This is a genomic window from Streptomyces sp. SolWspMP-5a-2 (assembly GCF_900091845.1).
In the GTDB taxonomy this organism is placed as follows: Bacteria; Actinomycetota; Actinomycetes; order Streptomycetales; family Streptomycetaceae; genus Streptomyces; species Streptomyces doudnae.
The window spans coordinates 1-49,018 of the sequence record NZ_FMCI01000400.1 but is presented as its reverse complement, the minus strand read 5'-3'; the positions used below and the strand labels follow the sequence as shown (position 1 = coordinate 49,018).

The 49,018-nt window shown below is 74.7% G+C and carries 22 protein-coding genes and 1 pseudogene; 3 read left to right on the top strand and 20 right to left on the bottom strand.

The window, feature by feature from the left end; all coding sequences use genetic code 11:
* Positions 1-140: 140 nt before the first annotated feature.
* On the bottom strand, positions 141-704 hold the full coding sequence (locus GA0115242_RS39645) for a TetR/AcrR family transcriptional regulator (protein WP_093836498.1): 564 nt from the start codon (positions 702-704) through the stop codon (positions 141-143).
* Between the two features lie 90 nt (positions 705-794).
* On the opposite strand from GA0115242_RS39645, the gene GA0115242_RS39640 reads away from it, so the two are divergent.
* Positions 795-1,883 (top strand): saccharopine dehydrogenase NADP-binding domain-containing protein, encoded by a 1,089-nt coding sequence (locus GA0115242_RS39640; protein ID WP_093836497.1) that lies wholly within the window; start codon positions 795-797, stop codon positions 1,881-1,883.
* Positions 1,884-2,067: 184 nt separating this feature from the next.
* On the opposite strand, the gene GA0115242_RS39635 is transcribed toward GA0115242_RS39640, so the two are convergent.
* Together GA0115242_RS39635 and GA0115242_RS39630 are read right to left on the bottom strand one after the other, a co-directional pair.
* Positions 2,068-4,356, bottom strand: a complete 2,289-nt coding sequence (locus tag GA0115242_RS39635; protein WP_093836496.1) for a pyridoxal-phosphate dependent enzyme — start codon at positions 4,354-4,356, stop codon at positions 2,068-2,070.
* Positions 4,357-4,493: 137 nt separating this feature from the next.
* On the bottom strand, positions 4,494-4,700 hold the full coding sequence (locus GA0115242_RS39630) for an MbtH family protein (protein ID WP_256089863.1): 207 nt from the start codon (positions 4,698-4,700) through the stop codon (positions 4,494-4,496).
* 296 nt (positions 4,701-4,996) lie between these two features.
* Here GA0115242_RS39630 and GA0115242_RS39625 point away from each other — a divergent pair, with 296 nt between their 5' ends.
* Entirely contained in the window at positions 4,997-6,439 is a 1,443-nt protein-coding gene (locus tag GA0115242_RS39625; RefSeq protein WP_093836494.1) for an FAD-dependent oxidoreductase, read from the top strand.
* A 147-nt stretch (positions 6,440-6,586) separates the two neighbouring features.
* On the opposite strand, the gene GA0115242_RS39620 is transcribed toward GA0115242_RS39625, so the two are convergent.
* From GA0115242_RS39620 to GA0115242_RS39540, 16 genes and pseudogenes are all read right to left on the bottom strand, one after another.
* Complete coding sequence (locus GA0115242_RS39620; RefSeq protein WP_256089862.1) at positions 6,587-6,949, bottom strand: nuclear transport factor 2 family protein; 363 nt, start codon at positions 6,947-6,949, stop codon at positions 6,587-6,589.
* Positions 6,950-7,037: 88 nt separating this feature from the next.
* Positions 7,038-7,970: a GHMP family kinase ATP-binding protein gene (locus tag GA0115242_RS39615; protein WP_093836492.1), complete on the bottom strand. Its 933-nt coding sequence runs from the start codon at positions 7,968-7,970 to the stop codon at positions 7,038-7,040.
* Positions 7,967-9,454, bottom strand: coding sequence for an argininosuccinate lyase (locus tag GA0115242_RS39610; protein ID WP_093836491.1), 1,488 nt, complete (start codon positions 9,452-9,454; stop codon positions 7,967-7,969). The genes GA0115242_RS39615 and GA0115242_RS39610 overlap by 4 nt, the downstream gene beginning before the upstream one ends.
* A complete protein-coding gene (locus GA0115242_RS39605) occupies positions 9,445-11,067 on the bottom strand; it encodes a condensation domain-containing protein (RefSeq protein WP_093836490.1) in 1,623 nt (540 codons plus the stop codon). Before GA0115242_RS39605 ends, GA0115242_RS39610 begins: the two co-directional genes overlap by 10 nt.
* Positions 11,064-14,264, bottom strand: coding sequence for a non-ribosomal peptide synthetase (locus GA0115242_RS42270; RefSeq protein WP_237549586.1), 3,201 nt, complete (start codon positions 14,262-14,264; stop codon positions 11,064-11,066). Before GA0115242_RS42270 ends, GA0115242_RS39605 begins: the two co-directional genes overlap by 4 nt.
* A 58-nt stretch (positions 14,265-14,322) precedes the next feature.
* Entirely contained in the window at positions 14,323-15,471 is a 1,149-nt protein-coding gene (locus tag GA0115242_RS39590) for a glycine amidinotransferase (RefSeq protein WP_093836489.1), read from the bottom strand.
* 82 nt (positions 15,472-15,553) lie between these two features.
* The gene (locus tag GA0115242_RS39585; protein WP_256089861.1) at positions 15,554-16,855 is read right to left on the bottom strand and encodes an aminotransferase-like domain-containing protein; all 1,302 of its coding nucleotides are present in this window, start codon (positions 16,853-16,855) and stop codon (positions 15,554-15,556) included.
* Positions 16,852-18,222: a (3,5-dihydroxyphenyl)acetyl-CoA 1,2-dioxygenase DpgC gene (dpgC, locus tag GA0115242_RS39580; RefSeq protein ID WP_093836488.1), complete on the bottom strand. Its 1,371-nt coding sequence runs from the start codon at positions 18,220-18,222 to the stop codon at positions 16,852-16,854. Before dpgC ends, GA0115242_RS39585 begins: the two co-directional genes overlap by 4 nt.
* Entirely contained in the window at positions 18,219-18,962 is a 744-nt protein-coding gene (dpgB, locus tag GA0115242_RS39575) for an enoyl-CoA-hydratase DpgB (protein WP_093836487.1), read from the bottom strand. Before dpgB ends, dpgC begins: the two co-directional genes overlap by 4 nt.
* A gap of 20 nt (positions 18,963-18,982) precedes the next feature.
* Positions 18,983-20,104: a 3,5-dihydroxyphenylacetyl-CoA synthase DpgA gene (gene dpgA / locus GA0115242_RS39570; RefSeq protein ID WP_370672357.1), complete on the bottom strand. Its 1,122-nt coding sequence runs from the start codon at positions 20,102-20,104 to the stop codon at positions 18,983-18,985.
* Between the two features lie 171 nt (positions 20,105-20,275).
* A complete protein-coding gene (locus GA0115242_RS39565) occupies positions 20,276-21,175 on the bottom strand; it encodes a TauD/TfdA dioxygenase family protein (RefSeq protein WP_093836485.1) in 900 nt (299 codons plus the stop codon).
* A 109-nt stretch (positions 21,176-21,284) separates the two neighbouring features.
* The gene (locus GA0115242_RS39560; protein ID WP_093836484.1) at positions 21,285-22,208 is read right to left on the bottom strand and encodes a sulfotransferase domain-containing protein; all 924 of its coding nucleotides are present in this window, start codon (positions 22,206-22,208) and stop codon (positions 21,285-21,287) included.
* Positions 22,209-22,374: 166 nt separating this feature from the next.
* The gene (locus GA0115242_RS39555) at positions 22,375-23,586 is read right to left on the bottom strand and encodes a cytochrome P450 (protein ID WP_093836483.1); all 1,212 of its coding nucleotides are present in this window, start codon (positions 23,584-23,586) and stop codon (positions 22,375-22,377) included.
* A gap of 45 nt (positions 23,587-23,631) precedes the next feature.
* Positions 23,632-39,300, bottom strand: a complete 15,669-nt coding sequence (locus tag GA0115242_RS39550) for a non-ribosomal peptide synthetase (protein ID WP_093836482.1) — start codon at positions 39,298-39,300, stop codon at positions 23,632-23,634.
* 172 nt (positions 39,301-39,472) lie between these two features.
* Positions 39,473-39,769 (bottom strand): annotated as a pseudogene (locus tag GA0115242_RS42695) (glycine-AMP ligase); the annotation flags it as partial.
* Between the two features lie 107 nt (positions 39,770-39,876).
* Complete coding sequence (locus tag GA0115242_RS39540; RefSeq protein WP_161353534.1) at positions 39,877-42,339, bottom strand: condensation domain-containing protein; 2,463 nt, start codon at positions 42,337-42,339, stop codon at positions 39,877-39,879.
* Positions 42,340-42,672: 333 nt separating this feature from the next.
* On the opposite strand from GA0115242_RS39540, the gene GA0115242_RS39535 reads away from it, so the two are divergent.
* The gene (locus tag GA0115242_RS39535) at positions 42,673-43,722 is read left to right on the top strand and encodes a methyltransferase (RefSeq protein ID WP_093836480.1); all 1,050 of its coding nucleotides are present in this window, start codon (positions 42,673-42,675) and stop codon (positions 43,720-43,722) included.
* An 88-nt stretch (positions 43,723-43,810) separates the two neighbouring features.
* Here GA0115242_RS39535 and GA0115242_RS42265 read toward each other — a convergent pair.
* Positions 43,811-49,018 (bottom strand): type I polyketide synthase (locus GA0115242_RS42265; protein ID WP_093836479.1); only part of this gene is annotated, 5,208 nt, incomplete at its 5' end.

The following is a 49,018-nucleotide window of genomic DNA, read 5'->3' as shown; positions in this document are numbered from 1 at the left end:
CGGTGCCCCCTTCACCGCGCACCGGACGGCACCCCGGCCCCGAGTGCCGCCGACCGGCTCGGTGCCCTGTCGAGGACTACGCTCCCGGCCCAGGCCCCCGCCGTGCGGGCCGCCTCGGTCGGGCTGGTCTGCTGGCGGGCTCAGGTGGCCTCGGCCAGCACGGCGCGGAGCGCCTCCTCGGCGCCGTCGAAGCACTCTCCGAAGGGCCCCTCGGCAGTGGCCCAGCGGCCGAACGCCTCCTCGGAGACGATCGCGGCCACGCGTGCGGCGAGGTGCGCCTCGGCAGGCGTGGCTCCGCGCTGTTCCAGGGCGTGTCGCAGCGCGGCGGTGACATCGGCCGACTTGCTGCGCTCGCGCTCCAGCAGCTCCGGACTGGACCGGACGATCGCTCTGCGCCGCCCGGCGTCGGTGACCGTCGCGCTGATCTCCGTGCCGACCTCGCGGAGGGCCGACAGCGCCGCGCGCAGCGGCGGCAGTCCGGGATCCGCGGCGAGCACCGCCTCGGCCACGGCGGGCGGCAGCCGCTCGGAGCCCGCGAAGAGGATCTCCCGCTTGTCCGGGAAGTGCCGGTGGAAGGTCCGCCGGGTCAGCCCCGCCCGCTCCGCGATCTGGGTCACCGTCACGGCGTCGTAGCCGTGCTCGCCGAACAGGTCGAGTGCCGCCTCGCGCAGGCGTTCCGCAGCTCCAGCGTCCCAACGTGCCATGCCCGCATCCTACCCATGGGGATGTCTCAGTGTGACATCGGTGCTAGCCTGGTGATGACACAGTGAGACATCACATGGGGTGGACGACGTATGACACAGGGCGAGATCTGGGTTCTGGGGGCCACCGGCCGGGTGGGCCGGGCCGTGGCGGCGCAGCTCGTGGCGGCCGGTGCCGTCCCCGTGCTGGTCGGGCGCGACGCCCCTCGACTGCGCGGGACCGCAGCCGACCTCGGGCTCCACGGCGACGCGAGGATCGTCGTCGCGGCGGGGGCGGACGCCATGGCGGCGGAGATCACCCGGCAGCGGCCCGCCGTGGTCGTCAACACCATCGGCGACTACGCCGCCGGCGCCGTCCCGCTCGCGCGCGCCTGCCTGCCCGGCGGCCACTACCTCGACCAGGCCAACGATCCGACCGCCTTCCACCGTCTCTTCGCCCTGCACGACGAGGCCGTCGCGGCGGGGAGCACCCTGGTGACCGGCGCGGGGTTCGGCGTCGCCGGAACCGAGGCGATCGTGGCGCGGCTGTGCGCGAACCGTCCCGTCCCGAGCCGGGTCCGGGTCGACGCGTTCGCTTCGGTCGCCGTCGAGGAAGGAGTGCTCGGCGTCGCCCTCGCCACCAGCATCGTGGACGGCTTCGCGATGGGCGGACGGCGTTACGAGGACGGCCGGTTGGTCAGGACCCGCCTCGGCGGGGAGGTCCACCGCCTGACCCTGCCCGACGGCGCACGCGTGTCCGCGGTCGCTGTTCCCTCCGGTGAACTCGTCGCAGCGCACCGGGTGAGCGGGGCGCGCTCCGTGTCGGCGACGTCCGGTCTCGTCCCCGAGTCGCCCGCCGTGCGCGCCGTCCTGCCGCTGCTGTCGGCGATCCTGCGGGTCCGGGCCGTACGGACCTTCGCGATCGGCCGGATGTCCAGGATCAGGGCCAGGACCGCCCCGCGTCCGCGCCCCCACACCTGGGGCCACGCCGTCGTCACCTGGCCCGACGGCACCGTCCGCGAGGGGTGGCTGCGGACCGGCGACGCCATGGACTTCACCTCCGCCGTGGCCGCGCAGACGGCTCTCCAGCTCCGTGCGGGCAAGGGACGCCCCGGCGCCCACACCCCGGCCGCGGCCCTCGGCCCCGAGATCGCCGTCGCCGCCGGAGCCGACTTCGTCGACGACGCCGTCCCGCGCAGCTGAGCCGGCCGGTACAACCAGACCCTCCTGCCTGATCGGCGTCGGCCTGCTCCTCCTCAGCGAGCGCGGCGCGTTGGCCCTTCAGCTGCTCATCGACCCGGTGCCCCTCCCCCGGCGCGCTCCCGCTCCCGCCCGGCATCCACCACCGCGCGCCGGGGTGCCGGGCCGCGTGCGGGATGTCCGTGGTTCAGTGAACCGGTCGTGCCGGGACCCCCGGCTCCCCCTCCGCCTCGTCACCGTTGGACGCCGTGGGGGCCGTCTCGACGTGGAGCAGTTCCATGGCGCGGTCCAGCGCGGCGTCGACCTCCTGCGGGGTGGCCGCGACGGCGATGACGTGGCCGAGGCGGTCGTAGGCGTCCCGCGGGGGTCGGACCAGGCGGCCGGGGGTGCCCGTGGTGACGACGGACTCGACGCCGGGGACGCGGGCGGCCTCGGCCGTGCCCGTCACGCCGATCAGCCGTCCGTGCCGGGGCGCGGTCAGGAAGCGCAGTCCGGCGTGGCGGGCCCGGTCCGCGACGAGCCTGAGGGGGCGGCCGGTCGCGGCGCGCACCTGCTGGTCCAGCAGGTCGATGCCGGTGGCGGCACGGACGAGTTCCGGGATCATCCCGCCGGCGAGGCGTCCGTTGATCTCCATGACGACGGCTCCCGCCTCGGTCAGCCGTGCCTCGACGTGGGCGGGGCCCCGTTCGAAGCCGATCGCCTTGAGGGCATGCCGTGCCGTCTCGGCGAGTTCGGCCCGCGCCGCGGAGGAGAGCGCGGCCGGGAAGAGGTGGCCGGTCTCGACGAAGTACGGCAGTCGGGTCGTGGTGCGCTGGGTGACGCCGACGCACACGGCCTCACCGTCGGCGCAGAACATCTCCACGCTGTACTCGGGTCCCTCGACGTACTCCTCGACGAGCGCCTTCCCGGCGCGTGCCTGGCCGCGCGTGTTCTCGGTCGCGGCGAGGATCAGCGCGACCTGTGCGAGGGCGGTGGCCTCGTCGCCGCACCAGCGCACGTCCTGCGAACCGGAGCCGTCGGCCGGTTTGACCACGCAGGGCAGGCCGACGGAGGCGACGGCCGCGGCCGCCCCGCTCCGGTCGCCGACCACGGCGTGGAGCGGCTGCCGCACGCCCGCGTCGCCCAGCGCCTGGCGGGTCAGGGACTTGTCGCGGCAGGCAGCGGCCGTCTCCTGGGCGTGGCCGGGCAGTCCGAGGGCCCGCGCCAGACGCGCGGTGTGCGCCAGATAGAAGTCGCTGGTCGTGGTGACACCGGCGACGGTGCGCCCGGCGGCGGCCGCGGCGACGGCGGCGCGGACGGCGGCGTCGTCCTCGGTGTCGCAGGTGACGGCCTCGCACCGGGTGGCGTCCAGGCCCTGGTAGCGCGCGGGGTCCTTGGTGAGCAGGACCGGCGCGAACCCCAGCCGGGTCGCGGTGCGCAGGGCGAGCATGCCGGTGCCGGTGGTGTTGGACTCCACGAAGGCGAGGACGGGCCGGTCCCGGCGCGGCATCGAGGCGTAGGACCAGGAGCCGACCGTCGTCCCGAGGGGCACCTCGACCGGTGCGGTGGCGACCGGTCCGGAGGTCTCGTGGCGGTAGACGGTGTCGGTGTAACGGTCCCCGCGGTCCGGCATGATGCCCACGATCCGGGTCCCGGGGGCGGCGTGCGCGGCGAGGTGGGTGAGGACGCGGTAGACCGAGCCGGAGGTGTTCCCGGCGAAGATCTTCTGATCCCGGGCGAGGCTCCTGGTCGCCTCGAACGCCTCGTCGTCGGAGAGCCAGTGGACCTCGTCGAGGAGCCGGTGGTCGATGTTCTCCGGGTGCAGGCTGTTGCCGAGTCCGCTCTGCTTGCGGCCGGCGATGTCGGGCTGCCCGAACAGGACGCTGCCGACGCAGTCGACGCCGACCACCTTCAGATCGGGTGCGCTCTCCAGGAGCGCGGCGGAGGTACCGCAGAGCGAGCCGCCGCTGCCGACCGAGCCGACCAGGACGTCCACGGTGCCCAGGTCGTCCAGGAGTTCCGCCGCGAGGGTGCGGTAGGCGGCGGGGTTGTCGGGGTTGCTGTACTGCTGCGGCCACCAGGCGCCGGGCAGGTCGCGCATCAGGTCGGCCAGCCGTTCCAGGCGGGCGCTCTGCCACCCCTGGGCGGTCATCGCCTCCACCACGTGCACCTCGCAGCCCATCGCCTCCAGTTTGGCGAGGGTGACGGGATCGATCCGGGGATCGGTGACGATGTGCACCGGGTGCCCGAGGTAGGTGCCCACCAGGGCGACCCCGAGGGCCATGGTCCCCGAGGAGCTCTCGACGATCGGCGCGCCGTCCCGCAGCGCGCCGCTGCGCCGGGCCTCCAGGATCACCCGGCGGGCGACGCGGTCCTTCATGGCGTAGGGGTTCAGCAACTCCAGCTTGGCGTAGACCTCGACGCCCTCCGCGGCCGCCACGCGCAGGCGGACGACCGGGGTGTTGCCGATGGCGTCGACCACCGTGTCATGACGCATGCGCGCTCCCTGGCGGTGTGCCGCGACGGCGCGGCGGACGGTGACGGATCTCCGCGCGGCCGTGCGCGGAGCCCGGACGGCGGCGGGCCGCTCCGGGCGGTCGGCGCGCGGCTCACGTGGGCGTCGCGCGGGGCGGGTCAGCCCTCCATGGCCTCGACCAGGCTCCTGGGCCGCAGATCGGTCCAGTTCTCCTCGATGTACGCGACGCAGGCCGCGCGGCTGTCCTTGTCGTGGGCGACGGTCCAGCCGTCGGGGACCTCCGCGAACGCGGGCCACAGGGAGTGCTGTCCCTCGTCGTTGACGAGGACCTGGAACACGGCATCCGGATCGTCGAACGGGTTCACTCGGCGCACCGTCCCTTCTTCGTGCTCGGCACGGTGGCCGGTCCACCGCCGCGCAGCCATCCTGCTGCCTCGCGGCGGGACGTTCCTCGGTGGGATCCACCGTTACGGCGGGAGCCCGCGCGGGGACGGCGCCTGCCGGTGGCACCGCTCCGGCGGCCGTCCCGGCCCGGACGCGTAACGGTGGATCCCACCGAAGCGGCGTCTGTCGCGGTTCGCGAGCATTCCGTACGGTGGCAGCGTGCAGGCTGCGCCGGTCGGCGCGGTGCGCCGGTCTCCTCGGTCCGGAAGGCGCCCGCATGACCACTGCCCACGACTCGCAGTCGGCGGAATCGTTCGACGTGATCGTCGTCGGAGGCGGCCCCGCCGGGTCGTCGGCGGCGACCTTCGTGGCGATGCAGGGCCATCGCGTCCTGCTGCTGGAGAAGGAGGAGTTCCCCCGCCACCAGATCGGTGAATCGCTGCTGCCCTCCACGGTGCACGGGATATGCGGCCTGCTCGGCGTGACCGAGGAGCTGGAGAACGCCGGGTTCGTGAAGAAGCGCGGCGGAACCTTCCGCTGGGGCTCCAACACCGAACCGTGGTCGTTCGACTTCGCCCTCTCGGAGAAGTTCGCGGGTCCGACGTCGTTCGCCTACCAGGTCGAGCGCATGAAGTTCGACAAGCTCCTGCTCGACAACGCCCGCCGCAAGGGCGTCGAGGTCCGCGAGCGCTGTGCGGTGCGCGACGTGGTCGAGGACGACGGCCGGGTGTGCGGGGTGAGCTACGAGGACGAGCACGGCGCCGAGCACGTGACACGGGCCCGGTTCGTCGTCGACGCCTCCGGCCACCAGAGCAGGCTCAAGGCGCACTTCGGCGGCCAGCGGCGTTATTCGGAGTTCTTCCGCAACATCGCGCTCTACGGCTACTTCGAGGGCGGCCGGAGGCTGCCCGCGCCGAACTCCGGGAACATCACCTGCGTGGCCTTCGACGCGGGCTGGTTCTGGTACATCCCGCTCAGCGACACGCTCACCTCGGTCGGTGCCGTGGTGCGCTCGGAGTGCGCGGACCGGGTGCGCGGCGACCGCGAGGAGGCGCTGGCCGCGCTGATCGCGGACTGTCCCCTGGTCTGCGACTACCTGAGCGGTGCCCGGCGGGTCACCGACGGTCCCTACGGCGAGATCCGCGTCCGCAAGGACTACTCCTACCTGCACGACGCGTTCTGGCGCCCCGGCATGGTCCTGGTGGGCGACGCGGCGGGCTTCATCGACCCGCTGTTCTCGTCCGGCGTCCACCTGGCCACCTTCGGCGCCCTGCTCACCGCGCGGTCCCTCAACACCGCCCTGCGCGGCGATCTGGACGAGGCGGAGTGCTTCGCCGAGTACGAGGCCCGCTACCGCAGGGAGTACCAGGTCTTCCACGACTTCCTCGTCACGTTCTACGACGTCAACCGCGACGAGCAGCAGTACTTCAGCGCGGCCAGGGATGTCCTGCGGGAGACCGCTCCCGGCGCGGAGGCGTTCGTCGGGCTGGTCGGCGGCGGCGCCTCGGACGACACGGCGCTCACCTCCGAGGCCCACCGCGACCGGCGCAAGAAGGACCTGTTGCAGCAGTCGCGGCAGATCCACTCCCAGGGACAGCTCATCCAGCTTCAGGCGGCCTTCGGCGAGGCGGTCGACGACTCCGCGGCGGGCGGGGACGGACTGGTCGTCAGCCGGGACGGCATGCACTGGCAGCGGGCCGACGCGTCGACCCCGGTGTGACGCGGCGGCGGTCCGGGTGACCGCGGGACGGCGTCCCTGTCCCCGGGTGCGCGGCCGGCGACGGCCGCGCACCCGGCGGGAGGGGCGCCGTCCGCCGTGCCGGGCGCCGTAAGGAAGCCGGTGCCCGGGGGCGGCGCGGCGGCGTGTCTACACCAGCGGCGCGTAGAAGTACGTCTCCCGGTGGGTGAACAGGCCGTCCGCCCCGGCGGTGAAGAAGTCCGCGAACGCGAGGCGCACCCGGCTGCCGTCCTTGAGGACGCCCGAGAAGGTCCCGGTGACCGCGACCCGCGGGGACTCCGCCGTCATGGAGAGCACCTCGTGGCGGCCCTCCGCGATGACGCGTTCGCCCCGGTAGAAGGAGTTCAGGGACTGCCGTCCGCGCATCGGCTCGTACCCCGGGCGCCGGTAGACGGCGTCGGCCGTGAAGAGGTCGAGCAGGCCGTCCACGTCACCGGCGTCGACCTTGGAGTAGTAGGTACGCGCAAGGGCCGTCAGGGTCTCCTCGTTCACCTTGTCTCCTTCTGCTGCCGCTCGGGTGGGCGGCGGTGAGGGGCGGTACGGTCCGGTCGTTCCGGTTCCGGGGCCGCCGTGGGCCGGGTCAGGGCACCCGCGCATCCGCCGAGGGGTGGTCCGTCGCGGCGGCGGACCGGTAGACGGAGAGGGTGCCGGGAAGCCGCTCGCAGGCGGCGCGTGCGGTGGCGAGCGTCTCGTCGTGACCGGGGGCGGTGGCGTCGAGCAGGACGCCGAGCATGGTGCCGCTGTGCGCGCACACCACGCCGAGCGCGCCGACGCGGTCGGCGATGCCGGTCAGGGCGTCGAGATGGCGTTTGGGCAGCCAGCGCTGGTTGAGGACCGCGCTGCGCGTGGTGACCGCTCCGACGGCCCGCAGGTCGGCGCGGCCGACGGCGGTGGCGAGGTCGTCGACGAGCCGCGCGTACTCCGCGGCCACCGCGGGCGGGACGTGCCGGGGACGCCGGTTGTGGGAGACGGTGTCCAGACGGCCGCCCTCGTCGACGGCGACGACGGTGACGGGCGGCAGCGTGCCGAGGCGGGCGCGGAGCCGGACGCTGCGGTGTTCGAAGACGACGACGCCGGGGTGCATGACCCCGTCGGTGGGTTCGATGGGGCGCAGCCAGTCCTCGACGGCGGCGGGCGAGGTGTCCAGGCCCAGGACGGTGCCGACGCTGCGGGCGGTGGCGACGAGATCGGCGGAGGAACTGGCGAGTCCCTTGCCGATGAGGAGGTCGCTGTCCAGCACGAGGGAGCCGCCGCCTCCTGCTCCGCGGGCGTCGAGCATGGTCCGGGCCAGGGTGAGCGACTTGGTCTTGTGCGCGGGGTAGACCCGCAGCGGGCCGTGCCGGTCGAGGCGGAACCAGGCGCGGGTGCCGAAGGTGATGGGGAAGGTGACGAGGAAGGCCGTGCCGTCGGGCAGGACGCCCTGGAGGAGTTCGCCGAAGGTGCCGCAGGCGGCGCCGGTTCCCTCGTCCAGGTCCACGCCCGCGCGGCGGGCGGCCGGTGCCGGTCCTGTCATGGGCGCTCCGGGACGGCGAGCAGGGTGTCCAGGTGTCCGGCCGCCGCCGTCCGGTTCCCGGCCCGTTGGGTGAACTCCGCCTCCAGCCGGTCGAGTTCGCGCTGCTGCTCGGCGAGCAGGTCCTGTACGCGCTCGGGGTGGGCGGAGCCCGCCGACCGCTTGGCCCGCAGGGCGCGGTCGATGTCGAAGGACTCGGTGAGCAGGACGTCGGCGGGTTCGGCGGTGTGCCCCGACTCGGCGGCGCAGGCCCGCAGCAGCCCGGGGTCGGGCCGCTGGGCGCTCAGACCCCGGTCGACGGCGTGCCTGACGTACCGTCCGGCGATGATCTGGGCGGTGCGCCAGGGGATGCCGCAGTCGAGGGTGAGGCGGTTGGCGAGGGTGAACCCGCCGAGGTGGTCCTCGGCGCAGGCGGCGCGCATCCGGTCGGTGCGGAAGGTGGCGCCGGTGACCACGGCGTGGGCCAGGCGCAGCAGGGAGCGCATGGCGACGGTCTGGACGTGCAGGTGGGCGCCGGTCTCCTTGGACACCTCGACGGTGTTGGTGTAGGGGGTGTTGCGCTGTCCGGCGACGAGGTCCGCGGCCCGGCCCACGACGTGGGCGCAGCGGCCCCGGATGCGTTCGAGGACGGGGAAGTTGCGCTTCTGCGGCATGGCGGCGGAGATTCCGGCCAGTTCGTCGGGCAGGTCGAGGAAGCCGAACCCGGCGCCGCTCCAGGTCATGAGGTCGGTGGTGAAGCGGCTCAGGACGGCGGCGTAGGAGGCGAGGTCGGTGGCGATGGCGGTCGTCCACGTGCGGGAGGCGACGCCGACCAGGGCGTGCGGCTGGGTGCGGGCGAAGCCGAGGAGCGCGGCCAGCCGGGGCCGGTCCCAGGGCAGTTCCTGTCCGGCCATGGCTCCCGAGCCGAGGGGGCAGGCGTCGGTCTCGTCGTAGGTGTGCAGCATGCGGCGCAGGGCGGCGGTGGTCTCGGCGGCGAGGGCGGCGAGATGGTAGCCGGGGGTGATGATCTGGGCCGCCTGGCCGTGGGTGTGGCCGGGCATCGGGGTGTCGGTGTACCGGGCGGCGAGCGCGGTGACCGCGTGGCCGAAGGCCGCCAGGTCCGCGGCGACGGCCTGGAGGTTGTCGCGGGCCGCCATCAACTGGGCGCAGACCTGGAGGTCGTTGCGGCTGCGGTCGACGTGCCAGGCCGGGAAGGGCGGGGTGGTGCCCGCCTGCACGTGGCGTTCCACGGCGAAGGAGATGTCGGACATGTTCTGCTCGGGGTCGGCGCGGATCGCGTCGGGGTCGATCGTGGCGAGGCGGTCGGCGACCACCGCCGCGCCCTGGGGGTCCACCAGGCCCATGCGGAGGTACTCCAGGAGGAGGGCCTTCTCGATGGCGAGGTAGTGGGGCAGCAGGTGTTCGGCCTCGTGGGCGAACTGCGGGGCGAGCACCTCCTGGTGCCACACGTCGCTGGGGACGCCGTCGATCCGGCCGGTCACCGCCATGCCGTCCTCCCGGGGTCGGTGGGTGCGAGTGCGGCGGCGAGCCCGGCCACCGTCGGGTCGGCGAAGAAGGTGCGCAGGGTGGGCGCGGTGGTGTGGCCGCCGGTGAGGCGGGCGAGTATCCGCAGTGCCTGGAGCGAGTGGCCGCCGAGGGCGAAGAAGTCCTGGTGGACGTCGGTGACGCCGGTGCCGAGCACCTCCTCCCAGACGGCCGCCACCCGCTTCTGCGCGGCGCCGCTGGGGGCGGTGGCGGCGGGTGCCGGGTCGGCGGGGGCCGGGGCGTTGCGGGTGCGGGGGGTGGCGCGGAGCCGCGAGAGCCGGGTGCCGGGGGCGTCCAGGAGCGTGGCGAGCATCCGGACGTAGTCGGCGAGCAGGGTGTCGGCGGTGGTCCGGTCGAAGAGGGCGGTGTCGTAGACCAGGCGCGCGGTGCCGTCGGCGACGTCCAGCAGCAGGTCCTCCTCGCAGGAGGAGACGGGGGCGCCGAGGATGCCGGCCGGCGTGTGGTTGAAGGCCAGTTGGTAGACGGGCGGCACGCCGGGCAGGCGGGGCGCGGGCAGGAGTTCGACCAGTGCCTGGAAGGGGATGTCGTGCCGCTCCCCCGCCCGGACGGCGGCGGTGGTGCGGCGGACGAGTTCGGTGAGGTCCGGGTCGCCCGTGAGGTCGGCGCGCAGGACGCGCATGTTGACGAAGGTGCCGACCATGGAGCGGGTGCCGGGGTCGGCGCGGTTCGTGACGGGCAGGCCGACGGCGAGGTCGTCGGCTCCGGAGTGGTGGTGCAGCAGGGCCGTGTAGGCGGCCAGGAACAGCATCGCGGGGCGGGTGCCGTGCCGGTGGGCGGCGGCGGTCAGGGCGGCGGTGACGTCCACGGGGAGGGCGGTCCGCACCTCGGCGCCCTGGAAGGCGCGGGCCCGTGGCCGGGGGCGGTCCAGCGGCAGCGGGTGCACGGGCGGCAGTCCGTCCAGGTGGGCCCGCCAGTGCGCGGCGAGACCGGCGCGGCGGCCGGGGGTGAGCCGTTCGCGCTCGCGGCGGGCGTACGCGCCGTAGCCGAACGGCAGCGGGGGCAGGCGCGGGGCGCGGCCCTCCTCGGCGGCGGCGCACAGTTCGGTGAGTTCGGCGTGGACGTTGAACCGGGAGGCGGTGTCGTAGACGGTGTGGTGGGCGGCGAACAGCACCGACCAGACCCCCTCCCCCAGTTTCAGGACGGTCGCGCGCCACAGCGGGGCGTGGAGCGGGTCGAAGGGGTGGCGGGCGAGCCGGGCCCGCAGCGAGCGGCGTTCCTCGGTCCGTGCGGCGTGGTCGTGTCCGCTGAGGTCGAGGTGGTCCACGGGGGGTTCCAGCCGGGGGTACACGTCCTGGGTGAGCCGGCCGTCCACGGTGCGCAGCACGGTGCGCAGGGGTTCGTGGCGTTCGGTCAGGACGGCGAGGGCACGGGCGAGGTCGTCCTCGGTGACTCCCGCGTGGACGGGGAACTCGTCGACCGCGCAGTAGGTCGGTGTGTCGTGGGTGAGGCAGGCGGCGAGCCAGGCGCGTTCCTGCGCGTAGGAGGCCGGTGCGGTGACCGGCTCGCCGGTGGTGGCGGGCGGGTCTGCGGCGGTGGCGGCGCGGGGGCCCGTCACGAGGGCCCGCCGTCGGGCAGGGGCAGGACGTGGCCGGGCAGGGTGACCGGGTCGCCGAGGACGACGGCTATGTTCCTGGGGCCCTCGTAGGGTTCGCGGGCGTGCGCGGTGCGGATGTTGTCGACGAGGAGGACGTCGCCGGTCCGCCAGGGCGTGCCGACGGTGAAGCGGTCGTAGACGGCGTTGATGCGCTCGACGGTGTCGGCGGTGACGGGTGTGCCGTCGCCCGCCGCGGTGTCGAAGGGCAGCCCGTCGGGGCCGTAGACGTCGGTGAGGTACTCGCGGATCTCCGGGTCCGTGGTGCGGCCGTTGAGGAAGGCGATCTGGTTGAACCAGCCGGGTGCTCCGGTGCGGGGGTGGGCGACCACGGCGGCGCGGCGCTGGCGGGTCAGGAGCCGGTCGTCGGAGAGCCAGGTGTGCTCGATGTGGGCTCCGGCGCAGTAGGCGTCGACTTGGGCGCGGTCGGTGCTGCCGAACGCATCGGGCCAGGCGAGGCCGACGTCGTGGTACATGCGGCGCAGCAGCCAGCCGTGCTCGGCGAAGCGGGCCGTCAGGTCGGGCGGCAGGGCGGCGAGCACCTGCTGGGAGTCGGCGACGGTGGTGCGGCCTCCGCTGTCCGGTGCGGTGAGGCAGGCGAAGAGGAGGGTGCCGGGGACGGTGGCGGCGTGGCTCAGTTCGTGGTGCATGCACATCGGGTCCGCGGCCGGCCAGTGGCTGGCGGAGTGGACGCCCGGCGCGAGGGTCGTGCGGGGTGCGAAGCCCTCCCGTTCGGTCATCGGCTCGATGCCGAGCGCGGCGGCGACGGCGGCGACGTCGGCGGGGTCGCGGATGTCGAGGCCGCGCAGCAGGACGGCGCCGGACCCGGCGAGTGCGGTCAGGGCCGCGTCCCGGTGCGCGGTGGCGCGGGCCGCGGGGTCGGCGCCCCCGGTGCCGGTGTCGAGGATCCGCAGCGGGGCCGGGCCTTCGGCGGGGGTGGGCGGACCGGGGGCCGGGCGGGGGCTCGCGGCGGCCGGAGCGGGGGCGGACGTGCGGTCGAGCAGAGCCGCGACGTCGGCGACGGTGGGCGTGGTGCGCAGTTCGGCGACGCTCACCTGCCGGTCGAGGGCGATCGCGAGGCGGATCGCGGTGAGCGAGGTGCCGCCGAGGTCGGTGAACCTGGAGTCGCGTCCGATGCGCTGCTCGGGCACCCGCAGCAGGCGTGCCCACACGGCGGCGACCCGGTGTTCGGTGGCGGTGCTGAGCGGCGCGGCGACGGTGCCGTCGGCGCCGGTGGCGCGGGCGCGGGCCCTGAGGGCGATCTTGTCGATCTTGCCGTTGGCGGACAGGGGCAGTTCGCGCGCCCGGTGGAGCCGGGGCGGCACCATGTAGTCGGGCAGGGAGGCGCCGAGGTGCCGGGCGACCTCCGCGGCGCCCGGGGCGTCCTCGTCCGTGTAGTAGGCCACGAGCTGGGCCTCGTCGTCGGTGCCCGCGACGACGACGGCGCCGTCGCGGACGCCGGGCACCTGCAGGAGCCGGTCCTCGATCTCGCCGATCTCGATGCGGAAGCCGCTGATCTTCACCTGGGCGTCGCGGCGGCCGAGGTACGCCAGTTCCCCGGTGGGCAGGCGGCGGCCGAAGTCGCCCGAGCGGTAGAGGCGTTCGCCCGGCCGGTGCGGGTCGCGGCCGTAGACGGCGGCGGTGCGGTCGGGGTCGTTGAGGTAGCCGCGGCCGACCGGCACCCCGGCGATGACGATCTCGCCGGGCGCGCCGTCGGGCACCAGGTGGAGCCGGTCGTCCATGAGGTAGGCGCGGGCGTTGCGGATGGTGGCGCCGAGCGGCACGGAGTGGTGGTCGGGCACGGCGTGCATGACGCCGTGGTGGGACTCGTCGCTGACCTCGGTGAGCCCGTAGCAGTTGACGAGCGGGACGCCGGGGAAGGTCTCGAACCAGCGGCGCACCAGTTCCTTCTTCAGCGCCTCTCCCGTCACGGCCATGACCCGCAGGTGCGGCAGCGCGGCGCGGCCGTCGGTGGTCTCGGCGAGGAGGAGTTCGAGGTAGGTCGGCACCAGTTGGGCGACCTGCACGCCGTGCTGGTTCATCAGGTCGAGGAAGCGGCGCACGTCGAGGATGTTCGCCTGCTCGACCAGCAGGGTGCGGCCGCCGATGAGGAGGGGCGAGACGAGCTGCCACAGGGAGATGTCGAAGCACTGCGGCGCGGTCTGCGCGACGGTGTCGCCGTCCTGGACCCCGAGGTCCTCGATCTTGGCGTAGAGGTGGTTGAGGAAGCCGTCGTGCTCGCACATCGCGCCCTTGGGCTCGCCGGTGGAGCCCGAGGTGAAGTAGACGTACGCCAGTTGGTCGCCGGTCACCGGGACGCCGGGGTCATGGGTGGGTCCTTCGCCCCGGACGAGGTCCTCGACGGACATCCGCACGATCGTGTCGCGGTCGCGCAGGGCGTCGTCCAGGGACGGCACCGCGGAGTCGGACAGCACCCGGTGGCAGTCGCTGCGGGTGAGGATCCCGGCCATGCGCGAGGCGGGGAACCCCGGCTCCAGGGGCAGGTAGCAGCCGCCCGCCTTGAGCACGCCGAGCACGGCGGCGGGCCAGCGCGCGTGGCGCTCGGTGACGACCGCGACCACCTCCTCGGGGGCCAGGCCCTGCCCGAGCAGCGCCCAGGCGATCTTGTTGGCCTCCTCGTTGAGGCGACGGTAGGTGAGCGTGGTGGTGCCGTGGACGACGGCGACGGCGTCGGGGTGGCGGCGCACGCGCTCCTCGAACAGTTCGTGGAAGCGGCGTCCGGGCAGCGGTCGTACGGGGCCCGCGCCCGCGGCGACGACGGCGTCCGTCTCGTCCTGCGTGAGCAGGCCGTGCCGGGTGTGCGGCGCGTCGGGCTCCGCGGTCATCAGGTGCAGGGCGCGCAGGGCGTAGCGGTCCAGCCGCTCGGGCTCCGCGCCGGACTGCGCGCCGGCACCGGCCCAGCTCTCCCGGGCCTCCTCGCGCCCGGCGGCGGTGGACACGTGACGCACCAGCTCCCGCCAGGTGGCGTCGGGCGGGGTGGTGGGCACGCCCAGCATCACCGAGGCGACCTTCAGCCGCGCGGCGAGCCGCACCGACTCGGTGTCCGTCCCGCACCCGTCGGCCAGCGCGGCGACGGCGTCCGACGGTGCCCGGGACGCCGTGCGCTCCGGGTCGGCCCGGTGGGGTGCTGCTTCCTGCATGGTCAGGCTCCTGCTGGTCGGTGGGTCGGCTCGGGGGCGGCCGGACGGGCCCGTGCGGTCAGGCGAGGTAGTCCTCGGCGCCCCCGGTGCGCACCGTGTCCAGGGTGAAGCAGTGGAAGCCGCCGCCGAACAGGCGCCGGTGACGGTGCCGGACCGGGACGACGGTGAAGCCGTGCTGCTCCAGGGTGGCGACGAGGGTCTTGCAGGCGTCGTTGACCATGACGGTGTCCTCGTCGAGGGACAGCACGTTCAGGTCGATGTAGGGGCTGGCCGGGATCGGGTCGTCGTTCTCGTACTGGGGGTAGTCGTCGATGCCGGGCGGGGGCGGTACGACGACGTCCCAGCCGCGCAGCGCCTCGGGGAGGTAGTCCAGGACGCCGGCGTCGCGCAGCAGCAGGGTGCCGGGGCGCAGCGGGACGACGACGGAGTCGATGTGGCTCTGGGTCAGCTTCTCCATGCGGTGCACGCGGAAGCGTCCGTCGAGGTGGCGTTCGAGCCAGTCGAAGGCGAGGGCGTGGTTGGGGTTGGAGACGTTGACGATCAGGTCGCGGCCCAGGCGCAGGCAGTTGGCGCCGTCGATCATGGGCTCCAGGCCGACGTCGAGGGGCGAGTCCCGCGGCTGGAGGGGGGCCTCGATGTTCGGGGCGGCGATGTCGACGTTGGCCGGGTCGAAGGAGTGGTCGGTCATCATCGGGCGCGGCATGGTCGTCCAGCGGGCGCCCGCGCGGAAGTAGTCGAGGAAGACCGGTTTGAGGAACTGGGTCTCGAAGTAGCGGTCGCGCAGGGTCGGCGGGGTCTCGATGATCTCGTCGCCGAGGATGAGGGTGTTGTCGCGGAGGTTGAGCGGCGGGGTGACGGCGGCTCCGAAGGAGGGGGTGGCGACCGCCGTCAGGCCGGGCGGGAGCGGCAGGGGGCGGTGCACGGTGATGCCGTGCTCGGTGAGCCGGTCGGCGATGCCCTCGACGTCCTCGATCATCTCGTCGAGGAACCGCGACCGCAGCGCCAGCCGGTCGGGGTCGTTGCGATGGCGGCGTTCCTCGCTGTCCCGCCAGGTGGAGAGGGAGGGGTAGTACCCGCGGGCGCCGGACAGGTTGTCGCTGATGAACATGTCGAAGGACATGTCGCGCACCCGGTCGCGGTAGCCGTCCGCGGAGCCGAGGACGATCTCCTTCAGCGGAGTGAAGTCGTCGTAGCTGTTCAGGCGCATCGGCGGGGCCTTTCGTGGGGGACGGGACGCGGGCACGGTGTGGCCGGTGACCGGGGGGCGGCGCGCGGTGCGGGGCCGGTGCTCATCCCCCGGTCTCCTTCCTGAGGAAGTCCGCGAGCCGTCGGACGCCGGTCTCGATCCGCTCGGGGTCGAGGTAGCTGCAGGAGAGCCGGATCTGCCGGTCGCCGCGGTCGGTGAGGGAGAAGTGGCGCATCGGGGCCCACAGGACGCCGTACCGGTCGGCCGACACCTCCAGGAGTGCGAGGTCCGCGGGGACCGGCAGGTCGACGCGGACGAAGAAGCCGCCCGCCGGGCGGTGCGCGACGACGCCCGGCGGCATGCCGTCGCCCAGGTGCCGCCGGAGGGCGTCGGACAGGTGGGCGAGGTTGTCGCGGTAGCGCTCGGCCTTGCCGCGGGCCAGGGCGGTCAGCGAGCCGCCGTGTTCCAGGAGGAGGCCGCCGACGACCGCCTGGCTGAGGGCCGGGGTGTTGACGGTGACCATGCTCTTGAGGTCGGCGAGTTCCGCGGCGAGCGGACGTACGCCGCCGGCGTGCCGCACCCGCTGGTCGGCGACGGCGTAGCCGACCCTGGCGCCGGGGAAGCCGACCTTGGCGAAGGTGCCGACGTGGACGACGCGGCGGGTGGTGTCCAGCGCCTTCAGGCCGGGGCGGGTGTCGTCCTCGGGGGCGGTGAATCCGTAGGCGTTGTCCTCGATGAGCAGCAGGTCCTCGCGGGCGGCGAGGTCGAGCAGGCGGTGGCGGGCGGCGAGGGTCATCCGCACGCCGCCCGGGTTGGAGAAGTCGGGGGCGACGTAGCAGGCGCGGACGCGGCGGCCTGCCGCGCGGGCCTCACGGCAGTGCCGGGTAAGGCGGTCGAGGTCGATTCCGCCGGGTCCTTCGGGGACCGGGAGCACGGGGATGTCGAGCAGGCGTGCCGCGCCGACGATGCCGGCGTAGCAGGGGTCGGCCACGGCGAGGACGTCCCGGTCGTCGCGGCACAGGGCCCGCAGGGTGAGCAGCATCGCCTCCTGGGCGCCGACCGTGATGACGATCTCGCGGGGTGCGGCGTGGATGCCCTGATCGGCGGCGAGTGCTCGGGCCACGAGGTCGTTGATGAGGCCGCGTGCGGGACCGTACTCGTAGAGCGTGCGTTCGGCGCGGGCCGGATCGAGGCCGTGGTCGGTGCGCAGGTGGCGGAGGAAGCGGTCGGTCAGGGCGCGCGGGTCCAGGCCCTGGACGAAATCGGGGTGGGGGGCGCCGGGGGCGAAGGAGATGGCGTCGGGGTGCCGGCTCATCACCTCGTTGAGGAATCCGATGGTGCCCAGGACGGGGTCCTGGAGCGAGCCGTGGAGGTGCCGGGCGTCCAGGTCGGTCGTGTCGGTCACGGCTGGGTCCGTCCCGCGGCGCGGCGCCGCTCGCGTTCCCGCCAGCGGCGTTCGACCTTGTCGAGGACGTCGGGGGCGTAGGTGCGGTGCGCCTGGGCGACGGCGAACTCCGCGAGGTAGGCGCGGAAGTGGTCCAGGGGTTCCTCGGCGACAGTGAGCATGTGCCGGTTGGCGGCGACGGCGGGGGCGGACAGGGCGGTCACCGCGGTGTCGATGGCGTCGTCCATGCGGTCGGCGGGCACGACGTCGTCACAGATCAGCCGGGCGTCCGGGTCGGTGGCGCGTATTCTGCGGCCGCCGAGGACGACCTGCCGGGCGAGGCGGGCCCCGGTCAGCCGGGTCAGCCGCAGGTTGCCGAGTCCCGGCACGATGCCCTCCTCGGCGGCGGGCAGGCTGACGTAGGAGTCCTCCTCGGCGACGACGTGGTCGAGGACGAGCAGGAGCTGCATGCCGCCGCCGATGGCGAAGGTGTCGACCGCGCCGATCCACGGCTTGGCGACGCCGCGTTCGCTCCAGGCACCGGGCGCCGGGTCGGTGAGCAGGCCGCGCAGCATCTTGTTGACGTAGCCGAGTTCGCGGCCGAGGAGGAACTCGACGAAGGGGATCCGGCCGTCGCGCAGATCGGTGAGGTTGACGCCCGCGCTGAAGACGCGTCGACCCCGATAGGCGGGGTGGTCGACGACACCGCCGCGCAGGACGCCGACCCTGATCCGGTCGTCGAGCAGGACGAGGTCGACGGCGGTGTCGAGGTCGGCGACGAGCCGGGCGTCCTCGCTGTTGAGGCGCGCGGTGTTGCGGAACTCGACGTGTCCCGCGGTGCCGCGGCGCTCGACGAGGACCGTGTCCAGCTCGACCCGGTCCGCCGCCCTGAACGTGTCCAGGAGCGCGAGGGCGCGCGGGGTGGGGTGGAGCATGGTCTCGACGAGGTGGCGGCCCGCGGTGGGCGAGCGGAGCACCGCGCCGCAGAAGAGGGCCTGGTCGATCTCGCGGCCCTCCTTCCCGGCCTGGACGCAGCGGCTCTCGGCCGCCATCTGGGCGGGGGTGGGCACCAGGCCGGGGAACCGTTCGGCGGCGGCCCGGACCAGCTCCGGCAGGCGCACCCGGCGGGTCGTCCCGTCGGTGAGCAGCGCGTAGACGATCTCGGTGTGCCGGGCGAGGAAGGCGCGCCGGGCGAGCCTGGCGTCCGCGTGCAGCGCGGCGGCGCGGTCCCGGTCCTCGGGGGTGCGGTCGGGCACCGGCGGCAGTGCGGCGAGCCGGCGTTCGGCCGCGGCGACGTGCCCGGCCAGCCGCCGGGCGTCGGTCCCGATGTGGCCGGTGGGGTCGGGGACGGCGAGGGCGGGAGCGGCGGTGGAGGGATCGGTGCTCATCGTCCCGCCTCCGTCCCCAGCTCCACGGGGGCGGCCGCCGCCCCGTCGGCCCGGCCCGCGCGCAGGCGGCGCAGTTCCCGGTCGCAGGCGGCCAGGTGGGCGCCGAGGGCGTCGTCGTACTCGGCGGAGGCGGCCTCCTCCAGCAGGCGGCGGCGGATGCGGGTCTCGCGGTCGGAGAGCCGGCCGCGCAGCACGGCCGCGGTGTGGACGGCCTCGTCCAGGTCGTCGCTGACCTGGTCGACGACGCCGAGTTCGGTGGCGGTGGCGAGCGTGATGGCGGAGTCCCACAGCACGATGCGGCGGGCGCGGGCCAGGCCGATGTGGCGGACGAGCCGGTAGAGGGCCATGCCGGGCCAGAAGTGCCCGTCGTTGATGGGCAGCATCAGCCGCAGGTCGGGGGTGCCGATCCGGAAGTCCGCGGCGAGCAGCAGGTCGAGGGCGGGGCCGCCGCAGGTGCCCTGGGCGGCGGCGATGTTGACGTTGTCGAGCCGTTCGAGGCGCCGGACGGCGCGCTCCCAGCGGTTGACCTCCTGGACGGTCACGTCCGCGGGCCATTCGCGGGTCTGCGGCGAGGTGTGCGTGAACCGCAGGACGACGACGGTGCGTTCCCGCTGCTGTTCGGCCTCCTCGCACACCGCGTTCAGCGTGGCGGTCAGCTCGGGCAGCGGGCTCGCGCCGTCCAGCCGGGCCACGATTCCCAGTCCGCCGGGCAGCCCCGTGCGGTCGGGCTCGGTCCTCATGTCGCCGGGGTTTCCTTCCGTCACCAGCCCACCAGGGCCGTCTCGATGGTGGATCCTGGCCCCATCGTCATCAGCACCCCGAGGTCCCCGGGCACGGCCGCCTTCTCGTCGCGCAGCCGCTCGTAGGAGAACAGGAACGAGCCGCTGGAGAGGTTGCCGTGGTCGCGCAGGACTCCGGTGGTGTGCCGCACGTCGTGGCGGGACAGGCCGAGGTTGACCCGGACCGAGTCGATGACCTTCTTGCCGCCGGAGTGCACCACCCAGTGCGCGATGTCGTCGCGGCGCAGTCCGGTGCCCGCCAGCAGCCGTTCCACGGCGGTCTCGGCGTGGGCGCCGACGACGTAGGGCACCTCGGGGTCGAGGTAGAAGCTGAACTTGCCGTGGGAGTCGTCCCAGTCGTAGCGCATCGCGTCGACGGCCTCGGTGATGATGTGGCTGGTGAAGCCCAGCAGCCTGGGGGCCGGATCGGGGTCCTCGCCCGGGTGTGCGGGGGCCCGGACGGCGACGGCCGCCGAGCCGTCGCCGAAGAGGCTGTTCACGACGGAGGAGCGCATGGTGCCGTCGAAGACGTAGGCGGCGGAGCACGCCTCCACGCAGACCATCAGGGCGAGTTCGCCCGGATGTCCCCCGGCCCAGCCCGTGACGGCGTTGAGCGCGTTCAGTCCCGCGTTGCAGCCCATGCCGACGACGTCCAGGCGCTGGCAGGACCGTTCGATGCCGAGGTCCCGGATGAGCAACGCGGACAATCCGGGGGTGAGGAGTCCGGTGGAGGTGACACAGCACAGGTAGCGGACGTCCGCGAGGGTCGCGCCGGCGTCCGCCAGACAGCGTTCGAGTGCCTCGCGGCCCATCCGCAGTCCGGTCTCGGTGTGTTTGCGCAGCAGGTCGCCCTGGGACTCCGCGGCGGGCCTCCCGTCGGGACCCGTCGGGGGCAGGGTGAGGTTGCGGCGGGTGATGGCCCCGCCGAGGAACACCGAGCGGATCCTCGGGTCGGTGATGCCGAAGGTGTCGAGGATCTCGCGCTGTGTGTACGACGAGGGCGGCACGGCGGTGCCGACACCGACGATGCCCGGCGCCCGGGAGCCCGCCGGGGAGGGCCGGTTCCCGGGCGGCGGGGCGGCCGGTTGCTGGGTTCCACGCACGTCTTCCTCCGTAGGACACATGACCGGGGCCGACTCGGGACCGGGGCGCGGCCGTCCGGTCTCGCCCCGGCCTGGTAGCGATGTTCGGGAAGTGCCCGGCGCACCGCACCAGGGCTTGCCGCAGTTACGCCGGTGCCCGCGGCCGGGCGGGGCGGGCGGCGGGGTGCGTCCTCAGTAGCCGACGCGGGCGTTGACGCGGCGCGGGTAGTAGCGCTCGTCGCCGTTGCGCCGGTACTCGGGCTTGGCCGGGGTGCCGCCGGTGGGCAGGTCGCCGTTGACGGTGACGCGCTGGCCGCGGCGGTGCTCCTGGTAGTCGTTGATGGCCATGTGCTGGGTGACCCGGTTGTCCCAGAGCGCCACGGTGTGCGGGTCCCAGCGGTAGCGGCAGGTGAAGGCCGGCTGCTCGGAGTGCTCGAAGAGGTGCTGGAGCACGGCGTCGCTCTCCTGCCGGGAGAGCTGCGGGATGTGCGAGGTCCACATGCGGGTGACGTAGAGGGACCGGTGGCCGGTGACCGGGTGGATCCGGACCACGGGGTGCTCGGCGGACATCTCGACGACCGGCGGGATCTTCAGGACGTGGACGGCGGTGAGGCCCTCCAGCATCTCCTTGAACGAGGGGGACAGCGTCTCGTAGGCCCGGTACTGGTTGCTCCACATGGTGTCGCCGCCCGCGGGGGGACACGTGATCAGGTGGAGGATCGAGGCGATGGGCGGGCTGGGGCTGAAGCTGACGTCGATGTGCCACTCGTCGGCCTTGCCGCCCTTGTCGGGCTCGATCACCGTGATCTCGGGGTGGTCCGGCAGCTTGGGCAGGAACGGGTGGACCTCGACCTCGCCGAAGCGGCGGCCGAACGCCACGTGTGCCTTCGGGGTCAGTTTCTCCTGGTCGGGGAAGAACAGCACGAGGTGTTCGAGCATGAGGGCGTGTATCCGGTCGAACTGCGCGTCCGTGATCTCGTTCAGGTCGACGCCGCGCACCTCGGCGCCGAGGGCGCCGGAGACGGGGCGGACGTCGAACGCGTCGCCGGGGGTGGGGGCGGTGGCTCGCCGTGGTGCTGCGGACTGCGTCACTGCGCTGTCTCCTTCGTCGTTACGGAGATCGGGGCGGGAGGTCGGTCAGGTGGTCCGGGGCCCCGGTGCGGTGGGGGCCCGGGTGCGGGCGGCGCGGAGCCGCCGCGGCTCAGTCGAGGGCCCCGCCGCCGTGCAGCCAGTCGAGGAACGGCCGCGGGGCGAGGGCGCCGACCCGCGCGTGGTAGGCCGCCAGGTCGTCCTCGGTGAGCACGTCGCGGCCGCCGCCCGAGCGTCCCTCGCGGAAGAACTGGGCCGGGTCGGCGAGGACCTCCTTGTCCGGCGCGAGGTAGGTCGCGCGGTCCTTCATCTCGTCGAAGGTGGCCGCCTTCACCAGCTCGGGCCACACCGACCGGTCCACGGTGATGCCGAGCCAGTCGGCCAGCGACGCCATCTGGCCCGCCAGGTCGGCGCACAGGTCGTCGTAGTGCAGGAGCCTCACGTTGGGCTCGCCGCGCCGGTGCCAGGCGTCGAGGGGGTGGTGGAGTTCGGCCGCGGCCACGTCCTGCTCCCAGCCGTCGGACGGATGGGGGCGGCACCAGTTCAGCAGGTACTCGCGCACCGGCGGCAGGGTGAGCGAGGACGGTCCCGAGGAGTCGCTGTCCTGGTCGCTGTTGAAGGCGTGCAGCCACTCGGCCCGGACGTTGGCGGCCTGGTGGTACATGGACAGCGCCCGGTCGAGGGGGTGGCGGGCGACGACGAGGTAGCTCACCCGCGGGTCGAGCGGCAGGCCGTCGAGCGGCACGTGCGTCTTGATGACGCGGCGGTGCTCCTGCTCGGCGAGCTGCGCGTAGACCTGCTCCTGGGGGGTGAACAGCTGGTCGAGCCACGGCGACAGGGCCGACAGCGGCTTCGGGAGTTCGGGGGTCTGGAAGACGAGCAGCGCGCAGATCATCTGCACCCATGTCGTGCCCGCCTTCGCGGGGCTGCTGACGACGATGTCGCCGTCGCGCAGCGGGAAGTCGGTCCAGCGGGCGCTGTCCTGCTGGGGGGACTTGTACCGGCGCGGTACCCGGGTCGGTTCTTCGACGTGCATGGCGGCGCTCCTCTGAGCGGGACGGAGAGGCGGCGGATGGCGTCACGATCTGTCGGGGGACCGGCGAACTGCATCCCCGTTCACCACAGTTACGGCCGTTCGGTGGTCCGCCGGCCGGGGCCGGGCCGACCCGCGTGACGCGTCGCGGCGGCCCGGGAAGCGTCGTTCACGTGTCCCAGGCGACCGGGAGGGACTTCACCCCGAAGACGTCCGCGATCTCCGCCTCGGGGCGCAGTTCGATCTCCTCGGCGGGCACGGCGAGGCGCAGGGTGGGGAAGCGGTGGATCAGCGCGGGGAACGCGACGCGCATCTGGACGCGCGCCAACTGCTGCCCGAGGCACTGGTGGATGCCGTGCCCGAAGGCCATGTGCGCGCCGTCGCGCCGGTGCAGATCGAGCACGTGGGGATCGGCGAACCGCTCGGGGTCACGGTTCGCGGTGTTGTAGGAGAGGATCAGCGTCTGGCCCGCCTCGATGGTGTGGCCGCCCAGTTCGACGTCCTCCAGCGCGGTCCGCATGAACGTCTTGCCGACGCTCAGATAGCGCAGCAGCTCCTCCACGGCCCGGTCGGTGAGCGCGGGGTCCGCCCGCAGCGCGGCGAGCTGCTCGGGGTGGCGCAGCAGCGCGAAGGTGCCCAGCGCCAGCATGTGCATGGTGGTGTCGAGACCGGCGGCCAGCAGGAAGAGGGACATCCCCACCAGTTCCTCGTCGGTGAGGTCGCCGTCGGTCAGTTCGCTGAGCACGTCGTCGGTGGGGTGGGCGCGCTTGGCGGTGACCAGTTCGGCGAGGTGGCCGCGGGTGGCCTCGTAGGCCGCGATCAGGTCCTCGCGGTCCGACTCCAGGTCCCGGAACGCGTCGACCTGCTTCTGGAACGCCTCCCGCTCCGGGTGCGGGACACCGAGCAGTTCGCAGATCAGGACGGCGGGGACGGGCTTGGCGAAGGCGGTCACCAGGTCGGTCGGCGGGCCCGCCTCCGCCATGGCGTCCAGGTGCTCGGCGGTGATCTCCTCGACGCGCTCGGTGAGCAGCCGCATCCGCCGCACGGTGAACCTGCCCATCAGCGGCTTGCGGTAGCGGCCGTGGCGCGGCTCGTCCATGAAGAGGAACTCGCCCGGCGGCGCCGGGGGCGGTTGGGCGTCGCCGTGGTCGACGGTGGGGTGGCGCATCAGCTCCCACCGTGAGCTGAACCGCGGGTCGGCCAGCACCGCCCTGGTCAGGTCGTACCCGGTGACCAGCCAGCCGGGCACGCCGCCGGGGAAGACGTACCGGCTGAGGGGTCCGTGCCTGCGGGCCTCCAGCAGCTCGGGCGGCGGATCGAAGGGACAGCCGGGTCGGCGCCCCGTGGGCATGGTGGTGACGGTGTACAGGGACTCACCCACGACAAATCCTCATCTCGCAAGGGCATCTGTTCGGCGATCCGGGAGCTACGTCGCGTCGGGGCCGGTCTCCCCCGGCTCCAGCTCGCCCGCCGCGATCTCCCAGATCTCGCGGACGACGTCGGGGTTCAGGAGCATCTCGCGGTGCGTGCAGTCGAGGATGTGCTCCCGCACCTCGCCGGAGACGAACGGCCGCCACAGTCCGGCCTTGGCCTCCGACTCCGCCGAGATCAGCAGCAGGGTGCCGGACGTCCTGCGGGTCCGGTGCGCCAGCAGGATCCGGGTGTTGTTGCGCACGATGCGGACGTACGCCTCGTGCTCCTCGCCGGTCAGCGCCCCGGCCACCGTCTCCTCCTGTTCGGCGAAGCCCGCCCGCTGCGCGGCGCTGGGCGGGCCGTCCACGGGACGGGCGTCCAGGACGATCAGGGACGCGATCTCCTCCCCCGCGTCCTGGAGCTGGGCGGCCATCTCCTGGACGACGTTCCCGCCGAAGGACCAGCCGAGCAGGTGGTAGGGGCCGGTGGGCTGCACCCGCCGGATCTGGGCGACGTAGTCGGCCGCCATCCGCGGCAGGGACTCGGGCAGCGCGGACTCGCCGGTGTCCATGCCCCGGGGGCGCAGGGCGTAGAGCGGCTGCTGCGGCGGGGCGGCGTCGGCGAGCCAGCCGTACTCCCAGCCCAGTCCCAGAACGGTGTGCGCGCAGAAGATCGGCGGACGGTCGCCGCTCGCGCGCATCGGGACGAGCACGTCCGTGGTCCGGTGCCGTCCCTGGCGGGACATCCAGGCCAGCAGGCCGGAGACGGTGGGCGCCTCGAACACTCCCCTGACCGGGACGTCCGCGTCGAGGACCGCCCTGATGCGGTTGACCAGCCGTACCGCGAGGAGGGAGTGCCCGCCCAGGTCGAAGAAGCTGTCGTCGACGCCGACGGAGGGGATGCCGAGGACCTGCTGGAAGACCGAGCACAGCAACTGCTCCCGCAGCGTGACCGGTCCCCGGCCGCCCGCCCCGCGCGCGGCGGAGTAATCCGGGGCGGGCAGCGCGGCGCGGTCCAGCTTGCCGTTCAGGGTCAGCGGCAGCCTCTCCATCCGCATGATCACCCCCGGCACCAGGTGCTCGGGCAGCCGCTCGGCCAGGAACTCCCGCACGTCCGCGACGAGTTCTCCCTCCGTCCCGGCCCCGGGCCCGGGTACGACGTAGCCGACGAGGGCCGGGTCGCCGGCCGGGTCCGCACGGGTGACGACGGCCGCCTGCGCGACCTGCCCGTGGGCGGCCAGGGTCGCCTCGACCTCGCCGGGCTCGATGCGGAATCCGCGGATCTTCACCTGGTCGTCCGCGCGGTCGAGGAACTCCAGGGCGCCGCCGGTGTTCCAGCGCACGATGTCGCCGGTCCGGTACATCCGCTCCCCCGCCGGGCCGAACGGGCAGGCCGTGAAGCGTGCGGAGGTCAGTCCAGGGCGTCCCAGGTAGCCGCGGGCCAGGCCGTCCCCGGCCACGTAGAGTTCGCCTGGCGTGCCGGGGGGCACGGGCCGCAGGCCGTCGTCGAGCACGTACGCCCTGATGTTGCGCAGGGGGCGTCCGATCGGCACCGACCCGCCGTCGCGGTCCGCGTCGCACTCCCAGGAGGTGACGGCGATCGACGCCTCGGTGGGGCCGTAGAGGTTGTGCAGCGGCACTCCCAGCTCCGCGCGGAAGCGGTCGCGCACCGTGGCCGGGAGCGCTTCGCCGAGGCACAGGACGGTGCGCAGGCCCGTGCACCGCCGCGCGGCGCCGCTGTCCAGGAAGGCGCGCAGGACGGAGGGGACGAACTGCGCGACGGTCACCCCGTCCCGCACGATCACGTCGGCGAGGTGGTCCGGGTCGGCGTGCGCGCCGGGGCCGGTCAGCACGACTGCGGCGCCGTTCAGCAGCGGCCAGAACAGCTCCCACACCGAGGCGTCGAAGCCGAACGACGCCCTCTGCAGCATGCGGTCGGTGGCGTCCAGCCGGAACTGCTCCTGCATCCAGCCCAGTTGGTTGACCACGCCGCGGTGCGGCACCGACACGCCCTTCGGGGTGCCCGTGGATCCCGAGGTGTACATCACGTAGGCCGGGTGGTGCGGGCGCAGCGGCGCCGTCCGGTCGGCGTCGGTGACCGTCGGGGGCGCCGTCCGGGCAGGCGCGGTGTCGGCCTCGGGTCCGTCCAGCGCGATCCACCGCGCCCGCGGGTCCGTCCCGGCGGGAGCGCCGAGGCGGGCGGTGATCTCCTCGTTGCTCAGCACGAGCACCGGCGCGGCGTCGGCGAGCACGAGGTCGACGCGCCTGCGCGGCTGGCCGGGGTCGACGGGGAGGTACGCGGCGCCGGTCCTGACGACGGCCAGCAGGGCGACGACCTGCTCGACGGACCGGTCGAGCACCACGCCCACCAGGGTCTCCGGGCCCGCTCCCAGGGTGATCAGGTGGCGGGCGAGCCGGCCGGACCGCTCGTCGAGTTCGGCGTAGGTGACCCGGTGGCCGTCGCGGACCAGCGCGACGGCGTCCGGGGAGAGGGCGGCCTGCCGGTCGAACAGCTCGGCCAGGGTGGCGTCCGGTGCCGGGCCGGCCGAGTCGTTCCACTCCTCGGTCACCAGGCGCCGCTCGGCGTCGTCGAGCACGTCGATGCGGGTCACCGGCAGGGCGGGCTCGGCGGTGACCGCCTCCAGGACCCGGACGAGGCGGGCGGCGAGCGTCTCCACGGTGGACCGGTCGAAGAGCTGGGACGCGTAGACGATCTCCCCGTCGAGGCCCGCGGGGGCGCCCGTCCCGTCGAAGCGTTCCCGCACCTCGATGTCGAGGTCGAACCGGGCCGTCAGTGCCCCGGCCGGTTGTTCCGTCACGTCCACCCCGGGCAGGCTCAGGGCTCCCCTCGGGTTGTTCTGCACCGCGAGCAGGACCTGGAAGAGCGGGTTGCGGGCCATCGAACGGGCCGGGGCCAGTTCCTCCACCAGCCGCTCGAAGGGGACGTCCTGGTGCTCGAAGGCCTCCAGGCTGGCCGCGCGCACCCGTTCGAGCAGTTCCAGGAAGTCCGGGTCGCCCGACAGGTCGGTGCGCAGCACCATGGTGTTGGCGAAGAAGCCGACGAGGTCGTCCAGTGCCTCGTCGGTCCGGCCCGCGACCGGGCTGCCGAGCACGATGTCCCGGCCCGCGCCGCTCTTGGACAGCAGCACCGCGACCGCCGCGTGCAGCAGCATGAACATGGTCACGCCCTGCCCGAGGGCCAGTTCGGCCAGCCGCCGGTGCAGCGGTGCCGGTATCCGCAACGGGACCAGTCCGGCGCGGTGGTCCGCGACGGAGGGCCGGGGGCGGTCCACCGGGAGGGCCAGTTCCTGGGGCGCTCCCCGGAGCCGGTCCTTCCAGTAGGCGACCTGGGCGGCGAGGACGCTGCCGGGGTCGTCGACGTCGCCCAGGAAGGCGCGCTGCCACAGGGTGTGGTCGGCGTACTGCACCGGCAGCGGCGTCCAGCCGGGCTCCTGGCCCGCGCGGCGGGCCCGGTAGGCCTCCGACAGGTCCCGCCACAGCGGGCCCATGGACCAGCCGTCACCGGCGATGTGGTGCACGACCAGGGAGAGCGCCCACTGGGCGCGGCCCGAGGACGCGTCGTCCGGCAGGGCGAACAGGCGTGCCTTGAGGGGCAGTTCGGTCGCGAGGTCGAAGGTGTGGGCGGCGATGCCGTCGAGGTGGCCGGTCAGTTCGTCCTCGGTGACGGTGGTGACCGGCAGGGCGACGGCCGCCGCGTCGGCGGGCAGGACGTGCTGGGAGGGCCGGTCGTCGACCTGGGGGAAGGTGGTGCGCAGGCTCTCGTGCCGGGCCACCACGTCCGCGAGGGCGGTGCGCAGGGCGACCGGGTCCAGCTCGCCGGAGATCCGGAGCATCAGGCAGATGTTGTAGAGGTGGTTGGGTCCCTCGATGCGGTCGACGAACCACAGGCGGCTCTGCCCGTAGGACACCGGCACCACGGGGGGCCGCGGCACGGGCGCCACGACCGGCCGGGGCGGTCCGCCCGCCTGGGCGAGCCGCCGGGCGAGACCGGACACGGTCGGGGTCTCGAACACGGCCGCCACGGAGGTCTCCGCGCCGAGGACCGCGCGGATGCGGCTGACCAGCCGTACCGCCAGCAGCGAGTGCCCGCCCAGGGCGAAGAAGTCGTCGTCGGGGCCGACCCGCGGCACCCCGAGGACCTCGGCGAAGACCATGGCCAGCAGCTCTTCGTACGGGGAGGACGCCGTGCGGGCGGTGCCGGTCTCCGACACCGGGTCGGGAGCGGGCAGGCCGCCCCGGTCGACCTTGCCGTTCGGGGTGAGCGGCAGGCGTTCGAGGACGGACACGAAGGACGGCACCAGGTGGTCGGGCAGTCGGCCTCCGACGAACTCCCGTATGCGCGCGGCCAGTTCACGGGCGTCCGCGGCGGGGTCCACCGGTGCCACGTAGGCGGCCAGGCGCTTGTCGCCGGGGGTGTCCTCCCGGACGACGACCACGGCCTGGGCGACCTCGGGGTGCGCGGAGACGGTGGCCTCCACCTCGCCGGGCTCGACGCGGAACCCGGCGATCTTGGCCTGGTCGTCGACCCTGCCGACGAACTCCAGCACACCGTCGGACCGCCACCGCACCAGGTCGCCGGTGCGGTACATCCGGGCGCCCTTCTCCTCGAACGGGCAGGCCACGAAGCGCTCGGCGGTCAGGCCCGGCCGGTCCGCGTAGCCGCGGGCGAGGCCGTCGCCCGCCACGTACAGCTCGCCCGGGACGCCGACGGGCACCGGGTGCAGGGCGCCGTCGAGGACGTAGGCGCGGGTGCGGGCCAGGGGCCTGCCGAGGGGGACGCCCCGGCCGCTGTCGACGTCCGCGCGGGTGACGGCGTGGGTGTGGGTGTAGGTGGTGCTCTCGGTGGGGCCGTAGCCGTTGGTCAGCGTGGTGCCCGGCAGGGTGTCGAGCAGGGTGCGGCAGTGCTCGGCGGAGAGCGCGTCGCCGCCGGTCATCAGGGAGCGGACCCCCCGCAGCGCCTCCACGTCGAGGTCGATGACCTGGTGCAGAAGGCCGGTGGGCAGCAGGAGGACGGTGGCCCGGTGCTCGGCGAGGAAGGCGCGCAGCACGGCCACGGAGGGGGTGCCCGCGGGTCCCACGGCCAGGGTGGCTCCGTTGAGCAGGGTGGCCCAGATCTCGAAGGTGGTGGAGTCGAAGGAGACCGACCCGAGGTGGGGGACGACGTCCCCGGCGCGCACGTCCGCGTAGTCGGCGGGGCGGACCAGGCGGTCGATGGCCCGGTGGGTGACGGCGACGCCCTTGGGCGTGCCGGTGGAGCCGGAGGTGTAGATGGTGTAGGCGGCGCTGTCCGGGTGCGGCGGGCCCGCCGGGACCGCGCCGTCCTCGGCGGCCACCGCCGCCCGGGTCCGCGGGTCGTCCAGGAGGACGACCCGCGGTGCGGCCGGGGTCGCGGGCAGCCGGTCGGCGACGTCGCCCGTGGTGAGGACGGCGACGGGGTCGGCGTCGCGCAGCATCAGCTCGATCCGGGCGGCGGGGTAGCCGACGTCGACGGGCAGGTAGGCGCTGCCGGACTTCAGCACGGCGAGGAAGGCGACGACCATCTCGGGCGAGCGGTCCATGGCGACGGCGACGAGGCGCTCGGGTCCCGCGCCGCGGGCGGCGAGGTGGCGGGCGAGCCGGTCGGAGGCCGTGTCGAGTTCGGCGTAGGTCATCCGGGTGCCGTCCGCGACCAGGGCGAGGGCCTGCGGGGTGCGGGCGGCCTGGGCCCGGAAGTGGTCGGGCACGGTGGCGGCCGGCGCCGGGCGCGCCGTGTCGTTCCACCGGGTGAGGATGCGGCCGCGTTCGGCCGTGTCGAGCAGTCCGATGTCACGGACGCGCCGGTCGGGTTCCTCGACGACGGACTCCAGCACGAGCAGGAGGCGGGCGAGGAGCGCCTCGACCGTGGCCCGGTCGAAGAGGTCGGTGGCGTAGGTGACGCCGCCGTCGATCCCGGCGGGCCGTCCCTCGTCGTCGAAGCGTTCGGCGACGTGGAGGTCGAGGTCGAACTTGGCGCGGGTCACGTCGGTGGTCAGGGCCTCGACGCGCAGGCCCGGCAGGTCGACGGAGGCGGTGGGCACGTTCTGCACGGCGAGCAGCACCTGGAAGAGGGGGTGGCGGGCCCGCGAACGGGTCGGCGACAGTTCCTCGACGAGCCGCTCGAACGGCACGTCCTGGTGTCCCAGGGCGCCCAGCGCCGAGCCGCGCACCCGGCCGAGCACCTCGGTGAAGGTCGGGTCGCCGGAGAGATCGGTGCGCAGCACCAGGGTGTTGACGAAGAAGCCGATGAGGTCGTCGGCGGCCTCGTCGGTCCGGCCTGCGACGGGGCTCCCGATCGGGATGTCCTGCCCGGCGCCGAGCCGGGAGAGCAGTACGGCGAGCGCCGCCTGCCACACCATGAACGTGGTGGCGCCCTGGTCGACGGCGAGTTTCGCCAGCTTCTCGTGGAGTCCGGCCGGTGCGGTCATCGGGACCCAGCGGCCCTCCCTGGTCGCCACGGCGGGCCGCGGCCGGTCCGTGGGCAGGTCCAGTTCCTCGGGGCTGCCCTTCAACGCGTCCTTCCAGAAGGCGACCTGGCGGCCCAGGAGGCTGTCCGGGTCGTCGCCGTCGCCGAGTAGGCCGCGCTGCCACAGGGCGTGGTCGGCGTACTGCACGGGCAGCGGTTCCCAGCCGGGGGCGCGGCCCGCCTGCCGGGCGGTGTAGGCGGTGGACAGGTCGCGCAGCAGCGGGACCATGGACCATCCGTCGGCGACGATGTGGTGGGTGACCAGGACGAGCACCGCCTCCCGGGCGCCGGGGCCGTCCACCTGGAGCAGGGTGGCCCGCACGGGCGGCCCGGCGGTGAGGTCGAAGACGTGGTCCGCGGCCTCGGTGACCCGGGCGTCGAGTTCCTCGCGGTCCACGGTCCGGACGTCGAAGCAGGGGGCGAACGCGTCGGCGGCGACGATGTCCTGGTAGGGCTCGCCGTCGATCTGGAGGAAGCGTGTGCGCAGGCTCTCGTGCCGGGCGAGCAGGTCGGTGAAGGCGGAGCGCAGCGCCGCGGTGTCGAGCGCGCCGGTCAGGCGCAGGGCGAGCGGGACGTTGTAGAGGGTGCCGGCGCCCTCGAGACGGTCCAGGAACCACAGGCGGCGCTGGGCGTACGACAGGGGCAGCCGCTCGGGACGCGGTCCGGCGGTCAGCGCGGGTCGCGTGGTGCCGGTCTGGACCGCCTCGACGGTGGCGGCCAGGCCGCTGACCGTGGACGCCTCGAAGACGGCGTGCACGGGGATCTCCACGCCGAGGACGGTCCGGATGCGGCTCACCAGGCGCACGGCGAGCAGCGAGTGGCCGCCGAGCACGAAGAAGTCGTCGTCCACGCCCACCCGGTCCACGTTCAGTACCTGCGCGAAGACCGAGCAGAGCAGTTCCTCGCGCGGGGAGGGCGGCCTGCGGACCGCCCCGGCGGCGACGGCCCCGGGTGCGGGCAGGGCCGCGCGGTCCACCTTGCCGTTGGGGGTGAGCGGGAGCCGGTCCAGTTCCACCACGGCGTCGGGCACCAGGTACTCGGGCAGTCGCGCGGCGGCGAACTCGCGGACGCCGGTGAGCTGTTCGCCGGGGGCCGGGGTCACGTAGGCCACCAGGCGCTTGTCGCCGGGGACGTCCTCGCGGACGGTGACGACCGACTGGGCGATCGCGGGGTGGCCGGCCAGCAGCGACTCGACCTCACCGGGTTCCACCCGGAATCCGCGGATCTTCACCTGGTCGTCGGCGCGGGCGACGAACTCCAGCGCGCCGTCGGCGCGTCGGCGCACCAGGTCGCCGGTGCGGTACATCCGGGCGCCTGCCTCTTCGAACGGGCAGGCCACGAACCGTTCCGCGGTGAGCGCGGCCCGGCCGACGTAGCCGCGGGCGAGTCCGGCGCCGGAGATGTACGCCTCGCCGGCGACACCGACCGGGACCGGTTCGAGGGCCGCGTCGAGGACGTACACGCCGGTGTTGTCCAGCGGGCGGCCGATCGGGACGACGTCGCCGATGGTGTCGGGGTCGGTCAGCGGGATCTGGGTGCCGATGACGGTGACCTCGGTCGGTCCGTAGCTGCTGCGGACGACGATCCCGGGGGCGGCCTCCAGGACGCGGCGGACGGCCTCCCTGGGCACCACGTCGGCGCCGGTGAGCACGTCGAGGACACCGGCGAAGGCGCCGGGGTCCTCCTCGGCGATGACCCGGAACAGACCGGCGGTCAGGTGGGCGTGGGTCAGTCCGTGGTCGGCGACGAGGGAGCGCAGCCGGGCGGCGTCGGTCCGGCCGGGCGGGGTGACGACGAGTTCGCCGCCGGTGAGCAGCCGCACCCACAGTTCGACGGTGGAGCCGTCGAAGGTGTGCGGTGCGGCGAACATGCCGCGGGCGGTGCCGGGGTGCCGCCAGCAGCGGTCACCGGCGAGGTCGACGACGTCGCGGTGGGTGACCCCGATGCCCTTGGGCTCTCCGGTGGAGCCGGAGGTGAACATGATGTAGGCGAGCTGGTCGGGCAGGCTGCGTCCGGCGACGGCGGTGGCGGGCCGGTCGGCCCACTCGGCGTCGCCCGCGTCGGCGACGACGACGGTGTCGACCAGCTCGCGTGCCTCCCCGGCGTACCGGCCGTCGGCCAGGCACACGGTGACTCCGGCGCGGTGGAGCATCTCGCGGGTGCGGGAGACCGGCTGGGCGGGGTCGAGGGTGAGGTAGGCGCCGCCCGCCTTCAGGACGGCGAGGAGGGTGGTGACGACGTCCGGGGAGCGGTCCATGACGACGCCGACCGGTGTCTCGGGGCCGACGCCGAGGTCGATGAGGTGGTGGGCGAGCCGGTTGGAGCGGGCCTCCAGTTCGCCGTAGGTGATCTGCCCGTCCTGGCAGAACAGGGCGACCGCCTTCGGCGCGCGGGACGCGCGGACGGCGAACACCTCGGGGACGGTGAGGGCCAGGGTGTCGCTGCGGGCCCCGTTCGACTCGCTGAGCAGGCGGCTGCGTTCGGCGCTGTCGTAGAGGTCGATCCGGGCGACGGGCCGGGTGGGGTCCGCGGTCGCGGCGTCCAGGACGCGCAGCAGCCGGTCGACGAGGGTCTGTGCGGTGGAGTGGTCGAAGAGGTCGGTGGCGTAGGTGAGTCCGCCGGTCATGCCGTCGGGCGCGCCGCTCCCGTCGTGGAGTTCGACGACCTGGAAGTCGAGGTCGACCTTGGCGGTCGTGGTTTTGCCGGGTCCGGCCTGCACGTCGAGGCCGGGCATCGACACGTGGGCCTGCGGCATGTTCTGCACGGCCAGCAGGACCTGGAAGAAGGGGACCCGGTCGGTGTAGCGGGCCGGTGCCAGTTTCTCCACGAGGCGGTCGAAGGGGACATCCTGGTGGTCGAGGGCGTCCAGCGCCGTCGTGCGCACCCGGCGCAGCACCTCGGTGAAGGTGGGGTCGCCGGACAGGTCGGTGCGCAGCACGAGGGTGTTGAGGAAGAAGCCGACCAGGTCCTCCAGTGCTTCGTCGGTGCGGCCCGCGACGGGGCTGCCCAGCGGGATGTCCTCACCGGCGCCCAGCCGGGAGAACAGCACCGCGACCGCGGCGTGCCACACCATGAACATGGTGACGCCCTCGGCCCGCGCCAGCTCCGCCAGCCGCCCGTGGAGCGCGGCGGGCACGTGGATGTCCGCCCAGCCTCCACCGCGTCCGGGTACCGCGGGGCGGGGCCGGTCGAAGGGCAGGGCGAGTTCCCGGGGGACGCCGTCGAGGACGGTCCGCCAGTGTTCGACCTGTGCGGTGAGCCTGCTGCCGGGGTCGTCCTCGTCCCCGAACAGCCGCTGCTGCCACAGGGTGTAGTCGGCGTACTGGACCGGCAGGGGCGCGAAGTGCGGTGCGTCTCCTTCCAGGCGTGCGGTGTAGGCGGTGGAGAGGTCGCGCCACAGCGGCGCCAGGGACCAGCCGTCACCCGCGATGTGATGCACCACCAGCACCAGCACCGAGAACTCGTCGTCCGCCCTCAGCAGCGAGGCACGCACCGGCAGCTCACCCGCCAGATCGAAGACATGACCCGACACCTCCCCGATCCGCCCCTCCAACTCCCCCTCGGGCACATCGACCACCGCGAGATCCACCACCGCGTCCCCGACCGGCACTACCTCCTGGAACGGCTCCCCCTCCACCTGCGGGAACCGCGTCCGCAACGCCTCATGACGCGCCACCACATCACCCAGCGCCTCCCCCAGCGCCACCGCGTCCACCCGGCCCGACAACCGCACCACCAACGGAATGTTGTACAGCGCGCTCGCCCCATCCAACCGGTCCACGAACCACAACCGGCGCTGCGCGAACGACAACGGCAACCGCACCGGCCGCTCCCCCGCCACCACCGCAGGACGCACCTCTCCCCCCGACACGCCCTCCAACCGCGCCGCCAACCCCGCCACCGACGGCGTCTCGAAGAGGTCGCGGACGCGCAGTTCGACGCCGAGGACGGCGCGGATGCGGCTGACCAGGCGGACGGCCTGGAGGGAGTGGCCGCCGAGGGCGAAGAAGTCGTCGTCGAGGCCCACCCGGTCCACGTTCAGCACCTGCGCGAAGACCGTGCGCAGCAGTTCGGCGCGCACGCCCGGCGCGCGCCGGGCGACCTGGGCGGCGGGCGGTCCGGTGGGGGCCGCCGTCGCGTCGTCGGGGGCGAGCACGTGCAGTCCGCCGTGGTCGTCCCAGCGGGCGTGCGCGCCGGTGGGCCGCAGGGGGGCGCCGTCGTCGGTGAACGGGCAGGGCACGGTGTCGTCCGCGGGTGCGCCTCCGGTGACGTGGACGCGTCCGGGCACGCCGGGCGGCACGGGCGCGAGACGGTCGTCGAGGACGTAGACCCGGGCGTCGGGCCCGGCGATCTGCGGCTGCTCGCGGGACCACTCCTCCACGATCCGCCGGCGTTCGGCGGTCCCGAGGACGTCGACGGTGTGCACCCGGGCCCCGGGTACGGCGGCGACGGCGGCCAGGACGCGCAGCAGCCGGGCGGTCAGGGTCTCGGCCGTGGCGTGGTCGAAGAGGTCGGCGGCGTAGACGACCACGCCCTCCATCCCGGCGGGCCTGCCCTCGGCGTCGAAGCGCTCGGCGACCTGCAGGTCGAGGTCGAACTTGGCGTCTCGGACGGTGGAGGGGAGCACCTGCGCGTCCGCCCCGTCGAGTTCCGGGACGAGGAGGGGGGTGGACTGCACCTCCAGGACGGTCTGGAAGAGGGGGTGACGGCCCATCGACCGGGGCGGGGCCAGTTCCTCCACCAGCCGTTCGAAGGGGACGTCCTGGTGGTGCAGGGCGTCCAGGGCGTCCCGGCGCACCCGCGCGAGGACCTCGGTGAAGGTGGGGTCGCCGGACAGGTCGGTGCGCAGGACCAGGGTGTTGACGAAGAAGCCGACCAGGTCCTCCAGCGCCTCGTCGGTGCGGCCCGCGACCGGGCTGCCCAGCGGGATGTCCTCGCCCGCGCCCAGCCGGGACAGCAGCACCGCGACCGCGGCGTGCCACACCATGAACATGGTGACGCCCTCGGCCCGCGCCAGCTCCGCCAGCCGCCCGTGCAGCGCGGCGGGCACGTGGACGGGGACGGCCCCGCCGCGGTGGCTCTCGACGGCGGGGCGGGGCCGGTCGGCGGGCAGGGCGAGTTCCGCGGGGGCGCCGTCGAGCGCCGCCCGCCAGTGGGCGAACTGCCGGGCGAGGACGCTGCCGGGCTCGTCGGCGTCGCCGAGCAGGTCGCGCTGCCACAGGGTGTAGTCGGCGTACTGGACCGCGAGGGGCGCCAGGTCCGGGGTCTTCCCCGCGCGGCGGGCGGTGTAGGCGGTGGAGAGGTCGCGCCACAGCGGCGCCAGGGACCAGCCGTCACCCGCGATGTGATGCACCACCAGCACGAACACCGCACGTTCCTCGTCCACCCTCAGCAGCGAGGCACGCACCGGAAGCTCACCCGCCAGATCGAAGACATGACCCGACGCCTCCCCGATCCGCCCCTCCAACTCCCCTTCCGCAACATCGACCACCGCGAGATCCACCACCGCGTCCCCGACCGGCACCACCTCCTGGAACGGCTCCCCCTCCACCTGCGGGAACCGCGTCCGCAACGCCTCATGACGCGCCACCACATCACCCAGCGCCTCCCCCAGCGCACCCACGTCCACCCGGCCCGACAACCGCACCACCAACGGAATGTTGTACAGCGCGCTCGCCCCCTCCAACCGGTCCACGAACCACAACCGGCGCTGCGCGAACGACAACGGCAACCGCACCGGCCGCACCCCCGCCACCACCGCAGGACGCACCTCTCCCCCCGACACCCCCTCCAACCGCGCCGCCAACCCCGCCACCGACGGCGTCTCGAAGACGGCGTGCACGGGGATCTCCGCGTCGAACAGGGCGCGGATGCGGCCCACGAGGCGGACGGCGAGCAGCGAGTGGCCGCCCAGCGCGAAGAAGTCGTCGTCCACGCCCACCCGGTCCACGTTCAGCACCTGCGCGAAGACCGAGCAGAGCAGTTCCTCACGGGGGCCCGCGGGGCGCGCGCCGCCCGCGGTGGTGAGGTCCGGGGCGGGCAGGGCCGCCCGGTCGAGCTTGCCGTTGACCGACAGCGGCAGGCGGTCGAGCGGCACGAACGCGGCGGGCACCAGGTGGGTGGGGAGGCGGGCGGCGAGGTGGGCGCGGAGCACGGCGGGCAGGTCGGCCGCGCCGGGCCGGACGGGCACCACGTAGGCGACGAGCCGCTTGTCGCCGGGGACGTCCTCGCGGACGACGACCGCGGCGTGCGCGATGTCCTCGTGCTCGGTCAGCCGGGTCTCGATCTCGCCCGGTTCGACGCGGAAGCCGCGGATCTTGACCTGGTCGTCGGCGCGTCCGGTGTACAGCAGGCTGCCTCCGGTGGTCCGGCGCACGATGTCGCCGGTGCGGTACATGCGGGTCCCGGGGCGGCCGAACGGGTCGGCGAGGAAGCGCTCGGCGGTGAGGCCGGGGCGGTCGAGGTAGCCGCGGGCCACGCCCGCGCCCGCGACGTACAGGTCGCCGTCGACACCGTCGGGGACGGGGCGCAGGCGGGCGTCGAGGACGTACAGCCTGACGCCGGGCAGGGGGCGGCCGATGGAGGGGGCGTCGCCGGGGCGCAGCGGGCCGTCGGCGGCGGCGATGACCGTGATCTCGGTCGGGCCGTAGGCGTTGCCGAACCAGCGGCCGGCGCCCCAGCGGTCCACGAGCGCCGGTGCGAGGGCCTCGCCCGCGACCCACAGGGTGCGCACGGAGTCGAGCCGGTGGTCGTCCTCGACCATGCCGAGGACGGTGGGCGGCAGTTGGAGGTGGGTGACGGCGTGCCGTTCGATCACGTCCTCCAGTCCGGCGCCGGGCAGCAGGCGGTCGGCGGGGGCGACGACGAGGCAGGCTCCGGCGGCGAAGGCCGTCATGATCTCCCAGGTGGCGACGTCGAAGCCGATCGACGCGAACTGCAGGAGCCGGTCGTCGGCGCGCAGGTCAGGCCAGCGCAGGGCGAGCAGGTTGACGGCGCCGGAGTGCGGGACGACGACGCCCTTGGGGGTGCCGGTGGAGCCGGAGGTGTAGATGACGTAGGCGGGGTGGTCGGGGCGCAGCGGGCCGGTGCGCTCGTCCTGGGTGAGCGGTGCGGCGGGCCGGGCGGCGACCTCGGCGCGGACGGCGGGGTCGTCGACGACGACCGGGGCCGGGGCGGAGGCGGGCACGCGCGCGGCGGTGGCGCCGGTGGCGAGCACGGCCACCGGGGCGGCGTCGGCGCACAGGTGGGCGATGCGGTCGGCGGGCTGGTCCGGGTCGACGGGGACGTACGCGGCGCCGGTCTTCAGGACCGCGAGGAGCGCGGTGACGAGGTCGGGCGAGCGGTCCATGAGGAGCAGGACGCGTCCTTCGGGCCCGGCGCCGAGACCGATCAGGTGCCGGGCCAGCCGGTTGGCGCGGGCGTCCAGTGCGGCGTAGTCGAGACGGTCGTCGGCGAAGGCGAGTGCGGGCGCGTGCGGGGAGGCGGCGGCGCGGTCGGCGAACAGGTCGGTGAGGGTGGGCGCCAGGTCGGGGTGGCCGGTGTCGTTCCACTCGGTGAGGATGCGGTGCCGTTCCGCCGCGGGCAGCACGTCGACGTCGGCGAGCGGGGTGTGCGGGGCCTCTTCGAGGGCGGTGACCACGTGGTCGGTGGTGGCGAGCAGCAGCCGGGTGACGAGGTCGGGGTCGATGGCCGCGGTGGCCTGGACGGCGAGGGCCAGCGCGTGGCCGTCGTCGTCGACGGAGACGAGCAGCGGGTAGTTGGTGCGCTCCCGGAAGGCGAGGAGTTCGGCCCCGGCGGGCAGGACGGTCCCGGGGGCGCCTGAGCCGTTGTGCCGGTAGTTCAGGACGGCGGTGAACAGCGGCGCGGGGGCCTGTACGCCGCTGGCGCGCTGGGCCGCGGCGAGCGGGGCGTGTTCGTGCGCCATCAGTTCGGCGAGCTGGCGGTGCATGGCGCGGACCGCGCCGGTCACGTCGGTGCGGTCGGTGCGGGCCCGTACCGGGAGGGTGTTGATGAACAGGCCGGGCACCTGGCCCGCGCCGTCGCCGGTCCCCATCCGGCCGAGGAGGAGGGTGCCGAAGACGACGTCGTCGCGTCCGGAGACGGCGGACAGCACGCGGGACCACACCACGTGCAGCACGGTCGCGGCGCTCACCCCGGCGCGGCGGGCCTGCGCGCGCAGCCTGTCCGTCAGCCGCGGGTCCAGGGGGGTGCGGCGTTCGGCGACGTCGTCCCCGTCGCCGCGGGCCTCCAGCACCCCGAAGGGCGCGGTGGGTTCGGTGACGTCGCCCAGCAGCCGGGTGAAGTGGGCGCTGTCGTCCCGGGCGGACGCGCTCAGCAGAGCCTGCCCGACGAAGGTGCGGTAGGGCCGGGGCGCGGGGAGGTCGACGCCCCGGCCGTCGAGGAGGGCGGTGACCTCGCGCAGCACGAGGTCGAGGGTGGTGTGGTCCTGGGTGATGTGGTGCATGCGGACGGCGAGCAGCCAGCGGCCGGTGCCGGGGTCGGCCGCGGTCCTGGCGTCCATCAGGGGGGCGCGGCGCAGGTCCATGGGTTCGTCGTCGAGGGCCAGCAGCCGTGCGGCGGCGTCCTGTTCACCGGCCGTGCCGTCCGTGAGGCCGACCTCGGTGACGGGCAGGTCGGCGTGCCGGTGCACGACCTGCACCGGGTGCGGCAGGCCCGTCCAGGCGAGGGAGGTGCGCAGGACGTCGTGGCGGTCGACGACCCGGGACAGCGCCGCGAGGAAGGCGTCGAGCCCGGCCCGGGTGTCGAAGCCCAGGACGTACCGCACGACGTAGGGGTCGCCGCCTTCGGTACCGGATCCGGTGTGCAGCCGGTGGTGGAAGAAGATGCCTTCCTGCAGCGGGCCCAACGGGTAGATGTCGGCGACGTCGGCCGCGCCGCCGGGCAGCGCGTCGGTGACGGTGCGCAGTTCGGCCTCGGTGAGACCGGCGAGCGGCACCATCTCGGGGGTGATGCGCGTGGTGCCGGGCGGGACGGTGGCCCCGGGGACCTCGACCGGCTCGGGTCCGGCGGCGGCGGCGAGCGCGGCGGGGGTCGGAGCGGTGAACAGGGTCCGCGTGTCGACGCGGACGCCCCGCTCGTGCAGGTGCTCCACGAGGCGCACGGCGAGCAGGGAGTGGCCGCCGAGCGCGAAGAAGTCGTCGTCGGCCGCGACCTCGGGCACGCCGAGGACCTCGGCGAAGGCCGCGCAGAGGATCTCCTCGCGCGCGGTGGCGGGGCCCCGTCCCCGCCCCGGCGGTCTCCGGTCCCGGCGCGGGCAGCGCGGCGCGGTCGAGCTTGCCGTTGGCGGTGAGCGGCAGCCGCTCCAGCGGGACGCAGGCCGCGGGCACCATGTGGGCGGGCAGCAGTGCGGCGGCGTGCTCGCGCGCCCGGCGGGCGAGCGCGGCCGCGGCCTCTCCCGCGGCGTCGGCGGGGTCGCGAGGCACCAGGTAGCCGACGAGGCGGCGGTCGCCGGGTGTGTCCTCGCGCACGGTGACGGCCGCCTGGGCGACCTGTCCGTGGCCGAGGAGGGCCGCCTCGATCTCGCCGGGTTCGACGCGGAAGCCGCGCACCTTCACCTGGTCGTCGGCGCGGCCGAGGTAGGTGAGGGTGCCGTCGGCGTCGCGGCGGGCCGTGTCGCCCGTGCGGTACATGCGGGTGCCCGTCTCGAAGGGGCAGGCCACGAACCGTCCGGCGGTCAGCGCGGGGCGGTCCAGGTAACCGCGGGCCACGCCGGGGCCGGTCACGTACATCTCCCCCGTCACGCCGGGGGTACCGGGCGCAGGGCGCCGTCCAGGACGTGCACGCGGGTGTGGTCCAGCGGGCGGCCCGCGGGAGAGGCGCCGTGCGGTCCGTGCTCCGCGCGGGCGTCGAGGTCGAGGTGGGTGACGTGCACGGTCGTCTCGGTGATGCCGTACATCGTGACCAGGCGCGGGCCGTCGGCGCCGTGGCGGGCGTGCCAGTCCCCGAGCCGCGCGGGGTCGAGGGCCTCGCCGCCGAGCACCACGAGCCGCAGGCGGGCGTCGAGCGGGGCGGGGTCCTGCCCGGCGTCGGCGCGGGCGAGCTGCTGGAAGGCGGACGGGGTCTGGCTGAGGACGGTGACCCCTTCGGAGACCAGCAGCTCCCGGAAGTCGGCCGGGGAGCGGGAGGTGTCGTGGTCGACGACGACCAGGCGGCCGCCGGTGAGGAGCGCGCCCCACAGTTCCCACACCGAGAAGTCGAAGGCGTAGGAGTGGAACCAGCTCCACACGTCGTCGGCGCCGAAGCCGTACCGGACGGCGGCGGACCGCAGCAGCGTGGTGACCTGCGCGTGGGCGACGACGACGCCCTTGGGGGTGCCGGTGGAGCCCGAGGTGTGGATGACGTAGGCCGGGTGGGCGGGCAGCAGGGGGGTGGTGCGTTCGTCCTGGGTGAGCGGGCCCGCGGGGTGCGCGGCGACGGCGGAGCGGACGGCCGGGTCGTCGAGCACGAGGCGGGGCACCGCGGGGCCGGTGGCGGTGCGGGCGGCGACGTCGGTGGTGGTGAGCAGGACGGCGGGGGCGGCGTCGGTCAGCAGGGCGCCGATCCGCGCGGCCGGGTACGCCGGGTCGACCGGCAGGTAGGCGGCGCCCGCCTTCATGACCGCGAGCAGGGCGGTGACCAGGTCGGCGGTGCGGTCCATCGCGACGGCGACCCGGGTCTCGGGGCCCGCTCCGTGCGCGACGAGATGGCGGGCCAGCCGGTCGGACGCGGCGTCGAGTTCCGCGTAGGTGAGGGTGGTGGCGCCGTCCGTGACGGCCGGCGCGTCCGGCTGGGCGGCGGCCCGCGCGGCGAACAGGTCGGGCACGGTCGCGGCGGGCGGCGGGGGTGTGGTGTCGCCCGCGACGGCGAGCAGCCGCTCGCGCTCGGCGGGTGAGAGGACGTCGAGGGTGTGCAGCGGGCTGTGCGGTGCGTGGGCGGCGTGCCGCAGGACGCGCAGCAGGCGGTCCGCGAACGACTCGGCGGTGGCGTGGTCGAACAGGTCGGCGCAGTAGTGCAGTTCGACGTCCTGACCGGCGGGCCTGCCCTGCTCGTCGAAGCGTTCCTGGACCTGGAGGTCGAGGTCGAACTTGACCAGCGGGGGCGCGGCGAACTCCGCGACGGCCGTCAACCCGGGCAGATCGACCGGTGTACGCGGGGTGTTGTGCAGGGTGAGGTTGACCTGGAAGAGGGGGTGGCGGGCCAGCGAGCGGGCCGGTGCCAATTCCTCCACGAGCCGTTCGAAGGGCACGTCCTGGTGGTCGAGGGCCCGCACGGTGGCGCGGCGCACCCGCCGGAGGACCTCGGTGAAGTCGGGGTCGCCGGAGACGTCGGTGCGCAGGACCAGGGTGTTGACGAAGAACCCGACGAGGTTCTCCAGATCGGCCTCGTTGCGTCCGGCGAAGGGGCTGCCGACCGGGATGTCGTCACCGGCGCCGAGCGTGGAGAGCAGGACGGCGACCGCGGCGTGCCAGACCATGAACAGGGTGGCGTCCTCGGCGCGCGCCACGTCGGCGAGGGCGGCGTGCAGGTCGGCCGGGACGTCGAGGCGTACGGTGCCCCCGGCGTGCGCGGGGACCGCGGGCCGCGGCCGGTCGGCGGGCAGGGCGAGTTCCTCGGGGGCCCCGGCCAGTGCCGCGCGCCAGTGGGCGAGTTGCTCCGTGAGCAGGCTTCCGGGGTCGTCGGCGTCGCCGAGCAGCTCGCGCTGCCACAGGGTGTAGTCGGCGTACTGCACGGGCAGCGGCGCGAGTTCGGGCTCGGCGCCCGCCAGGCGCGCGGTGTAGGCGGCGGAGAGGTCGCGCCAGAGCGGGGCGGCCGACCAGCCGTCGGCGGCGATGTGGTGCAGGGCCAGCACGAGGACCGCGGTGCGGTCGTCGACGGTCAGGAGCCGGGCGTGCCACGGGATGCCGGTCGCCAGGTCGAAGACGTGGCGGGCGGTGCGGGCGATCTCGGCGTCCACCTCGTCGGCGCGCACGGCGTCGACGGTCAGCAGGTCGGGGAGGTCGCCGACGGGGACGACCTCCTGCACGGGTTCGCCGTCCACCTGGGGGAAGCGGGTGCGCAGCGCCTCGTGGCGGGCCACCACGTCGTGCAGTGCGGCCCGCAGCGCGGCCACGTCCAGCGCACCGGACAGCCGCAGTACCAGCGGGACGGTGTAGAGCGCGCTGGCTCCCTCCAGCCGGTCCACCAGCCACAGCCGACGTTGCGCATACGACGCAGGGATCACGTGCACTCCTCAATGCGGGCTGGGCCGTCGATGCCTGCTGCGCCTGCTGCGCGGGCGCGCTCCGGCCCCCTGTGGGCACTTGTGATGGTGCGGAGAAGTCGCGGGGCCCAGCATCGGTGGGAGCCACAGTTACGACCGTCTCCGGCACGCGCCGGGGGTGCGTCGGCCCGCCGCCGCGGTCGCGTCGGCCCCGCGCCCTCCGCGGGGCGAGGGGTGTCCGGCCGCCGACGGCCCGTAACGGTGGGGAACGTCGTTGCCGCCCCACCGTGGCCCGCCTAGCGTTTCGAGACCATCGCGCCGTGGCGTCCGACGCCGTTCACTCCTTGGAGAGCCATGCAGAACGCCGCCCACGAAGACGATTCCGTCCTTGAGCGTTTCCACTTCCTCGTCAACGCGCCGGCGTTGTTCAACGCCGTCACGACCGCCGCCGAACTGCGGATCTTCGCCTTCCTCTCGTCGAAGCCCGGCTCGGACGCGCAGGACATCCGGGCGTTCTGCGGCCTGCCCGCCCATCAGCTGCGCGTGCTGCTCCAGGCGGTCTGCACGACGGGGCTGCTGGAGCGCCGGGACGGCGTCTACCACAACTCAGCCGTCGCCGAGAGCCTGCTGGCGGCGGACGACGAACCGGACAGCTGGAGCCACATCCTGACCGGCTGGAAGGAGGTCTACTATCCGGCGTTCGCGCACATGACGACGGCCCTGCGGGCGGGCACCAACACCGCTCTGCAGGCCCATCCCGGTGACGAGCCGACCCTGTACGGGCGGCTGGCCCACGATCCGGGGCTGGAGGAGGTCTTCCACCGGGCGATGACCGCGTTCACCCTCCGTTCGGTCGACGCGCTGATCGAGCAGCCGGTCTTCGACGGCGTACGGCACGTGCTGGACGTGGGCGGCGGCGACGGCAGCACCTCGGCGCGGCTGGTGGCACGTCATCCCGGGCTCACGTCGACGGTGTTCGACATGCCGAGCGTGTCCCGGCTGGCGTCCGGGGCGGAGGCCGGCGCCCACCCCGACCGGGTGAGCCTGGCGCCGGGGGACATGTTCACCGACCCGTTCCCCGAGGGGCCGGACGCGGTGCTGTTCAGCCATGTGCTGGAGATCTTCGACGAGGACTCGATCCTGCTGCTGATGCGCAAGGCGTACGCGGCGCTGCCGTCCGGCGGGCGGGTCGTGGTGTACGGCTACAACGTCTCCGACGACGAGACCGAGGGCGTGTTCGGCGCCCGCCTCGGGCTGTACTTCAACGTCCTGGCCAGCGGCCGGGGGATGGCGTATCCGGCGCGCGACTACGAGCGCTGGCTGCGCGCGGCCGGGTTCGACGAGGTCGGGACCGTCTCGGGCCTGCCCTACGAGCACGGGCTGAGCCAGGGGGTCAAGCGCTGAGAGCGAGGGCCCCGCGGCGCACCTTTCCCGGTGTGCCGCGGGGCCTCCGTCAGGGGCTGGTCCGTGCCGTCCGTTCCACGGTCGCGGGTCAGCCCCTCTCGCGTGGCCGCAGCCGCGGACGGCGCCGGGTGCGGGGAGCGGCGCGGAGGCCGAGGAGATGGTCGGCCAGGGTGTCGGGCGTGGGGCAGTCGAAGACGGTCGCGGCGCTGATCTGCAGGCCGGTGACGGCGCCGAGCCGATTGCGCAGCCGGGTGGCGGTGAGCGAGTCGAAGCCCATGTCGACGAAGCTGCGTCCCGCGGCCACCGCGTCCTCGGTCTCGTGCCCGAGCACCAGGGCGGCGTGGGTGCGCACGAGCCGCAGCATCTCGGCGCCGCGTTCGTGCTCGGGCAGGGCGGCGAGCCTCCGCCCGAACTCCTCGGGGTCCTGGGCGGCGTACCGTCCGTCCTCGGCCGGGCGGAGTCCGTTCGCGGCCCTGCGCACGACGGGGACGTCGTCGAGGAGGCGGGCGAGCGGCCGGGCCGCGGGGGTGGCGGCGACGTGGGCGGCGAGGCGGTCCCCGTCGGCGTCGAAGACGACGACGCGGGTCTCCCCGGCGCGCACCGCGCGCTCGAACGCCCGCAGGGCGAGGTCCGGGCGCATCGGGGTCAGGCCCACGTCCCGGGCGGCGTCGTCCCCGGTGGCGGTCCCGGTCCGCGGTCCCCAGGCGACCCGGGTCACGGGCAGCCCGGCGGCCCGGCGCTCCTCGGCCAGGGCGTCGAGGAGGGCCTCGGCCACGGCCCGTCCGGCCCGGCCGGGGACACCCGTGACGGCGGCCAGGGAGGAGAGGAGCACGAAGGCGGTCGGCCCGGTCCGTTCCCGGGTCAGCTCGTGCAGGTGCCGGGCCGTCGCGGCCTGTCCGCGCAGCGTCTCCTGGAGGGAGGCGGCGGTCCGCCCGGCGAGCGGGCCGTCGTCGGGCGCCTCCGCGGTGTGCACGACGGCGGTCAGGGGACGTGTCGCGGGGACGGCGTCCACCAGGGCGGCCGCGGCGGCCTCGTCGCCCAGGTCGCAGGTGACGAGGTCGGCGGCGGTGCCGAGGGCGGTCAGGTCGGCGCGCAGCGCGTCGGCCTCCCGCGCGTCGCGGCCCGGTGGTGCGACGAGCAGCAGGTGTTCGGCGCCGCCGCGGGCCAGAGAGAGGGCGATCTCGCGGCCGAGGTCCCCGGTGCCGTCGGTGACGAGGACCGTGCCCCTGGGCGGCCAGGGGGTGGCGGCGGAGGGAGGGGCCGTGTGCTCGGCGGGGCGGGGGGTCGCGGGGGCGGGGGCCCGCTGGACGCGCCGGGCGAAGAGGCCCGCGCCGCGCACGGCGAGTTCGTTCTCCCCGGCCGCCTCGCGGTACCCGGCGGGGCCGTCGCCGCCGAACGCGCTCGTGCTGCGGGCCAGGACGGCCGTGAGCAGTCCGGCGGTCCACTCCCCGACGCGGGCGGGCAGGTCGACGGAGCCGGTCCAGTGCGCGGACTCCTCCCGGGCGGCGACGCGTCCGAGGGCCAGGACGGCGAACTGCTCGGGGTGCGGGACGGTCTCGGCGTCGCCGACCGCGGCGGCGGAGCGGGTGGCGTGCCACACGGGGACCCGGCTGCCGTTCTCGTCCAGGACGCGCAGGAGTTCCAGGGTGAGGGCCACTGCCTCGGGCACCGCGTCGTGCCCGGGGTGCCCTCCCGCGGCGAGGGCCAGCAGGGACAGCACGCCGGAGACGGTGCCGGTGTCGTCCACCGCGGCACGGTACTCCCCGGCCAGGGCGTCGGTGCCGGTGACGGGCACGACGACGGGCCGCGTCCCCGGCGTGGACAGCGCCGCGACGAGATCGGTGACCCAGGGGCTGCCCGCCCGCTCCGCGGGGACGGGCAGGAGCCAGGTGCCGGCCGGTGCCGGGGGCGGCACGGTGACCGCCGTCCAGGCGGTGCGGTGGCGCCAGCCGTCGACGAGGGCGTCCTCCTGCCTGCGGCTCCGGTAGGCGGCCAGCAGGGGCAGCAGCGCGGCCGTCGACTCGGCGTCCCCGAGGGCGAGTTCGGCGGCGAGGGCAGCGTCGTCGCCCTGCCCGGCCGGGAGGAGGGGGTCGCCGGTCCGCCGCGGGTCGCCGCCGTCCGAGGGCAGCCAGTAGTCGGCGCGCTGGAAGGCGTACGTGGGCAGCTCGACCGGGTGCGCGGGGCTGTCCGGGGCGGCGAGGACGGCGGACCAGTCGATGCCGGCGCCGCGCGTGAACAAGCGGCCGAGCGCCTCGACCAGGGTGGCGCGCTCGCCCTGTCCGGCGCGGAGTGTGGGCACGAACTCGGCGGCGGGGGCGCTGTCCTGGCCCAGGGCGGACAGCACGGCGTCCGGGCCGATCTCGACGAAGGTGGTCACGCCCTGGGCGGCGAGGGCGGTGACCCCGTCGGCGAAGCGGACCGGTTCGCGCACGTGCCGCACCCAGTGCTCCGGCTCCAACGGCCGGTCGGCGGACAGGAGTTCCGCGCTCAGGTGGGACATGAGGGGAATCTCGGGCGCGTTGCAGACCAGGTCGGCCAACTCCGCGCGCAGCGGGGCCAGTACGGGGTCCATGAGCGGTGAGTGGAAGGCGTGCGGCACCGTGAGCCGCCGGGTCCTGGCACCACGCTCCCCCAGCTGGGCGGCGATCTCGGTGACCGCGTCCCGGGCGCCGGACAGTACGACGGAGTCGGGCCCGTTGACGGCGGCCACGGCGACCTCGTGGCCGCGGTCCGCGAGCAGCGGCACGACGTCGGCCTCCGGCAGCCGGACGGCGACCATCGCGCCGTCCTCGGACAGGCCCGCCATGAGCCGCCCGCGGGCGGCGACGAGCCTGCACGCGTCGGGGAGGGTGAGCACACCGGCGACGTGCGCGGCGGTGATCTCCCCGGCGGAGTGCCCGGCGACGACGTCGGGGTGTACGCCCCAGGAGGTGACGAGCCGGTGGAGCGCGACCTCGACGGCGAACAGCGCGCACTGGGCGCGGAGCGTCCCCGCGAGGGAGCGGGCCGCGTCCTCACCGGTGTCGAGGACGGCGTCCCGCAGGGGCGGTTCACCGGGCAGCAGGGCGTCGAACTGGGCGCAGACGGCGTCGAAGGCCTCGGTGAAGACGGGGTGGGCGCGGTACAGCTCGCCCGCCATGCCCGCGCGCTGGCTGCCCTGGCCGGTGAACAGGAAGGCCGTGCGTCCGGTGGACGCGCTGCCGGTCACCAGGTGCGGCGAGGGTCCGCCGGCGGCCAGTGCGGCGAGCCCCGACTCCAGCTCCTCGCGCCGTTCGCCGACGACGGCCGCCCGGTGTGCGAACGCCGAGCGCCGGGTGGCCAGTTCGCGTGCCACGTCGTGCGGGGCGGGCGCGGCGTCGGCGGGGAGCCGCCGCAGGTGGGCGAGGAGGCGGCGGGCCTGGTCGCGCAGCGCGTCGGGGGTGCGTCCTGAGACGACCCAGGCGACGGGCCCGGCCGGGGTGGCCGGGGTCGGGGGTGCCGGGGTGGGCTCCTCTTCCCGGGGCGCCTCCTCGACGATGACGTGCGCGTTGGTGCCGCTGATGCCGAAGGAGGACACACCGGCCCGTCGGGGCCGTGCGCCCGCGGGCCAGGCCACGGAGTCCCGCAGCAGTTGCACGCCGCCGCCCGACCAGTCGACGTGGTCGGAGGGTTCGTCCAGGTGCAGCGAGCGGGGCAGCACGCCGTGCCGCATGGCCTGCACCATCTTGATGACGCCCGCCGCTCCGGCGGCGGCCTGGGTGTGTCCGATGTTGGACTTCACCGAGCCGAGCCGCACGGGGGCGGTGTCGCCGCCGCGCTGTGCGCCGTAGGTGGCGATCACGGCCTGCGCCTCGATCGGGTCGCCGAGCCGGGTGCCGGTGCCGTGGGCCTCGACGGCGTCGATGTCGGCGGCCGTCAGGCGGGCGTCGGCGAGGGCCGCGCGGATGACGCGCTGCTGGGAGGGGCCGTTGGGGGCGGAGAGGCCGTTGGACGCGCCGTCCTGGTTCGTGGCGGTACCGCGTACCAGGGCGAGGACCGGGTGGCCGTGGCGACGGGCGTCCGAGAGCCGTTCCACCAGCAGGACCCCGGCGCCCTCGGCGAGCGAGGTGCCGTCCGCGTCGGCGGAGAACGGCTTGCAGCGCCCGTCGGGCGCCAGGCCCCGCTGGCGGCTGAAGCCCATGAGGGCGCCAGGTCCCGGCATCACCGCGACGCCGCCGGCCAGCGCGAGGTCGCACTCGCCGGTCCGCAGCGCCCGGACGGCCAGGTGCAGGGCGACGAGCGAGGAGGAACAGGCGGTGTCGACGGTGACGGCCGGGCCTTCGAGACCCAAGACGTAGGCGACCCGCCCGGATATGACGCTGCCCGCGGTGCCGGTGATGAGGTGTCCCTCGGTGCCCTGTCCGGCGTCGTGGAGGCGGGGTCCGTACTCCTGGTAGTGCGCGCCGACGAAGACTCCGGTCCGGCTGCCGCGCAGGGACGCGGGGACGATGCCCGCCCGCTCGACCGCCTCCCAGCCGGTCTCCAGGAGCAGCCGCTGCTGGGGGTCGGTCGCCAGTGCCTCGACCGGCGAGATGCCGAAGAACCCGGCGTCGAAGCGGCCCGCGTCGTGGAGGAACCCGCCCTCGCGGACGTAGGCCCGGCCGGGTGCGTCGGGGTCGGGGTCGTACAGGGCGTCGAGGTCCCAGCCGCGGTCGGTGGGCAGCGGGCCGATGGCGTCGCCGTGGGAGGCGACGAGGCGCCACAGGTCATCGGGGGTGGTGACGCCTCCGGGGTAGCGGCAGGCCATGCCGACGACGGCGATCAGGTCGTCGGTGCCGGGGGCCGCGGGGCGGACGGGGTCGTTCGGCTCCGGTCGGGCGGTGGTGTGCTCGGGGCCGAGGAGTTCGGCGAGGAGGTGGTCGGCGAGCGCGGCGCAGGTGGGGTGGTCGAAGGCCAGGGTGGCCGGCAGCCGCAGTCCGGTGGCCGCGGCGAGCCGGTTCCGCAGGTCGACGGCGGTCAGCGAGTCCAGTCCGAGGTCCTTGAAGGCCCGGTCCGGCGCGACCGCGTCCGCGTCGTCGGCGTGGCCGAGGACGGTGGTCGCCTGGGCCCTGACCAGGTCGAGCAGCGTGTCGTGGCGTTCGGCGGGCCGCCGTGCGAGCAGTGAGGCCCGCAGCTCCGCTGCCCGGTCCCCGGTGCCGGTGCCCGTGTGGGGCGTGACGGCGCGGCGCCGGGTGGTGACCGGCTGCCGGATCAGGGCGCGCAGCATGGGGTGGGCGGACGCGTCGCTCGCCCCGGTGGCGGGGGAGTCGAGGCGGGCGGCGAGCAGAAGACTCTCCGC

Coding starts and splice junctions, on each gene's coding strand:
- GA0115242_RS39645 (WP_093836498.1), bottom strand. CDS start 704: ATGGCACGTTGGGACGCTGGAGCTGCGGAACGCCTGCGCGAGGCGGCA.
- GA0115242_RS39640 (WP_093836497.1), top strand. CDS start 795: ATGACACAGGGCGAGATCTGGGTTCTGGGGGCCACCGGCCGGGTGGGC.
- GA0115242_RS39635 (WP_093836496.1), bottom strand. CDS start 4,356: ATGCGTCATGACACGGTGGTCGACGCCATCGGCAACACCCCGGTCGTC.
- GA0115242_RS39625 (WP_093836494.1), top strand. CDS start 4,997: ATGACCACTGCCCACGACTCGCAGTCGGCGGAATCGTTCGACGTGATC.
- GA0115242_RS39615 (WP_093836492.1), bottom strand. CDS start 7,970: ATGACAGGACCGGCACCGGCCGCCCGCCGCGCGGGCGTGGACCTGGAC.
- GA0115242_RS39610 (WP_093836491.1), bottom strand. CDS start 9,454: ATGGCGGTGACCGGCCGGATCGACGGCGTCCCCAGCGACGTGTGGCAC.
- GA0115242_RS42270 (WP_237549586.1), bottom strand. CDS start 14,264: ATGCAGGAAGCAGCACCCCACCGGGCCGACCCGGAGCGCACGGCGTCC.
- GA0115242_RS39590 (WP_093836489.1), bottom strand. CDS start 15,471: ATGCGCCTGAACAGCTACGACGACTTCACTCCGCTGAAGGAGATCGTC.
- dpgC (WP_093836488.1), bottom strand. CDS start 18,222: ATGAGCACCGATCCCTCCACCGCCGCTCCCGCCCTCGCCGTCCCCGAC.
- dpgB (WP_093836487.1), bottom strand. CDS start 18,962: ATGAGGACCGAGCCCGACCGCACGGGGCTGCCCGGCGGACTGGGAATC.
- GA0115242_RS39560 (WP_093836484.1), bottom strand. CDS start 22,208: ATGCACGTCGAAGAACCGACCCGGGTACCGCGCCGGTACAAGTCCCCC.
- GA0115242_RS39535 (WP_093836480.1), top strand. CDS start 42,673: ATGCAGAACGCCGCCCACGAAGACGATTCCGTCCTTGAGCGTTTCCAC.